This is a genomic window from Cypionkella sp. TWP1-2-1b2 (genome assembly GCF_049896245.1).
Lineage (GTDB): Bacteria > Pseudomonadota > Alphaproteobacteria > Rhodobacterales > Rhodobacteraceae > Cypionkella.
The window spans coordinates 1-53959 of sequence record NZ_JAFCTX010000031.1 but is presented as its reverse complement, the minus strand read 5'-3'; the positions used below and the strand labels follow the sequence as shown (position 1 = coordinate 53959).

Here is a 53959-nt window from a genome sequence, read left to right as displayed (position 1 = left end):
GGCGTTGTAAGAGCGCCAGTTCGTCGTGCGGTAGGTCGGAGGTGCAGGTTTGCTCATACCCTGCGACTAACACCTTGCAGTCACGCAGGGAATCCCTCACGATTTGTGCAACAGAGCCGGGATTATCCACACTTTTGCCGCTAGGTCGATTTCCGACCATAGCGCATCGCGGGCCTCACCAGAGCGGGAAGCAGTCAGCACTAGAAATTCAAGAGCGAGTTTCGTGGACAGCCCAGCGCCCGACGCCTGCACGGTTTGAATGCACCCGGCAACCTCGGCATAGCCTAGCGATTTGCGGTGTTCGACGGCCTTGTCAACTTTTGGCAGGGCAAGGCTTACCGCATCGGCGGGGTTATCCTTGCGCCATCCCTTTGCCATTGCCCATTTCAGCACCACGCCTATCCGCTGGCGAACCCGGCGCGCGGTTTCCTGCTTTGCCGTCCAGATCGGGGCGAGTGCATGCATCAGATCGGCGCTCGTCACCTCGGACACGCGCAGCTTGCCAAATTTGGGGAAGGCGTAGGTTTCAAGCGTGCTGATAAATTGCGCCGCGTGCTTTTCATTGCGCCAAGTTGGCTTGTGCAAGTCGTGAACGGTGCGGGCTGCTTCCTCAAAGGTCGGCACCGCGCGGGCTTCATTCTTGAGTTGGATGGGGTCTTGCCCTTCATAGGCTAGTTGCCGATTGCGGCGGGCATTTTCCCGCGCCGTGGCGAGGCTCACCAGATCGGGCGAACCCAAGCCGATTTCCCGGCGCTTGCCGCGAATGACAATGCGCTGCACCCACAGGCGCAAACCGCTCTTGTCCACCCGCAGATAAAGCCCGTTTCCGTCGAAGTATTTGCCCGGTTCTTTGGCGGCATCGACAGCGCGGGCGGTTAAAGCCTTTGCCGGGGCGCGCGGTGAACGCTCGGTCTTTTGGTCATCCCCCATTTCATCCCCCATAAGTTGCCGGAACACGAGGAATCTTGGCGCAATTCGGCGGAATAAGAAAGTGAAAAGCGCCTATGATACAAAGGAATATGGCGGCACCCGGCGCAACATAGCGAAGCCACGTTAGGTAGCCTGTCTCTCCGCCACACATAAGTTATTGATTTAAATTGATATTATATGCCGTCTTTTCACCAGACCTTTCGGGGCCTTACGGCATTCTGGCAGGTAGAGAGACCAGAATCTCCTTTTCTGAATCCGCGCGTTTAAAGCATCTGTCTCTGCCCCGCCCATGTGGCGGTACGGTTTCCCGGGCGCGCGCATGGCCCCCGCGTTGACTTTCTATTGAAAGAAAGCTGACGTAATAAGCGGGCGGCGCATATTTCGGAAGTATGTCGGCGCGCACGCGCGAAATCCAACATTGTGCGGTGGTTCGCGTGATCACGACCGAAGCATGCATGATGCCAACGATCTTGCACCCCCGAGAAACCTGAAGTCCGCTCACCTCACTGTTTAGAGCGCGGCGAGGATTTCACGCTGTTTCTGCCAGTCCTGCGGCAATTGATGCCGCTTGAACCAATCGGAGGTGAAGCCGACTGGTTGGGTTCCGGCGGCGATTTGCCTGACAATTTCCGGAGCAAGGAAGGCAAGGCCGATCATATGCTGGATGCGGCTTGTCGTGACCTTTTCCAGTTTTGCCACGTCACCGACGGTAGCACCTTTACGGATGGCGTCATACCAACGATGGGCGGCAAAAACATTACGGATCAACACGGCATCGGGACTGGATGTAGCGGCGGCGTGGCCGAGAATAATCTTCGTTTCGACACCCCGGCGCTGGGTGCGAAAGGGTGCTACGATGCGCCGACTTTGCGAACTGATGCGGTCCGGCGCGATACCAAGACGATCAGCCAGAGTTTTGCGATCCATGCGGATTGCGATGCTGCCCTGACGGAGATCCGCCCGTCGCAAAAGACTGGCCCGGAGGGTGACTTCGCTGTCGGCGCTGCAATCGCTGGCGAGTTGCTGCAGACGAGCCTGCACGTCTGAAATTTCAGATGCGTTCAGGTCTGTGACCAGATCCAACATGGCTGCCGGTCTCATTAAGCGATCCCGCAGAATACAGCCTATTGCGGCTTCGATGTGGTGCCCCGGCAGGCGCCATGCATCAGGATGATCCGTCCGCCTACCTGTCACAAGACGTCGTGAGACGTAATACCGCAACCGCCTGCCGTTCTTTTGGGAATGGCTCGGTGTCAGGCGATCCCCGGTCTCGTCGAACAGCTTGCCGATGAGAGGAGAGATGGAACCAACAGTTTTCTTGCCCCGATCCCGCGCAGCATCGGTAGTAAGATGCGCCTGAACCTGCTGCCAGAGATCGGGTACGATGATCGCAGGATGCTGGCCATCATAAACTTTTTCACGATGACGGATGCGGCCGGCGTAGGTGTTTGATCCCGGTATTTCATGGATTGGATTTAGGGTGAACCTTTCGGGTTGGATTGTCCGTTGTTTGCAGATGAACTCGTGGGGCGTGAGGCCTTTGAGTGTCTTCAATCTTCGCCCGAAGTTATAGGCGCTGATGAAGTTGGCGAGGTGCTGGCGCAGCTGATCGTGGTTGTCGTAATGGAAGCGTTTGACGGTCGCTTCCTTGATCGTTCTGTTCCGTTGCCCGGCAACGGTTTGCCTGCAAACCGTGAGAGGGATTGGCTCGACCTGGCCATTCGTCCAGGGGTGCTTGATCTTGGTGAGCCGGTGGCCGATCTCATGTTCCCGGCAGACTCGATCAAAGATGTGCTCAAAGGCATAAATGTGCCGATCATGATTGGTGAATTGGATGCCATTGTCCGTTGCCCGGCAGGCGTTTGTCTTCAAACGCCGAGAGGGGGTGAGAACGATGTGGAGCCTGTAGGGCACGGCGGCGATCAGGTTGCGCAGGAAGGCTGCGGCGGCCATTTTCCCGGCCTTCTGGTGCAGTTCCACGAAAGCGAACTTGGAGGTGCGGTCGATCGCGACGAAGAGATACAACCACCGGTTTCGTCGAAGAGCTTTGCTATCAGCGGGGCCGAGGGTTCGACGGAGTTTTGTGGCGTGATCAATGGTGAATCTGCATCTGTCGTAACGGTCGGTGCGATGGCGCGTTGACGCTTGCGGGCTGCGGTGTCTTGCAGCTTGCTCTGAACGGCTGACCACAGCGCCTCGCCGACGATCGGCTCATGCTGACCGGGGTGAACCAAGATCTTGTGGCGGATCAAGCCGCGATAGGCCGGGTTGGTCAGCAGATAGTGCAACTGGCCGTTTGAGAACTGGGCGATGGTTGTTGCAGGTGCTAAGCCTGCCGCATGACCTGACACATGGTCGGATTTGCGCGGGCTGAAGCCCTGCTCGGCCGCGGCGATCTGCGTTGCGCCCAGACTGCCCGCCGTCAGGTAGAGGGCAAACCGGTGACGCATGGTGACGGCCTCGGCTGGATTGATCTCCAGCACACAGGCCCCGAGCGGATCTTTGGGTGGATCATATCTCGGCGGCAGGGTGCCACCCATCCACAACCCTTTGCGCTTGGACGCGGCGATCTTATCGCGAATCCTCTCTGTGGTGACCTCGCGCTCGAATTGGGCAAAAGACAGCAGCACGTTGCGGGTTATCTTGGCCGCTGGCGACAGATTTGGACAACGACAGCTTGGAGTTGCTGCTGTTTCCCAGCCCCACGATGGCCTCGCGGCTGGACCGGCCTATGCCGGTTTGGGCGGTGATGGATTGTGGGTTGGGCCGACCTTGCGTAACGCGGTCGCTGTTGTGGGAACAGTATCGCGCCCAATCCCCGGACGGGTTTCGCTATGTGTGGTTCTGCGAGCATTTCTACGCCTGGAAAGGCCGGGTGCGGCCGACGATGCGCCAGACGCATGTGGGTTGAGAGAAGGTCTTTGTCGACTTTGCCGGTGACACGATTGATGTGATTAACCCCACGACCGGCGAAGTGCTGGCCATCAAGCTGTTCGTGGCAGCGATGGGGGCATCGAATTGCACCTATGCCGAAGTGGTGGCATTGGAGTGATTGGAAGACTGGATCCTGACCCATGCCCGGATGTTTGCCTTTTTAGGCGGCGTGCCGAAGGCCGACCGGTTTGATCCGGGGCTGAATTGCACCTATGCCGAGATGGCGGCGCATTATTGCACCGCCATTCTGCCAGCCCGGCCGCGCAAACCCTGGGATAAGGCAAAAGTCGAGGTTGCGATCCAGGTGGCGCAACGCTGGATTCTGGCGCGGCTGCGCAACCATCGGTTCTTCTCTTTGGCGGAGTTGAACGTGGCGATCCGGCGACTGTTGGACGCGCTGAACATGCGCCTGATGCGTGGGTATGGCGCCAGCCGTGCCGATCTGTTTGCCACCTTGAACCGGCCCAATTTGCAGCCCCTGCCGCCGGAACTCTATGTCTTTGCCCGCTGGAAGCGCGTCCGCGTGGCACCCGACTATCACGTCGAAGTCGACAGTTCCTGGTATTCTGTCCCCTTCGCTGTGATCAAACAAGAGGGCTATGTTCGCGTATCAGGCCAGACGGTCGAGATATTCCATCGCGGTCAACGGGTTGCGAGCCATGTGCGCTGCCTCGGTCGGCGCAACCATATGACTGTGCCTGACCATATGCCCTCAGCTCATCGCAGGTTGGGCGAATGGGCTCCGGCCAGAATGCTGGCTCAGGCGACAAAGACCGGCCCGACCGTGGCCGCCTTTTGCGACATTGTGATGGCCGACCGCCCGCACCCTGCGCAGGGCTTGCGCACCTGTCTGGGCGTGCTGGCCATGGTCAAAACCTATGGCCCGGAGCGCGTTAATGCGGCCTGCCAGCGAGGTGCCACCAGTTGGGCCCGACTGGCCTCGGCAATTCCTGCTTCTAGGCCATCGGCTACCGTGCAGATGGCACCGCGCGAGAGGGCCGTGCCCGTTGCGCTACAGCCCGCGGGGCCGTACCTCTCTGACACCGCAGTGGCACGGGGTAATCCCCCGCGAAAGTAAGGGGCTGCATAGGTAGAATTTTCTCGGCAAGATGAACGAGGAGAGTCTAAATGAAGATAAGCAGATACACAGAGGCGCAGATCATCGCGATCTTGCGGCAGGCCGAAGGCGGTGTGCCGGTTGCCGAGCTGTGCCGCGAGCATGGCATGCTGCCATTGCCCGGCAATGGTTTGGCTGCAAACCATGAGAGGGAATGTGTCGTTCGAGAAGTGGCGAGCGAAGTATGGCGGCATGGATGCGTCGTTGATCACGGCATTCTGGAATTGGACAACAACACCGCCGAGAGAGCGATGCGGGCTATCGCCTTGGGCCGCAAGAACTACATCTTCGTCGGACCGCAAACCGGCGGCAAAGCCGCCGCCATCGCCGAGACACTGATCGAGACCGCCAAACTCAACGGCGTCGATCCCCAAGCCTGGCCCCAAGCCTGGCCCCAAGCTTGGCTCACCGGCACCCTGGCCCGCATCCCGGACCACAAAATCAACCGGATCGACGAGTTGCTCCCTCGGAACACGCGATAACCGCGGTCAGGCCGGACGCCTCCACTCCGGCCTTATTGATCACAACCACACCGTATTCGTCCCGATCCATAGAAATGGCCGATTCTGAAAGGATGCCTTTGCGGTTGCCTTAGCGCGCCACAAAACCCTGCATGGCTCCCGGCACTAGGGTAGGGCATTCTGGACGCTTAGGTCGGGATACGACGCCTGCACGCCCTTGAATGCGAAAATGGGTTGCCTCTGTGCCTTCGGAAAACGCATTGCAATCAGAGGCCTGATCCGCCGAATGTCCAAGTTCGCATCGCCATAATCTACTGCTTTTAGACACTTTTTACGCTAAAAACATCCGCGTGACCTCAATCCATGGGGAAACGGGAAGTCACATCTCAGGCGTTCGTTTTGCGACATCACCGATCATTGCGCAAAAAATCATCTCTAGCCGTTCCAGCCGCGCCATCCCATGAAATGCATGCTTATCCATACCAGCCCCATTGCAAGCGCAATCCAAGGGCCAAACGCCAGATGGGCTTGCGGCTTTTGCCTTTGCCACAGCAATGCTTGGATCAAGCCACCAAAGCTTGCCAGCAGCAGCACGAGAGGTAGATTTTGCCAGCCAAGCCACGCGCCTGCAGCTGCAAAAAGTTTCGCATCGCCAAGGCCCAGACCGTCAACGCCCCGCAATCGAAAGAAGAATTCGCCCAACCCCGCGAACAGCAAAAACGCAGCGGCCGCGCCGATTGCGTGATCCAGCGCCGCAGTTCTTGAAGTGATGACTGCCAGCGCGAGACCCATGGCGATCAGCGGCAGGCTAAGTTTGTCCGGGATGCGGAGGCTTTTGATATCAATAAAAGAAATTGTCAAAAGCATCACAAACAGCACAATCGTTGCCGCAACAACCATACCAGTTGGCAAGCCATCGGCGAAAGGAGTGATCACTTTTGCACCTTCATTGATCACGAGCTGTAATGAAAAGTTCAATGGGGCTGAAACTTTTCCAGATCTTGTACGTTACTACTTTGACGCGTGATATTTGCCGAACCTTAAGACACCAAAACGCCGCGTCTTCCTTAGCGTGATTCAAGTCTGAAATACCAGTGCGTGCGCCTCACAAAGATAATCTTAGCGGCTGTTACACGCCATCCCCCAGGAGGAATTATGAAAATCAAAACCCGATATATGCTTGGAACGATGATGGTGGCGGTGCTTGCCAGCACTGCTCCGGTTGGCTGGGCTTCAAGCCACAGAGAAGCGCCCGGCATCGCTGGGATGCCTCGCGTAGATGCTACCGATTTTTACATGTTCCGCAGCTACGAGCCCGGTCGTGAGGGCTATGTCACGCTGATCGCAAACTATGTGCCGCTGCAGTCTCCCTATGGTGGCCCAAACTATTTTGAACTCGACAACAATGCCGTCTATGAAATTCACATCGACAATGACGGCGATGCCAAGGAAAATCTGACCTTCCAATTCAACTTTGACAGCACTTTGGTTGAAGCTGGAAAAGGCAAAACCTACGAGATTGGCGGCGTGACAGTTGCAGGGCCGCTGCGTCAGGCAGGTCAGATTGGCACCGATCCTGCAGATGCAAATATCAACGAGACCGAATCCTACACGGTCAAGATGATTACAGATGACCGTCGTAAAGGCACCATATCGAACGTGACGAAGGTTGGCGGTTCGGCCACAGTCTTCGCCAAGCCGATCGACAATATCGGCAACAAGACCATTCCAAATTACGATGCCTACGCCAACAATCACATCTTCGATATTACGGTTCCGGGCTGCGCTCAGCCCGGCCGGGTGTTTGTCGGCCAGCGCGCAGAAGCTTTCGCCGTTAACTTGGGCGAAGTGTTTGACCTTGTAAACCTTGTGCCAATTCAGGGGGCGTCTAACACGGCATACCCGCAATACGACACCACCACGCCGTTTGCCGGTGGCATTATGCAAAGCCGCGACAATGACGATCTTGTCGGCAAATCCAACGTAACATCGCTGGCTCTGGAGCTGCCGATTGCTTGCGTGACAGGCGCAGGCAATGGCGTGATCGGGGCTTGGACCACTGCAAGCCTGCCGCAAGCGCAGTTGCGTGATCCATCGCCGACCTACAATGGCACAACCGTTCAGGGCGGCGCGCTGGTGCAAGTATCGCGGCTTTCGGCACCTTTGGTGAATGAAATTGTGATTGGCCTGAAAGACAAGGATCTGTTCAACGCGGCAGAGCCGACCCAAGACGGTGCTTTGGCAAGCTATGTGACCAACCCGGTGTTCCCGGCCCTGTTGGATGCTTTGTTCCGCGACGCAGTGCAAGCGACCTCTAACATCGCCCCCAGCAACTTTCCACGCAATGACCTTGTCACTGCGTTCCTGACCGGCTTTCCGGGGGTGAACCAGCTTTCGACGGTGACGGGTTCGGAAATGATGCGCCTGAACACCACTTTCCCGGCAACTCCGCGGGCAAATCAGAACACCTTTGGTCTGGTTGCCGAGGATTTGGCCGGCTTCCCGAACGGGCGTCGTCCGGGTGATGATGTGGTTGATATCGAGTTGCGTGTGGCGATGGGGGCCTTGTGCCATGATCTGCCATTGGGTGCTGAACTGGCCGTGCCCGGTGCGGTTGAAGATACTCCGACCGATCTGGTGAACCTGAATCTGTGTGGTGCAGACCGCGAATCCAGCATGGCCGCTGCGCCAGTTGGTACTGCAGCCTTCACCGATGGCGCGCCGCTGAGCGCCACCGAATTGCTGAACGCCTTCCCTTACCTGAACGCGCCGATCCCCGGATCGCCGAACAACGAGGGCTGATAGCATGACACGCAACAAAAAACTGCTCACTGCATTTGCAGGGTCGCTGGCGTTTTTGGCCGCCTGCGATGGAAGCGACGGGGTGATGGGCAATCCACAAGCCCAGTTCGGCAACCAGTTTGCGGCGGCCTTCAATGGTAAGACCACCGCCGACCCAAAGGATGATCCCAACTTGGTCATCGTCTACAAGGGCGTGACTGGGGTGGATTACACGGCAGACCCGCTGGATATCTAAGCTATCCCCCGCTTTTGCGAAGGGTGGCCACAACACAGATGGCGGCGGGTGTGATCCCGCCGCCATTTTTACAGCGGCTTGCGTTTGATCTGATACAGGGTCGTTCATCGTCGAAAAGTCTTCCCAGCTGGGAAGCACTTGTGTTTTTCTTGCTTACAGACGGTTTTATCACAACATGTTGTGGTATTGGACGGTGCTGTGAGGTGAGGAATTGTTAAGGACTGAGGCAACAGGTCTGCCGCACCTGATCAAAGCCCAAGCCGTTTGCATTATCTTGACTCAAAATGCGCGCGCATACTTGGCGCATTCTTATGCGCCCGTGTCAGATAAAATGCGAACCGGTCTATGTTATGATTGCAAGGTGCTACTTTAAAAATGTGGGCCGGAGATTAGGGAGAGGTCGCCGCCTGAGGCGGTTTGGCTGCAACTTGCGGGCTTTGACGAAATATTGCCACCACTTCCGGCTGCCCGCCACGACCCGTACGGCGCTGCAAAATGCTTTGCATGCTTTGCGCCGTATCCGCGATGGTCACATCAACCGTCACCTCGAAATAGCGCGATACAAAACCCACCCCCGAAGCGAGGATGACATTTGCCGCGGCAAGATCTTTGGGCGTGAGAAAACCTTGCCGTTTTCGTATGCCTTGCAGGCTGCGCGCCTGAACCGGGTTATCGGTGATGACCGCAAGCAATACATCGGGCGCGGTGTTGATGTTGATATCTGTGCGGCTGGGCAGTACCGTGGCAAGCTGCGCAAGCCGGGTGACTTCATCGGGGGTAAGCCCCGCCTCGGCCACCAGATCAGCCATGCGCACCAAGGGCTGCGGTTGCGTCAGCCTTGCGGCAATGCGGGGTCCAACATCGGCTGGCAGATCAAGCAGTGCCACGATGCGCTGCAACGTCTGCGCGCCCAATGCTCCGCTTTGCGGCAGATTGTTCAGGTTGAATTTTGCCTGCGCATCCGCAATCTGCAACGCAAAGCTGCCGCCTTCTATCGGCACCTCTTGCTGTCCGACCAAGGCCCAAGGCTCGCGCAGATTGTCGGTTTGCGGCGCTTCGGTCATATCGCGGCGCAGGGCCACAATCGCGCTGGCCTCACCCCCCGATATCAAGGCGAGCGCTTGACCTGCGGCGCTGAAGCGTTGACTGCGCAGGATCGCAAGATCAGACAGGCTGATCATCGCGTAGACCACGGATGCGGTCAGCGCCAGAATGACCAGCACGTTGATCAGGACCACACCTTTTTCTGGCTCGCGCGGCATGATCAGCGGGCCTCGGCGGGCAAAAGCACGACGCGGCGCAGATGATTGCCATTTTCGGCAAGCGTCACCGTAAGCGCTATGGCCAACGGATTGGGCGTGGGCTGTCCGGGCAGGATCACCCGATCCGCCGGCGGCCAAACAGCAGCCCAGCCAGAGCTTGCAGCATAAAACTGCCAGTCAACCGCAGCTACGCCGTGCAAAAGCGGCTGACGCGCCGCCTCTGCGCCGGGCTTTGCGGCGATGTCGCGGAACAAAGTTTCATCTGCAACTTCGTAGCGCAGGGTGACACTGCCGCCAGAGGTTTCTGCCGCGTTGCGTTGCAGGCTGACAGCCGGAGCCTGTGACGCCGTATCCAGCGCCACAGAGCTGCCGCGTGCCTGACTGAAATCCAATGTCAAAAGATACATCGCGCGTTGCAGTTCCGCCAGCCGCTCCAGGCGGCCTTCTGTCAGCCGCTGGGTGCGCAAAACCTGATCCAGCATTGAAAACCCCGCCACACCGATCAGCGCAAAGATGGCCAAGGCCACCAACACCTCGACCAGCGAAAAGCCCGCCGTTGGATCGCGCTTTTTGAGGGCACGCTTTGTCACGTTCCAGCGACTTCGCCCAGCACGACAATGCTGCCATCCTCAATCCCAAGCACGGTCAGATCGCGCTGGCAGCGGCCATCGGCCAGAAAGCGGAACGCGCCGAGCACGCCGGTAAAGCCAGCGGCCCTTGTGACACCTTTGCGTGACAGCGCGCCTGCGTCGCCCAAGCCGACCGCCAGCAAAGCCGCATCATAGCCCAATGCCGCGACCGTGCCGGGTTGTTCGCCAAAGGCTGCCTCAAACCGATCTGCAAACGGCAAGAATAAATCGGGGGGTGGCGCTGCAAACCATGCCCCGGCAAGATTGGCGTCACTTTCGACATCGCCAACACCCCATTGCACCGATCCCAACAGCTGCACGCCGCTGCCTTTCAATGCTGCCGCGAAAGCCTCCAAGCTGGCCCCACCGTCGGGCAGAAAAACCGCTTCGGGCAGACGCCCACCACCCGCAGCTTTCAGGGCTGCCACCAATCCACCCGCAGCGGGATCACGCAGCAGCGTGGCAGTCAGCGTGATGCCGCCCGCTGGTGCGATGCGGTTTGCGGCTTGGGCTGTGGCCGATCCCAACGGCCCGTCGCGGCCGACAATCGCTACGCGCGAGATGCCTTGCGCGCGGGCATAGCTGAACATGGTCGAGACGGATTGCCCCGGCGTGATGCCCATCACGAACGCACCCTGCGCGCCCAATGTGTCATCATTGGAGAACGTGATCACCGGCACCTTGCCAGCCACGGCAAGCACCCCCGGTGTCTGATCGGATTTCAGCGGCCCAAGCAGCAGTTTTGCGCCGCCCGCTATGGCCATTTGTGCGGCAGCGGCAGCGCCTTCCACAGTATCGGTGGTGTCATAAACCTTTGGCGCGGTTCCCGCCGCCGAGGCTTGGGTGACAAGGCTTGCAGCCCGCGCCATATTCTGGCCCAAGGTTGCGGCAGAACCTGTTAGAGGTAGCAACAGCGCTGCATCGCGGCCACCGACACCAGTGCTTGCCTTGAACGGACCTGCGGCCATACCCGCGCACCCACTTAAAGAGCCAACAAACAACGGGAGACTAACGCTTGCAACAACTGAACGTCCAAACCAACGACGGGTCACAGGGGTGGCGGCGCAAAGTGCTTTGGTCATTGGTCGTGCTCCTGGGTATTGCGGCTTTCTTGGTGTCGGTTGTCACGCATATGCCTGCGCGGTTCGCGGCGAAACAGATCGGTCTGCCGTCAGATGCAGTGCAGGTGTCTGGCACGATTTGGACAGGGTATGCGCGACTGGGCGATGCCCATATCCTCAGTTGGCAAACATCGGGTTGGGAAAGTTTGCGCCGGATGGCGGTTGTGGTCAACTGGCACCTTGAGGGCCCGCAGACAGATTTGACGGGCCGCATCGCCGTGCCATTGCCGCCCCGCGCAGACCGCGCCGAACTGGATGCTGTGCGCGGCACCTTGGGCTGGGCGCTGGTAGACGCAGCATTGCCCGATCTGCCGATCCGGTGCGAGGCGATGGCGGTTTTTGATGGGCTGCGGGTTGGTCTTGCACCCGGTGTTCGGATCGCTGAGGGGATGATTTTGGCACCCAAAGGCCAATGTGAGCGGCGCGATTCCGATATGCCGCCAGTGCCAACGCCTGCGCTCACTGCGGCTCTCAGCTCTGACAGCGAAGGTCTGGTGGCGGTGCTGGTGCAGACCGATCTGCCGCAAACCCCGCTTGCCACGGCGCGGCTGACCAATACGGATCGGATCATCGTGACCATCCATCCCGCTGGGGCTGCACTGGTGCCGGGGATGCCGTCCAGTGCCGACAGTGAGATCGAATTGCCCTTGGCGACGCTGTTTCCCTAAGCTCGGTCATTTGGTGACCAGCCCATTCATCGACACTATGGGCAACAAGATTGCCAACACCATCACCATCACCATACCGCCCATCAACAGCAGGATTGCGGGCTCGGCCAGTGCCACAAGCGCGCGCACCCAAGCATCCAGATTGCGCTGCTGATCTGTGGCTGCGTGATCCAGTGCAGCACCCAGATTGCCAGAGGCTTCACCACTGGCAACCATGGCCACCAGCATCGGCGGAAACACCGCGGCTTCGTCCATCGCGCGCTTCAGGCTGGTGCCTTGGCGGACTTTCTCGGTCACTTCTGCGACGCGGGCACGGACGTGCAGGTTTGGCGTGACATCGGCTGCGGCCACCAAAGCCTCAATCAGCGGCACGCGGCTTTGCACCAAAGTCGCAAGCGTTCCGGCAAATTGGCTTGCGTTCATCCGTTGCACAAGTTTTGCAGTCAGCCGACCTTCTGCCAGCACGCGGTGCCAGCGCAGCCGATTTTGCAGCACGCGCAGCCAACGCGTCCACGCAAAAATCGCCGCGATCAGGCCAAGTGCTGCATAAAGCCCATAGCCGCGCACCAAGGCAGAGACGGCGATCAAGGCGCGGGTCAGAAATGGCAGATCAGTCCCGCGTGAGGTGAAAACCCGCACAATGTCAGGCACCACAAAGGCCATCAGCAAGGTGATGATCGACAGGCTGACCACAGCAAGAAGTGCGGGGTAAAGCAGTGCCAGCTGTACGGTTTGACGATTGCGGGCGCGGTTTTCGACAAAGCCCGCAAGATGGGTCATCACCTGATCCAACTTGCCCGCCTGCTCGCCTGCGCGCACCGAGGCGCGGTAAAAATCAGAAAATATCAGCGGGTAGCTGGCCAGCGCATCGCCAAAGCTGCGCCCCTCCAGCACAGATGCGCGCACGTTCAGCAAGGTGCCTGCGACTTTGGGCGTCATGCCTTGCGCAATCGTCGAAAGCGCATCTTCGATCCGCAGGCCAGAGCCCAGCAATGTCGCCATTTGCCGGGTGAACAGCGTCAGCGAGGCCAAAGGCATCCGGGGCCCAGATTGCTTGGCCCTAGGCTGCGTTCCATTTGGCGCGGATTTGGTGCGATCGGGTTTGCTGCCGTCAGACTTGGCACTGGCGACCACTTCCAGCGGCAACAGGTTGCGGGCGCGTAATTGCTGGCGTGCCGCCGTCAACGAGATCGCTTCCAGCATGCCATTTTGCGGCTTGCCTGCATCGTCCATCGCTTTGAACCGAAAGGCTGCCATACCCTATGCCTCTTGTGCCACACGCGCCACGTCTTCAACCGTTGTCAGACCCGCCCGGATTTGGCGCAGACCATCGGCGATCAGGCCCGGACCATCGCGGCGCGCCTGCGTCGTCAGATCAGCCTCGGATGCCCCGGCATAGATCAGCGCCTCAATCTCACGCGTCATCGCCACAACCTCGTAAATGCCTGATCGGCCGCGATAGCCTTGACCGTGGCAGGTGGGGCAGCCGCAGGCGCGAAACAGGGCGTCGCCAACGGCAAGTCCATCAATCAGCGCAGCATCGGTTTCCGTCGCGGTATCAGCGCGCCGACATTCGGCGCATAAGCGGCGTACCAGCCGCTGCGCCACCACACCCACCAGCATCGGCGCCAGCAAGAACCGTTCTACCCCCATGTCAACCAACCGCGACACCGCGCCAACGGCGGTGTTGGTGTGCAAGGTTGATAGCACGAAATGCCCGGTCATCGCGGATTCAACGGCGACTTGCGCGGTTTCGCGGTCGCGGATTTCGCCGACCATGATCACATCAGGATCCTGCCGCAAAATCGCGCGCAGCCCGCGTGCAAAAGTCAGCTCTGTGCGCGGGTTTACCTGCATCTGCCCAATGCCATCGACAGAGTATTCGATCGGGTCTTCCACCGTCATGATATTGCGGCTGCGGTCGTTCAGATGATCGAGTGCCGCATAAAGTGTGGTGGTTTTACCCGATCCGGTGGGGCCTGTGACCAGCAGCATGCCATCCGGGCGGCCCAACAGGCGCTCGAACACCTCGGCATCGCGCGGCGACATACCCAGCCTGTCCAGCCCAAAACGCGTGGCATCGCGGTCGAGCAGGCGCATCACCACCCGCTCGCCATATTGCGACGGAATGGTTGAGACGCGCACATCGACCTCGTGGCCCCCCACGCGCAGCGACACCCGGCCATCTTGCGGCAGGCGCTTTTCGGCAATGTCGAGCCGCGCCATCACCTTGATGCGGCTGACCAGCAAGGGTGCCAGCGCACGCTTTGGCTCAACCATCGCGCGCAACACGCCGTCGATGCGAAACCGCACCACCAGCTTGCGTTCCTGGGTTTCGATATGGATGTCAGAAGCGTTTTCCTTGATCGCCTCCAGCAACAGCGCGTTGATCAGGCGGACAACCGGGGCATCGTCGGATTGATCCAGCAGATCATCGACTTCGGCGGTGCGGTCGGCAAGGCTTGCCAGATCGTCATCAGCGCCCGCAGCGTCAGAGGCATCGCTGGCGTTGTCGCGGTATGCAGCAGCAAGACGGGCATCAAACAACGGGTCGGACAGCGGCTCAAGACGCAGGCCTTTGCCCGCGATGCGCTGCACCTCGACAATGGCTGAGACAGAAGCTGCCGGGCGCAGCACACAAACCGGGCCTTCCGGCCCCGTTTCCAGAATAACGCCGTGCTGGCGCGCGAAGGCATAGGGCAGTCCAAGACGGCGGGGCAAAGGGGATATGGATTGCACGTCAGGCATAATTCATCTCTCCAACGCAAAGGTTGTGCTGACAACGCCGGGGGCGGGTTTGCGGGTCATTTCCAACGCGCTGACGTTCAAACCGTGTTCGCGCTTCAGCGTTTCCAGCCACAGGATAACTTGCTCAAAACTTGCATCTTCCAGCACAACACGCGCCCCTGCGCCCTCGGATTCCAATCTGCGGATAGCCAGTTGAGATATGGCGGCTGATTCAGTCAGGATCACCGGAACCGGACGGTTATCAATGATCGCCGCAGCCCCGGTGCGGGCATTAAATGCGGGGTTTTGCAGCGCCGTCAGCCCCGCATCATAAAGCGCTATCCTGTTTTCCAACGCGGCACGGTGCTGGCGCAGCGGCTGCCAGATCACCGCAACCGCAATCCAAACCAGCGCACAAATGGCTAGCAGGCCCAAAAGCAGGCGTTCGCGGGGGCTGCGCTGCATGAACCAGTCTTGTGCGATGGCGCGATACTGATCCATCATGGCAGGCTTTTGCGCAAAGTCATCTGCACTTCCGCGGCACCGTCACCCGAGGTGGCAGCACCCGCAACCACCGCAAGCCCGGCCGCGCCAAAAGCCGTTTCGGCGGTTTGCAGGTCAGCAAGATCGGGGGCCTCCATCGTCAGGGCAAGGCTGTTATCTGGCTGCGAAAACCGCATATCCTTGATCTGAATTTGCCCGGCCTGCGGCTGCAAAGCGCCAAAAGTCTGCGCCAACAGCGGCAAAAAGCCCGCCGAAGTGCTTGGCTGCTGTGCTGCCAGCGCCGCAGTCAGCGCGGTGGCAACATCGCCCTCAACCTGTTGCCCGGTGGCTGCAAGTGCGGCGCGCACAGCGGCTTCTTGTTTTGTTGCGATACGGCTGAGGCCCGCGACATCCAGCGCCAGCAACATCAGATGGCCAAGTGCTGCGACCGCCAGAACAATGGCCAAAGCGCGCGCGCCTTTCGGAACCCCTGCGCCACGACGCGCAAAACGGCCCGAGCGCAGATCAAATCCCTTCAGGCTGGGGTCAATACTGCTGACAAGCTGCCCCAAGACAGCGACCGGAAAATCGGCGGGCAACTGACCGCCCAATAGCACAACGCGCGGCGATCCTGCGGCGTGCCACAGCGTTGGCAACATCGCGGGTGACGCGGCAAAGCCCGTGCCATCCGGCATCCGCACCAGCACGCGATCTTGCTGTGCCAGCACCGTCCAATCCCCTGCATCCGGCACCTGCAAAGCCATCACGTCCGGTATCATCGGCGCCGTGCTCGCAGAATGCGCCGCAACCAGATCCGCCATCACAGCATTGCTTACAACCGCCACCAGCCACGAGCCACCTTCAGTCACATCATTTTCGTGCTCTTTCGCAGCAAGATTTAATTGCGGGCCTAGAACGACATGCACTTGCTCCAACGGCTGCGCAATCGATTCTTCGATGGCAAAACCCACCACGGCACGCCGTTGGCTTCCCGCCATTTTTGGTAAAGTGACCTTCAACAAAAGCACATCTTCGCAGGCGATCCAGGTGATGCTGTCACGTAAAGCATGCGTGGCAATTTCTGGACTTTTGGCGATCGCGGCCTGAGACAACTGCAAAACTTTATGTTTTGCGAAAAGCCGCGCGCGCAGACGTGCTGGCAGCAAAAAGCGCGAAGCCGGGTACAGCGCGACAGAAACGCCTTTGTGATCAATCATGTTGTCACATCCGCTCCCGGTTGCACCCACGCGCTGAGTATAGTTATGATACGCGATGAAACCTAGTAAGTTTCATCGCGTATATCAGGTATAAGTTTCCTCAAGATCGGATGTAAAGATGATCGCGTTCGTTCAGATGTTGGCAGCCCGCAAAATGAAATTTCAACAAATTCGGTTGCGAGGCGCGCACGCCAAATCATGGTCAAACAAATCCGAACGCGCCCCTGACGCTGGTGTCACGCTGATTGAGATGATGGTTGTGCTGGTGATCATTGGCATTGTGGCCGCCTTGGTTGTGCCGAACGTCATCGGTCGCCCGGATGAGGCGCGCGTGGCGGTGGCAGGTGCTGATCTGCGCAGCGTGTCGGCCAGTCTTGAGATGTATCGACTTGATAATCGCAGCTATCCCACCACCGAGCAAGGCTTGGCTGCGTTGACGCAGCGCCCATCGGCGGCCCCTGTGCCAGTCAACTGGGCGGCGGGTGGTTATCTGCCGTCGGCACCGGTTGATCCTTGGGGCAATCCCTACATCTACAAATCGCCGGCCGAAACCGGCCCGTATGAGTTGATTTCGAACGGCGCGGATGGTGTGCCGGGGGGGGAGGGCGCAGATGCAGACATTCGCCATGGCGCTACGAACTGATGGCAATCGGCACAAGCCCCATGCAGGTTTTGCGAACGCGGCGGTCTTGCCAAGACAGCGGCATCACGCTGATTGAAATGCTGGTGGTGTTGGCGGTGATTGGGGTGGCGACCGGGGCCACCATGCTGGGGGTCAATGCCTCGGACCGCAGCAGTCGCGCGCAATCGGAGGCTCTGCGTCTGGCAAACAATCTGTCACTGGCGGTTGATGAGGCGATGGTGACAGGCACGCCGCTGGCGCTGACTTGGGATCAAGAGGGCTACAGCTTTGTAACATGGTCAGCGGTCGAGCAAGATTGGCGCGCGGCGGCACCGGGCATTCTGGCCGCGCGCCACACATTGCGCAGTCCCTTGCAGCTTGCCATTGACGGAAACGATAATCATGATCCCATCTTGCTCGCGCCAAGTGGCTTGGGTTCGCCAATCAGCTTTGTGTTTTCATCGGCAGCAGTTTCAGACAGCGCTACGTCTAACGGTGCAGGATGGATTGTGAATTTCGACGGCTTTTCTGCATCCGCAAAAGCCAAGGAGGGGATGTGATCAATACCCGCAGCCCAGAGTCAGGGTTTACCCTGATTGAGACGCTGGTGGCGCTGGTCATTCTGGCGATGTCCGCGATTTCGCTGTTGGGGGCGACAGAGGCCCATATCAACCGCATTGGAGCTTTGGAAAACCGGGCGGCGGCGCAATGGGTGCTGGAGAATTATTTAGCCGAAATGACGCTGGGTTTGTCGCCCACGCCGACACCCGCCGCGATGAACGGCGCAGCTTTTGCCGTGGCGGTCAACCTTGTGCCAACGCAGGATACTGACCTTGCGCAGGTTGATCTTACAGCCCGCGGTGCCACAGACGGGCGCGATTACAGTCGGCTTACGGGCTTTGTGGACACCACGAGCAAAGGTCTGCCCGCGCCATGATTGCGCGCATCCCGACCTTGCCGATCTGGGGGCTGGCGGTGGCAACTGCCGTGTCACTGGGCCTATCGGCGGGGCAAGTGTTTTGGCGGCTAAGCGGTGACGATGTTGGCGCACGGGTGGCGTCACGACAGGTGCCCTCCGTTGAAGCCCCGCGCTTTGACCTTACACCGATTCTGAGCTTTGCGCCCTTTGGCAGCTCGGTTGTGCAGGCTCCGGTGCAGACGGTCGCAGGTGAAACCTCGCTTGGTTTGGTCTTGCTTGGGGTGACGATTGCGAAACCGGCTTCAGGCTCGCGGGCGATCATCGCGGGGGGCACCGGGCCTGCACGGGCGTTTTACATTGGCGAGAACATCACCGACATCGCCAGTCTCTCGGCCATAGAATCTGACCACGTCGTGCTGGATGTGGATGGCCGGCTGGAAACTTTGTCTTTCGTCAAGCCCGGCGATGCCCCGGTTGCGGTCAAAAGCAATGGCCCCGATCTGCGCAATCTTATCCCGTCGGCCACAGCTGGCGCTGCGCCCGCCGCGACATCGAATGACCCGGACGCTGTTATCGCCCGCTACCGCGCCGCCATTGCAATGGATGCGCAGGGCGTAATCGACAGGCTTGGATTGCAAATCACAGATCAGGGCTACCGCGTGACCGAAAACGCATCGAGCGGAGTCAAACAGGCAGGGTTCAAGCCGGGCGATGTGGTCACAACCGTGAATGGCCAGAAAGTAGGCGACATGGCCAAAGATCAAAGCTATTTTGATGAGGTGGCGGCATCAGGACGCGCACGGGTGGAATTGGTTCGGGATGGACAGACGATCATCATGTCATTTCCTTTGCGGTAATCAGAGGCAATGTTGAAGATAAACCAAATAGTCTCTGCGGCCTTGATCGCGTTGATGTTACAAATACCTGCCTCGGCAGGCGCGCAGACAACGCCAAAACCGGCGACGTTTGTGATCAACCTGCGCGACGCTGATATCCGCACGCTTTCAGAGCAAGTTTCAGAAATCACCGGACGCACTTTGGTGCTTGACCCAAATGTATCGGGCACGGTGACTGTGATCTCGACCGAGCCGTTGAATGTCGATGGGGTTTGGGAATTGTTTCAGTCGGTGCTGGCGGTGCAGGGCTTTGCCGCACTGCCGTCCGGCAAACTTTGGCGGATCGTGCCGCAAGCCAGCATCCGCGAGGGCGGCGGTGTGATTGAAAGCAACGGCGATGTCGGTCGTCTTGATGTGATCACCCGACTGGTTCAGCTGAAAAATTTTCCTGCGACGACGGCTGTAGGCGCATTGCGCCCCTTGGTGGCCAGCTTTGGTTATATCGAGGCCGTGGTGGACACCAACACGCTTGTCATCACCGATACCGCTGAAAATGTGCGCCGGATTGAGGGCATCGCACTGGCTTTGGATGCGGATACCGGACAAGAGGTGTTCACGATCCAAATTCGCAATGCCGATGCCGTTGACGTTGGGGCGGCAGTTGAAAGCGTGCTGAAATCGTCGGCAACAGATGGTGGTGTCGCCCGTGTGACGGTTGATCCAAGGTCCAACGTGCTGTTGCTGAAATCGAACCGTGAAACCTATGAGATGGTTCAGCGGGTGGTGGCAGAGTTGGATGTGCCGGGCAAAGCCATTCCCTCGACGGTGCCTGTCACGCGCGTCTACAAGCTGCGCTATGCGGATGCGACCTCGATGGCCGAAGTGTTGCGCGGCCTGATCGGTTCGGGCAGTGCTGTCAGCAACCCGGTGGCCGAAGCGCTGCCAGCCGATACCGCGGTGGGGGTCGAGGGCGAAGCCAATACGGATGCCGCCCCCGCTCCACCGCCAGTGATCTCGCTTGCGGCAGAGGACATCACCATTCAGCCTGCAACAGAAACCAATGCTGTTGTTGTGCGTGCGCGGCGGGAGGTTCAATCTGATCTGGCAGCTTTGATAGCTGAATTGGATCAACGCCGCCCGCAAGTGCTGATCGAAGCTGCCATCGTCGAAGTTTCGGGCGATATATCCGAACAACTGGGCGTGCAACTTGGCTTTGGCAGCGCAGCGCCGCCCGGTGGTTTTGCCGCCACCTCATTTTCGCCGACCGGTCCAACATTGGATAACATCCTGACCTTGCTCGGCTCGCCTGCGGCCGTTGGAGTTGCCCCGACCGGGCTTTCCATCGGGCTGTCGCGGCAAGACAAATTCGGGCTGTTGCTTCAGGCGCTGGGGCAATCGACCAAAGCAAACCTGCTTTCGACCCCCAGCATCACAACGCTTGATAATCAGGCGGCAGAAATTGTCGTGGGCCAGAACGTGCCATTCCGCACCGGCACCTTTACCGGAAACGGCAACACCCAAAGCACCATTGAACGCCGCGATGTCGGCATCACGATGCGGGTGCTGCCAAGGGTCAATCAGGGCGACGTGATTCAGTTGGACATCACACAAGAAGTCTCGTCCTTGGCCGCCGCTGCGGTGGCGGGTGCCGCCGATATTGTCACCAACAGGCGCAGCATCAAGACAACGGTTCTGGCGGATAATGGCGGCACGATTGTGCTGGGCGGTCTGATCACCAATGATCGTCAATCCAGCCGATCCGAGGTTCCGGGGCTTGGCAAGTTGCCAATCGTCGGGGGGCTGTTCCGCTCTAAATCGGACTCTTCGCGCAGGCAGACTTTGTTCGTGTTTCTGCGACCAACCATTCTGCGCACCCGCAGTGACATCGCATCCGTCGCCGACAACCGCTTTCAGCGGCTTAAAGCCATCGAGTCTAACCCCGGCGATCCGAAAAGCCTGCTGGCAGAACCGAAACCCGTGCGCAGGCTTCCCGTTGAGATTGACGGTCTTTATTGAAGTGCCACCCTGCAGCGAGCCATATATTGGGTTAATAAGATTAGTGAAACGAAGTTGAGTTCTGATTTTTGTCACTGAAAAAAGCAAAACTAAGCGAGTTGGTGAAACCTTTTGAAATTTTTAACGTAACTATAATTGATCACTTTGGCGTGTGTTTAAGGCTGGCCTTGGTTTTGCTGGAAGGGAATGGATGCCAATCATATCGCGCAGGCAGCTAAGTGGCATTGCAATGGCTGTCGCAGTGGCTGGCATCATCGTGGTTGGCACTGTTGTAACAACCAAGGCGCCCACAAAAATCGCTGCGGCGCAGTTAAGCGACACCACCATCGTGGCAAAACTACAAACCAGTTCAAAGATATACCCCGCAGAGCTGCAAGCCATGCTGCGCGCCACCCGGGCAGCGCCTGACGATCTGGTTGCAGCCAAGGCTGCGGCGGCTGGTTTGATCGCCGAGGGCCGGGCCGCTGGCGACTCGCGTCTGGTCGGTGCGGCAAGCGGTGTTCTAAGCCCGTTCATGGCTGACGCCGATGTAGAGACATTAAATCTGCTGGCGACCGTCCGGCAGTATCAGCACGATTTTACCGGGGCGCTGTTGATGCTGGATCGCGCCCTCAAACACGATCCAAGCAACCCCAGCGCATTGCTGAACCGTGCAACCATCCAGATCGTGCTGGGGCGATTTGATCTGGCGGGTTCCGATTGCAAACGTCTCTCAGCCGTGTCGCGCCCGGAACTGGGTTTTCTGTGCCAATCGACAGCGCTGCTGCTGACCGACCGCGCGCCATTGGTTTATCAACGACTTCAAGGCATTGTCGATAGCCCCGGATTGCTTGATGGCTCTTTGCGGGGTTGGGCCATTGGATTGATGGGCGAGATTGCCAAGTTGCAAGGCGATAGCAAGACGGCGCAAAAGCATTTTGCCGATGTACTGGCGGCAGACCCTCTTGCGCTGCGCGAGCGACTTTTGCTCTCCGACCTGCTGTTGCAGGACACGGCCGCGACCGAGGTTTTGGCGCTGCTTGAACCCGCGCCAGATGTGGATGGTGTGTTGATCCGCCGCGTGCTGGCGGCCGAAATACTTGGTGATCAGAAAATGGCTGATGCGGCAAAGACCGAACTTGATCGCCGGTTTCGGTTGAACCTCGACTTGGGCCTAACCGCCCATGCGCGGGAAGAAGCACGGTACTTTCTGGAAATAGCGGGCGACCCACAGCTTGCGTTGCAGCGGGCGGTGGTCAACTGGCATCTTCAGCATGAATTTGAGGATGCACAGCTTCTGATTGACAGCGCCGTCGCCGCCAAAAATCCTGAGGCAGCGGCCCCTGTGTTGGCCTGGATGACCGAACAATCGGTGGTCGTCCCCGCTTTGAATATCCCGGATTCAGTCAGAAAAGCCGCCAAATGATCCCAGTTTTGCAAATTTGTGCGCGTTTCATGCTCGTGGTCATGATGTTTTGTGCGGCAACCGTTGCGCAAGCGCATGAGACAACAAGGTCTTATGTGACGATCACGCAGGATGATGGCGCAATGACAGCGCAGGTCCGCATTGCGTTTCGCGATATTGAAGTCGCGGTCTGGATGGACGAAAATCTGGATGGCAACATCACTTGGGGCGAAACCAAGCAACGTCTGGCTGCAGTTCACGCCTATTTTACATCGGTTTTTCAGCTGGATGCCGGAGGTGCATGTACCTTGACGCCAACCGGTGCCGATGTGTCCTCTGACGCTGGCATCGACTATCTTGATCTCGAATTTGCCGTGATCTGCCCGGTGGCGGATGCGCCTTTGACAGCAACGTCACGTTTGTTCGCCGAAATTGATCCCGATCACCGCATGTTCCTGACGGCCAATCTTGCCGGAGCCATCACAACGACCCTGCTCAGCGCATCTAACCCAACTGTGGTGATCAACACCGAGACCGCAGGCCTGCTGAACTCGTTTCTCACCTATTTCAAATCGGGGATCGAACATCTCACTGGTGGCGCCGACCATCTTGTATTTTTGTTGGTGATCATGTTGCCCGCCGTGGCGTCCGGCATGGGCAAGCGCGCTGCAATACTGAACGTCATCGCAGTGCTGACAGGTTTCACGGCCGCACATGCCCTGTCGCTGACTGCAGCCGCAACTGATTTCCTGCGCCCGCCTTCAACGATCATCGAGATTTTGATCGCGCTTTCGATTGTGGTCACCGCCATAGACAATGTGCGGCCGTTCATCCCGGCACCTCGCGCAGCGGTCGCGGCGTTCTTCGGCATCATCCACGGCTTTGGCTTTGCATCGGCGTTAGGCGTGTTGCATCTTTCGGGCAGCGGACTTGCTGTGGCATTGATAGGCTTCAATCTGGGGATCGAAGTGGCGCAAATCGTACTGGTAGTAATTGCTCTTCCCATTCTGTTCTTGATTGGGAAAAGCAGAGTACTGCTGTGGGCAGGCAGCATTCTTGCAGGCGGCATTGGGATGTTTTGGGTTTGGGTTCGAGTCGGCCTTTAACGTTGGAAGTGGTCTGACCGGAACGTTTCCACGTAGCCAGAAGACCTTGCAGGTCAACTTTCCCAAACGCTGCGTCTGGCGCAATATCCACATAGGAATTGATGAGAAAACACTGAAAATCCGGGCCGCCGAGTTTACCGCCAGCGCTGTTGGCGCTGCGCTGATGTTGCCCGAGCTTGAGGATCAAGTCTCGCCCGAACAGGCGATCGCCAGTGACGTTGCCGACGGCGCCTTCGGCTCGTGCAGGTGCCACGATAGGGCACGCTCTTTTTCCTTTGTGTCATTAGTTTCGATCGACGCCCTCGTGAAGGGGGCGACTTACCTTAAGGTAAGGCATTCGGGTGGTTGAGAAAAGTGGCGTTTGCGCGCGCACATTCCGGTTGAGGGCCTTAGCACAAGTCTCGATGCGCGAGCATTTTACAGAAGGTATAATTTTATCAGTTAGTTAAGGCGGGTGCAAACCCAAGCGTGTTCTCGGACACGATAGCCGTTCGCGCTGAAGGCTGTGGCTACCTCAGACGATCAGAGTGCCGCCAAGATTGGTCGATGGTTTGGCACCGACATGTTCGATTTTACGATTCCAGTTCGCGCCCAGATAGTAGTAACGCAAACTGTCAAACTCCGGGCGGATAATCGCTTCCAGTCGGGCTTTGAGCTTGGTCCATTGTGCGGGATCAACCTCGATCTCGAATACTGAATACTGCACACGCTGGCCGAAATCCTGGCAGGCGCGAGCGACGTGGCGCAGGCGCTTTTTGCCACCTTCCTCCAGCATCCTTACATCGTATGTCACCAACATCAGCATGTTATTTCCAGAACCACTGCGGGTATGCCTCCAGATCGCCACGCAGGTGGGGGGCGAGCATCTGGGCCTGAACAAAAGGCACCAAGCCGAAGGGGATCTTTTCGGCGAGGAAGGGGTGCAGGCGCTCTTCTTTCTTGCGCTTTTGCCACGCGGTGAGCACGGTTTTGCGCGCCTCGTCCGTCATCATCACGGCACCGCCTTCGCGGATTTCAAAATCTTGCGCCCGCAACTGGCGGCGATTAACCAGCGACAAAGCGAGGCGATCCACCAGCACAGGGCGGAATTCCTCCATCAGATCCAATGCAAGGCTGGGGCGGCCCGGGCGGTCGCGATGCAGAAAGCCGACAGCAATATCTAGGCCTACGGCCTCGGCGGCACTGCGGCAATCATGGGTAAGCAGGGTGTATAGGAAGGACAATAGGACGTTCATCGGGTCCAGCGGCGGGCGGCGCGAGCGGCCCGTCCATCGAAAGGCGGCCTTGGGCGCGCGGATCAGATGACCGAACACCGAGAAATACAGCGCGGAAGCCTCGCCCTCCATCCCGCGCAGGCGATCAGCATGGGCAGGGGCGAGTTCGATATTCCGCAGGATTTGTTCCATGCGTTCACAATCCTGGGTCAGCGCCAGACGGGCTTCAGGCGGGTATTCGCTGCCATAATCGCGCAACGACCGCATCAGGACCGAACGCTGGTTGGCAACCTTGCCCAAAAGCAGCGCCCGGATGATGTCTTCAGGCGTGTCGCTGGCGCGGTATTGGGCACTGCGCAGCAGCACATTGCCTGTCACCGGGCCTTCGATGTGGGCTGCAAAGCGCCCGTTCCGTTCCAGCAACGCGATGGTGATGCCCGCACCGGCGCAAGCCCCGATCAGGGCGGGTGACAGCAGGATTGGGCCGAACACGACCACCGAGGCCAGCATATGCAGTGGCACGCGGGCTTTGATTTCGCCCTCTACCTCGGCCACCAGATTTTCGCCGTCCTTACGCAGGGCGGCACCTTCGGTGGTGACATAGACTGTGTTCAGCAGCTTTTTCATGAATTTTCTTCAGGCATGGGGCTTGCCTGCAACGGCTCGCGCAACATCTTGCTGCGCCATGCTAGCACCGGGCGGGCGTAAAGCTGAGGTCGGCAAGGTTCCAGCAGCGAACAGGCCCGGCAGCGGCTTTTGTGTGGGGTGGGTGACGGTGTGGTGCCAGAGGCCAGCACGCCGCGCAGATCGGTCACGACCGTCTCGGTCAGGGCGCGAATATCAGTATCAAACGGAACGGCAACGCGGCGATGGGTTTCGGCGTAATACAGCGCACCTTCCAGCACCTTTTGCCCGGTCATTTCCTCTAGACACAGGGCTTGCGCGCAAAGCTGCACCTCGTCGGCGCGATGCAATTTGGGTTTGCCGCGCTTGTATTCCACCGGGAAGGGCACATCCGCGACAAACTCCACCATGTCACAAACCCCGGCAATCCCCGGCCGGGTTGAGAAAACTGCCAGCGCCATCACCCGCCTCACCCCCCTTGCCTGCCGCTTGCCGCCCTTGTCAGCCACGGCATGCAGCACATCTCCCTCTGCGGTGAAGCGATTGTCGGCCCAAAGCCGCTCCAGATGGATCAACGCGGCCTGACGCATGCAAGAGGTCGCGTGTTGCAGAGCCGACAGCGGGATCGGCTCTGCGTCGGCCATCACAAAACCTCGATAATCTCCACACCCGCAGGCAGCGAAGCGCGGTCGATGTGGATGGCGTAATCGCTGAACTTGCGCGCCGGACGCAGGTTGCCAAGCCGGGCATCATCAATGGTGCGGAATTCGCCATCCACCGCCCGACCGACTTTCACGATGTCAAAGAGCTGATACGTCGGGGCATTGCCAAGCGCGATGTCATGGCGGAAGAGAAGCAGCTTGCGGGTCGACATTTGGCCCCGCGCGGCGGAGTGGTCGTGTTCGAACATTGACGACAACGCCTCTGTCAGCAAGCCAAGATTGGCCTCGGAAAACCCGGTGCGTTCCGCGAATTTGGCGGAAATGAAGCCGTAAGCGATATAGACGCCGTAGGGCACGATATGCTTGCGGCCCATCGTGCGGTTTTACTTGCGGTCCGCGCTGTCATCATCCTCGGCCTTTTGCTTTTTCTCAGCCTCATTGGTGGCAGCCATCCGGGTGATGGATATTTCGGCGGGCATGATCGGCTCAAACGAGGTCGCAAAGGTGATCTGCACCGGGCCTTTGACCTGACCGCAATTCACGCCGGTGGACATCACCGCTCCAAAGGTCCGCAGGTCATAGAAATTGGCACACATCCAGTCGCGGAGTTCATTGGCTTCCTTGTCGCTGTTGGGGTTTAGCTTGGCATCCTTGGCCGCCTTCGTATACCCCGGTCGCAGTGCCACATAAGCCTTGCGGTGCTGGTCATTCAGGATTGAGCTTTCCTGCACATAGATATGATGCCCATCCTGCCCGGTGCGCGCGGGGTCAACATAGTTGCGGATTTTGCGCTTTAGGCTGACGTCGGATACCAGACCATGCCCGGTTTTCGTGCCCATTCGCGGCATGTTGCCGGAGTCAGGGTCGCCATTCGGGTCGCCGTTTGTCACGTCAAAAATCAGCATAAAATCATGGCGTTGGCTCAGGACGGTCATTCGGACATCTCCACAAGATCGGTTTGGGTGTCACGCTTGCGGAAGGCTTCGCTGCGCTGGTGATGATAGCCGATGCCAAACAACGCCTGTTCGGCAGTGGTCAGACGGCTGGAAATGGGTAGCCTTGCGGAGTCATCAGGTCCGTCACCGACAGAACAAGTTTCTCAAGGTTCACCACCCAGCCCGGACTTAGCTTTTTCAGCTTGAAGAAACAGTTTGCAGCGCCGCTTCCCAACTCCGTAAACACCTTTTGCGGCGTAGTGGAGGCTGCACCGTAAAACTTGTCCTTAATCGTGGCGTTGACGTTTCCACCCAAGGCCGCGCGTTGAACCTCCTCATAAACCGCGAAAAGCCGTAAGCGTCCGGTCTGACTGCTCTGCCGCGTGCTGATGGTGCGGGATAGTGTTTACCAAGGATAGTGGACACTAAGGTGCGGGCATGGCGCGGCGGACGAGGCGGCTTTGGACGGATGAGGAGAAGCGGTCTATCTGCTTGCAGACGACGGCGCCGAGCGTTTCCGTGGCTCAGGTTGCGCTTCGCTATACGGTAAACGCGAACCTGATCTTCAAATAGCTGCGCGACCCCAAATATCGACCTAGAGCTGGATCTGAGGAATCGGGTTTGCACTTTCTGCCGGTGGAGATCGTCAAGGAAGCCTCGCTGGCCCGACCGATGCCTGCCGCCGACAATCAAATCGAGATCGAACTGGCGAGCGGTCACCGGATGCGGATCAGCGGCGGGTATGATCCCGAGGCGCTGGCGCGGTTGATCCGGGGGCTGACGGCGTGATCCCGGTCCCGGCCAACACGCGGGTCTGGCTCGCGGCGGGGATCACCGACATGCGAAAGGGCTTTGCGGCCTTGGCCGCGCAGGCCGAAGCCGTGCTGAAGCAGGACCCGTTTGGCGGGCATCTGTTCGTCTTCCGTGGCCGCCGGGGTGAGCTGGTAAAGATCATCTGGTGGGACGGTCAGCGGGCTTGCATGTTCATGAAGCGCCTCGAGAAAGGCCGGTTCGTCTGGCCCTCGGCGAAGGAGGGCAAGGTGGCGCTGACGCCTGCGCAACTGGCGATGCTGCTGGAAGGTATCGACTGGCGGGCGCCACAGCGGACGTGGCGCCCCTTGGCAGCGGGATAATCTGCCTGTCTTGCAATCAATGATTCCCACAACGAATACAGTGGATAAACTTCTCACATGCTGGATCAAACCCTGACCTTGCCGGAAGACCCCGAGGAGCTGCGCAGCTTCACCGCGCGGCTTCTGGCCGAGGTGAAGGCGCAGGCGATCCTGATCGAGAAGCTGCGGCATCAATTGGCCGAGCACCGGGCGCACCGGTTTGGCGCGTCATCCGAGACGGCCGGGCAACTGCAACTGGCCTTGGAGACCAGTGAGATTGCGGCCACCGCGATGACCGCACGAATGAAGCTGCCGGACATCGAGGCGAAGGACAAACCGAAGCGCCGTCCGATCCCGGACCATATTCCCCGGATGGAGGTGGAACTGACGCCCGGTGCCGATGCCTGTGCCGATTGCGGCGGCCGCCTGCGCCGGATTGGCGAGGATGTGACGGAAGAACTGGAATACGTCCCCGGACGCTTCATCGTGAACCGCATTGTCCGGCCCCGGCTGACCTGCGCCTGCTGCGAACGCTTGGTTCAGTCTCCGCTGCCGTCGCGCCCCATTGAGCGGGATCGCCCCGGGCCGGGCCTGCTGGCGCATGTTCTGGTCAGCAAATATGCCGATCACTTGCCGCTTTACCGCCAGAGCCAGATCTTCGACCGCGAAGGGCTCGATCTTGATCGCTCGACCCTGGCCGACTGGGTCGGCAAGACCACCGCCCTGCTGGAACCGCTCGCCGATGCCATCGGGCGACATGTCCTGTCGGCCGAGGCGATCTTTGTCGATGACACGCCCATCAGCATGCTTGCTCCCGGCACCGGCAAGACCCAGACAGCTCGCCTCAGGACCTATGCCCGCGATGAACGCCCTTGGGGCGGCACTGCGCCCCCTGCCGCCTGGTATCGCTTCTCCGGCGACCGAAAGGGCCAGCACCCCAAGGATCATCTCGCCCGCTTTCGCGGCTGGATGCATGCCGACGGCTATGCCGGATTCGAGGACCTCTATCGAACTGGGGCAATCCGTGAGGTCGCCTGCATGGCCCATGTCCGGCGCAAGTTCGTCGACATCCACCGGTCGCAAGGCTCGCCCATCGCCGAAGAGGCCATCGGCCGGATCGCTCAGATCTATGCCGTCGAGAACGAGGCCAGAGGCTCCCCGCCAGACCGCCGCGCAGAACGACGACGCGCCCATGCCGCACCGGTCTTCGATAGTCTCGAAGCCTGGCTCGCCATGCAACTCACTACGATCTCGGGTAAATCCCCGCTGGCCGGAGCAATCCGATACGCCATCACCCGCATGGAACGCATGCGCCCTTACCTCGATCACGGCATACTTGAGCTCGACAACAACGCTGCCGAGCGCGGCATGCGCGCCGTTGCCTTGGGAAGGAAGAACTATCTCTTCGTCGGTTCCGAGGCAGGCGGCAAGGCGGCAGCCATCGCCTACACCCTGATCGAAACGGCCAAACTGAACGCCGTCGACCCAAGCGGCCTGGCTCGCCGACACCCTCGCCCGCATCCCAGACTACAAGATCACCAAGGTCGACGACCTCCTTCCGTGGCGCTGGAACGGATAGCAGCCAGACCGGACGCTTACAGAGAATTCGCGGCGGCGATCGTTGATGGAGGAAGGGCAGCTATCGGGCGGAAGCCGACTGTTGGAGTGCCGCCTATGCGCAAGCGGTCGTTATAGACGAGCAGCGGGTGCCTCGGGAGGGCTGTGGGCAGTTGGTGGCGAGCGGGGCCACTAGGTCGCAGCGTAGCCAAGTGAGGGTCTGTAGGTGCCTCTCTGGCCCTAGAACTGATAGCCCCAAGACCCATTTCAATGGTTGAAAACTGCTCTTAAACGTGCCTTTTCTGCTGTTCGCATAACATACTGATAAATAAAGACAATCCTCCTGCATGTTCTAGGGTTTGTTGAGATCCAGGATTCCCCTTTGGCATGATTTCTGATTCAAACTTCCCAAAGGGAAGGTTTGGATGCCGATTGATCGTCACATCATCACGGATCGCCAGTGGTTGAAGATCGAGCCGCACTGTCTGGGCAAGAAGTCCGATCCTGGACGGACGGGGGGTGATGCGCGACTGTTTCTGGAGGGGGTGTTCTGGATCGCGCGAACCGTGGCGCAGTGGCGTGACCTTCCGGCTGAGTTCGGCAAGTGGAACTCGGTCTACCGCCGGTTCCGGGACTGGGGCCTTGCTGGGGTGTTTGAGCGCATTTTCAATGCCTTGTCCGAGGAACCCGATATGGAAATGGCGATGATCGACGGCACCATCGTCAAGGTTCACCGCCATGGACAGGGCTCAAAAGGGGACTCAAAGTCAGGCGATAGGCAAGTCAAAGGGCGGCTGGACCACCAAGATACTCGCGCTGACCGATGCCTTGGGAAACTTGGTGCGCTTCGTCCTGCTGCCGGGACACCGCTTCGATACAGTCGGCGTGGCCCCCCTGATCGACGGGATCAGCTTCGATGCGATCTTGGCTGACAAGGCTTTCGACAGCAACTGGATCATCGCAGACAGGAATGCCCGCGGAGCGCTGATCTGCATCTCACAGCACCCAAGGCGCAGCAACCCGCTGCAAATCGACCTGAACATCTATAAATGCCGCCATCTGATCGAGAACTTCTTCTGCAAACTCAACGAGTTCAAGCGCATCGCCATGCGGTCGGAAAAGACCGATGCATCCTTCAAGACAATGATCTATGCGGGCGCAGCACTCATCAATTCCCGATGAATCTCAACAGACCCCAGCACAGATTTCAAAATCCCCGCAAGCCAGGCATTCACATCACCATCGCCGTGAAGGCCCATCAGGGTGGTAAACAGCAATGTCAGCGGATAAGGCTGCCCGGCCAGAATGGCCCGCATCCAGTCGCCCGCAAGGTTGGGCGGAACATTCTCGTGTTTGCACAGCACGTCGAGTTCCTGCAAATATTGCCACAGCGGCGGAAAACCGTCACGAGGGGGGGGCGAGCATCAGATTGTTTAGGTGGTTCTGATAGTTCGCCATCAGCTTGCAAGAATCATCTTCATAGTGAAACCGTACTGACAACCGCGCCGCATTGGGGGCGAGGCCGAGGATGTGAATCCGAACCCCGTCTGCGAGCTTCGGCGCGACTTGCCCCAAAGCGTTGCCCTGCTGGATCATTTCCAGCCAGAGCGTAATTTGCGTGGTGGCGATTTTGTCTTCGGCTGTCGGATCCTCGCCCGCCGCATCGCCCCCGCTCATCATGGCAAAGAACAACCGCTCAGACACCTTCGCCTCGACTGCCGAGCCATCGGCCCAAAACACCGTTGAGGTATCGCCGATCTGGATACAGTGGCCGCTGTCGCGGGCGAGAAAGTGGTTCAGGACAGCAGTGTGGGCGAACGCAACAGAAATTGCCGTCGGTGCATTTTCTGCGAGCAAATGTCCATAGGAGGAGAACGCATCACTATCCTTGTCGAAAGACACGAGAGCATGTCCGCATCTGATGGAATCGGAATGTGGATTCCCATGTGGGGTCTTTCATGATTCACTGCTTCCCCCAGATGATGGAGGGAAGCATGGTGTTGCCACTGTCCATGGATATCAGGATGCGGGTTGCAGAGGCTCTGGAGGATGGGGAGACGGTCCGGGCCGCGGCGAAGCGGTTCGGGGTTTCGGTCGCCTCGGCGGTGCGGATCGGGCAGCGACAGCGCGCAGGGCGGGGGCAGGCTCCGGAAAGGATCGCGGGTGTCCGTCGGGCGGCGCTTGCGCGTGAACCCGGGGACTGGCTGCTGGCCCGTCTGGCCGAGAAGCCGGACCTTACAATGCGGGCGCTGATGGCAGAACTGGCGGCACGGGACGTGCGTGTTGCGCATGACACGGTCTGGCGGTTTGTGAGGCGCGCAGGCCAGACGGTCAAAAAAAGACCCTGATGGCCAGCGAGCAGCTGCGCCCGAAGCTGGCGCGGTTCCGGGCGCGCTGGCGGGCGCACCAGCACCGGCTTGACCCTAGGTGTCTGATCTTCATTGATGAGACCTGGATCAAGACCAACATGACGCAGACCTGCAGCTGGGCCACAAAGCGCAAGCGACTGCCCGCCAAAGTCCCTCATGGTCACTGGAAAACCCTGACCTTCCTGGCCGGGCTGCGCCATGACGGCATCGTTGCCCCCTTCGTGCTGGACGGGCCGATCAACGGGGATGCTTTCACCGCCTGGCTCGGCCAGTGTCTCGTCCCGACGCTCACTCCCGGCGACGTGGTCATCGCCGACAACCTCGGAAGCCACAAAGACCTGCCCGCCCGGCAGTTGATCCGCACCGCAGGCGTGCACCTTTTGTTCCTGCCACCCTACAGCCCGAACCTTAACCCGATCGAATTGGCCTTCGCCAAACTCAAAACCCTGTTCCGAAAGGCCGATGAACGCACCATCGAAGCCTCATGGCGAAGGGTGGGAACGTGTGGCACCGGAAGGCGACGATCATTGCCGCTTCCGCTTTTGTCAGCACCGTCGACCGCGGCTCCGTAGGCCCGGTCTTCATATCCTCGACCGTCACCCGCTTCCGCCATTTCGCCACCGTCTTGGGGTTGATGCCCAACTCCCGGCTCAACCGCGACAGCGAAGCTTGCGATCGCTGTATTGCTGCTCTGACGGCGTGCGTGGTCGTGGCGCTCCCGTGACGAACTTGTCCCATAATGCTTCCTTCCATTCCCTAGAAAGGATCGCACCATCAAACCGTGGGATCAAACACCTAGGTAATCGACACCGCTCATGGAAGATTTACCGGTGCCCCGCGTGGCACCGTGTTTGTGCCACCAATGGCAATGGTTACTGTCGCTCTCGATGCGGGTGAAGCGGCCAGCTGGATGCTGCATTGCCACCACATGCCCATCTTGCGTCGGGAATTATGACCGAATTCATCATTTCGGCTTGATCGGCGTTACTTCTAGGGAGCCCCACCTACCCCTGAAAAGTACACAGTGGGCAATATCGAGGTGGAAAGTTCCATAAAGTGATTGATCGGTGAACGACGGGTTGTATACCATCTTGTTGGCTTGCTGATGGTTTAGACCAAGCATTGCGCGCTGCGACCAGAACACATCCAGCGAAAATACGGCGTATGACCACAGGTTTGCATTGTGATAGTTCGCGTCGCCTGCATCGGTCAGATAGTGAGCTCCGATGATCACCTATGACATGCTTCATAGGATTGTTGGATCTGCCCACCCTCTGCCGAGGCCTCGTTTTGCCAAATCACCGTCAGCCTGTATGCGCCACTATACGCGCTCTGATGCGCGGGCTGGCGAAATCCAGAAAAGCCCGTAGTTTCAGCGGCAAAGCGCCTTGGCCATCAAAAACCAGACTGATGGGCACAGACGGCGGCTCGTAAGCTTCCAACACCGTCGTCAAGTGTCCGGCACCGCAGGCGGCTGCAATCTGATAGGACAGCACGCGGGTCAGCCCCACACCCGACACGGCCGCGTCAATAGCCGCTTCTGCGGAGTTGACGGCCAGACGCGAGCGGATCGGTATGGTGGTTTCGACGCCATTCGTCTGAAAGTTCCAGCGATCTGTGTGATCAAGGCCGATGAAGGTGATGCAGTGGTGACGGGATATCTCTGCTGGTGCAAGCGGCAGACCATTCGCTGCAAAATACTGTGGGCTGGCGCAAACCACCCGCCGCACCTCACCCAGCCGCGCCGCCCTTAAACGGCTGTCGGGCAGCGCGCCAATACGCACCGCAACATCGACGTGATCATCCTGCAGATGCAATAGGCGGTCTGCCAGCGTCAGCCTGATGTCAATCTCAGGGTAGGCCTGCAAGAACGCGGTGACGACGGGCAGAACGTGCAGTCGGCCAAACACCACGGGTGCTGTCAGGGTCAATTCGCCGCGAGCGGTGGTGAATGCGCCGGATGCCGCAAGCTCTGCCTCGGCCACGTCGCGCAAAATGCGTTTGCAGGCGGCGAGGTATGACAGCCCCGCCTCGGTCAGCGTCACATGGCGGTTTGAGCGTTGCAGCAGGCGTGCGCCAAGATGGGTTTCCAGATCCGAGATTTTGCGGCTGATCGTGGTCAGCGGCACACCCAATTTACGGCCTGCCGCCGAAAGGTTGCCCTGTTCGACCACCTGCAACAGCACATTCATCGCGTCTAAACGATCCATGGCCTTGATGTTTCCTTCCGTTAAATGGAAGCATATAAGCTATTCTTGCCGGATATTCCGCGAGAGTGAAAGGCACTAGTTTGATCACAGCGGGTCACAACGACCCGATCAACCCGGAGAGTAAAATGACCCGTATCGCCACAGCCGCCAACATCGCCGAGGCTCCGATTGCAGCACAGCCCTTGTTGGAGGCGGTGAAAAAGCAGCTTGGTATCGTGCCAAACCTGTTCCGTGTTGTCTCAAACAGCCCCGCAGCCCTAGAAGGCTACCTTGGTTTGTCGGGGGCTTTGGGCAAAGGCACCCTGCCCGCAGCCACCCGCGAACGCATCGCGCTGGCGGTGGCCGAAATCAATGGCTGCAGCTATTGCCTGTCGGCGCACAGCTATCTTGGCAAGATCCTCGCCAAGGTGGATGAGTCAGAAATCCTTGCTAACCGGATGGGCCATTCCAACGATCCCAAAGCCGATGCGGCGGTGCATTTCGCAGCACTTGTGACCAAAGCACGCGGCCATGTCAGCGATGACGATCTGCGCGCGGTGAAGCTGGCAAGGTATGACGACGCGCAAGTGGTTGAAATCGTGCTTCATGTCGCGCTGAACACTTGGACGAATTACATCAGCGAGGTCGCACAGACCGTGATCGACTTCTCCCAAGCCAAAGCTCTCGCCGCCTGATCCTTGCAATATGGTGCTGCCCAAATGTGGGCGGCACATCACCCGGAGCAAACCGATGTCACGCCCGCCCCTTCCGCCCTTCACCTTGGAAACCGCCGCGCAAAAGGCCCGCATGGCGGAGGATGCCTGGAATTCGCGCGACCCCGCCCGGGTTGCTTTGGCCTATACCGAGGACAGCCACTGGCGCAATCGTGCCGAGTTTCTGACAGGCCGCGCCGAGATTGTGGCGTTTCTGACCGCCAAATGGGAGCGCGAGCTGGATTACCGCCTGATCAAAGAGATTTGGGGCACTTTGGGCAACAGGATCGCGGTGCGCTTTGCCTATGAATGGCACGATGCGGCGGGGCAGTGGTTTCGCAGTTATGGCAATGAAAACTGGCAGTTCGATGCGGATGGTTTGATGCAGCAACGTCACGCCAGCATCAATGATCTGGCGATCCGTGAGGCCGCGCGCAAATTTCACTGGCCGCTGGGGCGCAGGCCGGATGATCATCCCGGCCTCAGCGCGCTTGGGCTTTGAAAGGTCAGCAGATGGGTTATTCGAGCGATGTTGCATTCTCGGGCGCAGTTAAGGCAGCGCAGACCCGCAAAGGCTCTCGGCGGGCCTATGCGGAGCAGGAAGCTGCGGGCGGTTGGCAGACCGAAATCAGCGATGCGTTGCGCGGCTTAATCGCCGCGCAGACCAGCGTGTTTCTGGCCACTGCCAGCGGTGACGGCCAGCCCTATATGCAGCATCGCGGTGGCCCACCGGGGTTTCTGCGGGTAATCGACAGTCAGACCTTGGGCTTTGTCGATTTCAGCGGCAACCGTCAGTATATCACAACGGGCAATCTGGCGGAAAATCCCAAGGCCCAGCTGTTCCTGATCGACTACGCCCAGCGTCGCCGCATCAAGATTTGGGGCACCGCGCAGGTTATTGAGGGCGACGGCGATCTGGTCGCAAGTCTGATGCCCGCAGGCTACAAAGCCCGGCCCGAACAGGTTATCTTGTTCACGGTCACGGCGTGGGATGTCAACTGCCCACAGCATATCCCGCAGCGCTTTGAGGCCGTGGATGTGGCGCGCCTACTTGCCGACCGCGATGCCAAGATTGCGGCGCTGGAGGCAGAGCTTGCCGATCTTAGGGGTCAGATTGCCGGACTACCAACGCAGCATCCGACGCCCTAGCAACGCGCTGATCAGAGTGACAATCAGAATGGCGGTGCCATACCACGTCACGAAAAACAGCGGATTGTCGCGGGTGCAGAACAGCGAATACCCGATGGTGACACCACTCGCGGCGGTTAGTCCGACAAGGGCACCTGACAGGGTTGGCGCGCTGGCGGCACCTTGTTGCACCAGTCGCAGCATCACCACCACCGGAACGATCGACAACAGCAAGATCGAGCCTAAGCATTCTTCCAGCGAAAACGTTCCCACCTCGGCAAAGCGGGCGGAGGGCTCGCGAAGGGCGAAGGCCCCGATCCACAGCGCAAGCGCCGCCAGCAGGGGCACAGCATAGAACCACACTGTAGCCCCGGTCCGCGCCTCGGGTCTGATCAGGCGCAGCACCAGCAGTAGAGACAAGCCGCAAGTGATCAGCGGCAGCAGGGTTTTGAACGGCACAACGGGGTTAGACCATGCAAGCAGCAAGCCATGACGGGCGCCAAGCACCAACAGAAACAGCGCAACGGGAATAAGGATCGACAAGGCCATCATAATGCCAAGCCGGGCGGGGCGAAGGACTGTCTGCACGGCTTCGGTGGATAGGCGGGCGATCAGATCATCGGTCTGCATCATGGCTGATCCCTGCGGCCCAATGCGGCCATCCGCTTCATCGCGCGGTGAAAAGTGACGCGCAGATTGGCCGGGCTGATCTGCAAGCGCGCGCTGACATCGGCTTGTGTCTCATCGCGCAGCGCCAAAGCCCGCACCACCTCTGCCGAGCGCGGGTCAAGCTGGCCGAGCAGGTGATCGACTTCCGCCCGATCATCGCGCGCGGTCAGCGGGCTGGCTATATCCTCGGCAGGCAGCACGTCGCTGTAATCTTCGATGGGCAAATGCACTGCCGCGCCGCGCTTGCGGTAAGCGTCAATGATTTTGTAGCGGGTGATCGCATACAGCCATGGCCGCAGCGGATGGGCTGCATCCCAAGTGTGGCGCTTCAGATGGATGCCAAGCAAAACGTCCTGCACAATATCCTCGTGTTGGTCGGGGGGAAGCGTGCGGCTGCGCGCCCGCACAATTCCCCGGACAATCGGTGTGACGGCGTGCAGAAACCGGGCGTAGGCTTGTCTGTCATCTGCATTCGCCGCCTTCAGCAGCGTGGCCAAAGGGTCTTCGGTCAGCTGCATTCCCTTGTCCTTTCGCGGCACAGAGGCGGTTCGTTACAAGCGATAGGCGATTATTCTGCATTACGCTATCAGCGCACAATGTTTGAACACCCCCGATTTTCTTTGAACACCAAAGCGTGAGCCGCGTAACAGCGCCGAATTTTGCGCGAATGGACTGCCGAGAGCCAATGAATGATCCAGCAAGCGCGCCGTTGCGCAATCGCCCTTAACTTTCAGGAGAATACCAATGCACCCCTCGCGCCGTTCCGTTCTGACCAGCCTTATCCTCGGCACCGCTGCCGCCCGTTTTGGGATGTTTGGGCGGGCCGCGCAGGCAGGCGAAAGTTTTGCTGTGACCCATACCGACGCCGAATGGCGCGCCATGCTGACGCCCGCGCAATATCAGGTGCTGCGCGAGCAGGGCACCGAACGCGCCTTTAGCAGCCCGCTGCTGGAAGAACACCGCAAGGGCAGCTTTGCCTGTGCTGGTTGCGATTTGCCGCTGTATTCCTCGGACACCAAGTTTGACAGCGGCACCGGCTGGCCCAGCTTTTGGCAACCGCTGAAAGGTGCTGTTGGCACGTCCGAGGACACCTCGGGGTTTGGCACCCGTACCGAAGTGCATTGCAGCCGCTGCGGCGGCCATCTGGGCCATGTGTTCAATGATGGCCCGCAACCAACCGGCCTGCGCTACTGCATGGATGGCGTCGCCCTGACGTTCCACGCCACTTGAACCCCGCAACGAGAAGGAACGCATCATGCTTCTGCTTCTTCTTGCCTTTGTCGGCGGTATGCTGACCATCGCCAGCCCCTGCATCCTGCCCGTGTTGCCGTTCGTGTTCGCCCGCGCGGGACAGCCGTTTGTCAAAAGCACCCTGCCGATGCTGACAGGCATGGCCGCAACCTTCGCCGCCGTCGCGTCATTGGCGGCAGTGGGCGGCGATTGGGCGGTAACTGCGAACCAATATGGCCGCAGCATCGCTTTGGCGGTGATGGCGGGCTTCGGGATGATCCTGCTGTTTCCGGCGGTGGCCGACAAGCTGACCCGGCCCGTGGTCGCGCTTGGCGCGCGGCTGTCCGACAATGCCGACCGCAACCGCCGCGCGGGCGGATCGGTCGTTGTGGCCTCGCTGTTGCTGGGCGTGGCGACGGGCCTGCTTTGGGCCCCCTGCGCCGGACCGATGCTGGGTTTGATCCTGACTGGGGCGGCAATCAACGGCGCGAACCTTGCCACCAGCCTGTTGCTGCTGGCCTATGCTTTGGGCGCGGCAACATCGCTCGCCTTGGCGCTGCTGGTTGGTGGTCGGGTGTTTCAGACGATGAAACGCTCGCTTCCCGTTACAGTATGGCTGCGTCGCGGCTTTGGCGTCGCAGTCATCCTGGCTGCGGTGGCGATTGGGCTGGGCGTTGACACCAAATTTCTGGCGCAGGCGTCTTATGCCAGCACAGCCAATCTGGAACAGCGCTTGCTGAATAGCATGACCGATCCGCAGGCCTTGCCAGCCCCCGACAACGCGCTGTTGCAAAGCGCCCCCGCTGCTGCGACCGATGGCATGATGGAAACCGATATCATCCAGATCAAGGCCCAGAAGATCAAGCTGACCCTGCCTGTCGAGCCTACCACGCCAAACCTGAAAGGCGCTGTGCAATGGCTGAACTCGGAACCGCTCAGCATGGCGCAACTGAAAGGCAAGGTCGTGCTGGTCAATTTCTGGACCTTCGGTTGTATCAACTGCCTGCACACCTTGCCCTATGTGAAAGATTGGGCGGCAAAATACGCAGATCAGGGCTTTGTGGTGATCGGCGTGCATTCACCTGAATTTGCCTACGAGAAAGATCGTGACAATGTTAAAAACGCCGTCGCCGATCTGGGCATCACTTTCCCTGTTGCTCTGGACAATGATTTCACGATCTGGCGGCAGTTCAACAACCGCTACTGGCCCGCGCAATATCTTATAGATGCCGACGGCCAAGTGCGCTTCCACCACTTTGGCGAAGGCAGCTACGATCAGTCTGAACAAGCGATCCGGCAGTTGATTGCCGAGCGTGACAAGGCCTCTCCGTAACCGCCACCCTATAATCCGCCATTTTCCATACGATCACTGAAAGGAAACACCATGACCAAGACCCTGAACAACATCCCAAAACCAACCCGCCGCCCGGCTTTGCGCGCGGTGCTGGCGCTGACCGCTCTGATGGGTGGCACGATGCTGCTGCCGATCACCGCCAGCTTTGCGGGCGAAGGCATTGCAATTCCGGCCCCCAACCTTGACGAGGCCGCGACCGCAGGCACCGAAACCGCGATCTTTGCGGGCGGCTGCTTTTGGGGCGTCCAAGGCGTGTTTCAGCATGTCGATGGCGTGATCAGCGCCACCTCTGGCTATACCGGCGGTCAAGATGCAAGCCCCAGCTATGATATGGTCAGCACCGGCACCACCGGCCATGCCGAGGCGGTTAAAATCGTTTATGATCCGGCGAAAGTCACCTACGGCCAACTTCTGCACATCTTCTTCTCGGTGGTAACAGACCCAACCACGCTGAACTACCAAGGCCCCGATCACGGCACGCAATACCGCTCGGCGATTTTCCCGACCAATGCGGCTCAATCCAAAATCGCCAAGGCCTACATCACCCAGCTTGGCGCAGCCAAAGTGTTCAACGGTGCTATTGTCACCACGATTGAACCGCAGGCCAAATTTTTCGCAGCCGAGGATTATCATCAGGATTTCCTGACGCTGAACCCGACCTATCCCTATATCGTGGCGAATGATCTGCCGAAAGTCGCCGATTTGAAGCAGTTGTTCCCAGATGATTATAAGACCAAGCCGGTTTTGGTGATGAACTAAGTTTTAACCAGTTAACCGTTAAAACATCAGACCCACGGCACAAGGCATAAAAGATGCCGTGGGTTATTTGACACTGAAACAGCTCAACGCACTCAGGTAGTCCGTAAATCCAATGGAAATGCACCAGATCAAATACTTTCTGGCGGTGACGCGGACGCTGAATTTCACCCGTGCGGCGGATCAATGCAACGTGACCCAACCATTGCTGACCCGCGCGATTCAGAAGCTGGAGGACGAATTCGGTGGGGCGTTGTTCAACAGCGAACGTGCGCTGACCCATCTGACCGAACTGGGCCGCATGGTGCTGCCGCATCTTGAGCAAACCTATGAGGCAGCAGAGGCAGCAACTTCGCTTGCCAGCAGCATTGGGCGGGCAGAGGTTGCTCCGCTGGTCATCGGGGTGGCGCATGGGCTAAATTTGCCGGTGCTGGACCAGATATTGGCCACTTTGGTCACCACATTGCCTGCGTTGGCGATAGATCTGCGCAGCGGCACGTCTGATCAGTTGCTCGATACCGCATTGAAAGGCGGTATTGATTTGCTGATCATAGCCCAGCCAGAGCAAGCGCGTGAACGGCTAGAGACTTGGCCGCTATTTGTGCAACGCTACGAAATGGCGATCTGTGTAGGTCATCGGCTTGCCAATGGCCCGCCGCTTTGCATGGCAGAAGTGGCGGCGGATGCTTGGATCGACGGTGGCGACGAAGGCGCGGCTTTGTGGCGTGCTGCTACCACGGCGATTGGCCTGACACCCAGCTTTCGGCATCGGGTTGAAAGCCAAAGTCAAACTCTGCGACTGGTGGCTTTGGGGCTTGGGCATGCGATCGTGCCTGCGGGCATATCCGCTTCGGGCACCGCGGCTGTCAGCTTAAGCGATTGCGAGTTATGCCAAAACATCCTTCTGGCTGCCGTGGCAGGTCGCCGCCGCGGACGTGCAGCCGATGCGTTCATGCGTGCGGCGCGGGCGCGCGATTGGCAGGAAAGTGCGTCGGAGACAGCCGATCAGGCGGGTCTGGTCAGGCTGGACAATGCGCACAGCACGGCAGCAGGTTCTGCCCGGTGATGAAAGTCGGGATCGACAAAAGCGAAATGCACCTGCCGGGCGCGATCTAGCAGAAACGTGGCGGGCGAGGGCAACAAACCATTGGCGGTGCTGTAAGCCTCGGCCAGATCAAAGCCATCCGCGCGGAACTCTTGCAACACCACAGGCCCCACCGGAAACGCCAAGCCATATCGCAACGCGACACCCAGATCAGGGTCGCACAAAACCACCACCCTATCGCCCGCAATCTGCGCCAAACCCGCCAATCGCCCACCAGTTTCCGGCGTCACGATAATCAACCGCCCGCCTGCTGCGACCAGTGCATCGCGATTCTCGGCCCAAGCGCCGATTTCTTCCTCACAATACGGGCACCAACTGCCGCGATTGAAACTTAACACCACGGGTCCGTCGGCCAGAAGATCACTCAACCTGCGCAAGCGGCCACTGGCATCCGGCAGCGCAAAGTCAGGCGCAACCGTCCCCACATGCGGCGCACCCGCCATGGCATCCGACGCCCGCAGCCGCGCAATCAGCGCATCGTAGCTTTCCAGCCAAGCGCCGGGAAGCGTGCGGCACGCAGCAAGGCGCAAAGCAAGGGGGGCAGGGTTTTTCATCGCTCTATCATTGTGCAAATCCCGCGCCACATAAAGAGCTTTACTCGCATGGGTTTCATGCACGCAAAGCATGGACGGCGCTGCTTGACAGCCTATGGGCATTGAAAGCATAGGTAAGTGGCATTTTCTATTTTACGCGCACTGGGGCACCCTAATTTCAATCGGTCGCTGACGGATCGGTTCTAACCTGTCGGGCCTGCTGCCAATACTGGCGATGTCCGCATCAAATTGGAGACTTCCGATGAACCGTTTTCTGATTGCACTGGCACTCTCAACCGCATTCACCGCTCCGGCATTTGCCGAAACTATGGCCAAGGATATGGCGTGCAGCGCCTTCTCGGCGATGGATTCTGATGGCATGATGGCGACGATGAAAGACGCAAAAATGGCAGGCGACGCGATGGCATCCGGTGATGCGATGGCATCCGGTGATGCAATGGCATCGGGTGATGCGATGGCTTCGGGTGACGCCATGGCGATGAGCCCTGAAGATGAGATGGCCGCTGTGGTCAAGACCTGCAAAGAGCATCCCGACATGATGCTGATGGATGCAATGCATCCCAAGATGTGATCTGCTCTGGGCACCGGGGATACCTCGGTGCCCACCATTTTTTCTCATTAACGCACCCTCTTACTTGATCAGGATAGCAGATGAGCGTCACCGAACCCATGGCTATGCCTGCCCAAACCGCAGTTCAGGGCGGCGATATGGTTGATCGGCATCGCCTGTCGACGCGGCTTTGGCACTGGACCAATGCCATAACCATCGTGATCATGCTTATGAGTGGGCTGATGATCTTCAATGCACATCCCCGGCTGTATTGGGGCGCTTATGGTGCCAACCCCGATTATGCTTGGCTGCAAATCGGCGCGACCGAGGCCAGCACCGGCTTTGTGCGCGTGGGCACTGTCACAGTCGACACCACCGGCGTTCTGGGCCGTTGGACCGACAGCGACGGCATGGTGCGCAACCGCGCCTTCCCCTCTTGGGCGACGCTGCCGCAAAGTTATAATCTGGCACTGGCGCGGCGCTGGCATCTGACATTTGCTTGGGTGTTCGCCGTGGGCCTTGCCGCCTATCTGCTCCGCAGCGTGGTCAACCGTCATTTGCAACGCGACCTGTTGCCGACCGCCGAAGAAGTCCGCCCTGCGCATATCTGGTCCGACATCAAGCACCATGCCAAATTGCAATTCCCAACCGGAGTGGCGGCGCTACGCTACAATATCTTGCAGAAATTCGCGTATCTGTCGGTGCTGATCGTCCTGATACCCGGCATGATTTTGACAGGTTTTACCATGTCGCCCGGCTTGAACGCATCTATGCCATGGCTGCTTGATCTTTTCGGGGGCCGGCAATCTGCCCGATCTTTGCACTTCATCTTCGCGATGGGGATTGTGGGGTTCATCGTGGTGCATCTGCTGATGGTGGTGCTGGCGGGGCCAATCAACGAGGTCCGCTCGATGATTACAGGCCGCTACCGCTTGCCAAAGGAGAAAAACTGATGGCCCTTCTGACCCGCAGATCCGTGCTGACCGGACTTGGCTTTTCCACAATCATCGGCACCACCGCAGGCCTTGTGTTGAGCCCAAGCTTTCGCGATCTTGTGCTGGGTAGCGGCGAGAAACTGGCATACCAGACCCACCGCCTGATCGGGCGCAACGCTTTAGCGCCAGAGTTTACCGAAGCCGATATGTCGCCTGATTTCCGCACCAACGGCAACACCATGCCCAAGTCATCAGACTACCAACGCCATATGGAAACCAATTTCGCCAACTGGCAGTTGCAGGTCGATGGCCTTGTCAGCGCCCCGAAAAGCTTCACGCTGGTAGCGCTGAAAGCCATGCCCGCCCGCACCCAGATCACCCGCCACGACTGTGTTGAGGGTTGGAGCGCGATTGGCAAATGGACCGGCGTGCCGCTCAGCGCGCTGCTGTCGCACGTCTCGCTGCTGCCCGCCGCGCGTTATCTGGTGCTGCATTGTGCGGATGATTTCGGCGGCGATGCCTATTACGAAAGCATTGATCTTGTTGATGCTTTCCATCCCCAAACCATCCTCGCCCATACCATGAACGACCAACCGCTGTCGGTCGGCCATGGCGCGCCGCTGCGCCTGCGGGTCGAGCGGCAACTGGGCTACAAGCAGGCGAAATACATCATGCGGATTGAAGCCACAGCCACCCTCGCTGCGACGGGTCTTGGCAAAGGCGGTTTCTGGGAAGACCAGATCGGCTATGATTGGTATGCAGGTATATAGGCCATGAAACGGGTGCATAAGGCATATTATTGGGATCAGCAAATATTGGATATAGGTCCGATCCAATGGAGCGACTACCGGCGCCAATGACCGCGTCGATGCATCTGTTCTGCAAATGGCTGCTTTCTATCCAAAACGTTCCTTATCTCAATCAAAATTCCGGCTCGGAAATAACAACTTAGTCCGCTCTCGGGTGACGGTTCGATCTGACACTGCCGCCAAGAGGCCGCTTTGCCTCATCTGCACGACCATCATTTGCGTCAATCATGACCGGGCGACCAAGAGTCGACAGAAGCGGCGACATATCTTCAATGCACTCGGCGATCAGGTGCAAGATCACCATCGGCCCCGAACAGTGGCAATGGCGTTGGTGCTGCAAGGGCTTTGGCATCCCAAAGAGCGCTACGGCGGTTCAGGCCCAAAGAAGCGAAGGCATCCGCCTCGGCCAGCCGCCATAGGCTTTCTGCGTCGGAATACCCATTGCCGCGCGAAGATGAGATCTACACTGCATCTCCTTGATCTGGCGAAAGCCGAGCCGTAACGCCAGCGCGACGCCATGTCTCGGTTCAATGGTTCGATCCCAGAATGAATTGTTCACCGAGACTGGGCGCACGTCGACGCCATGATCGCGCGCATCGCGGACAAGTTGAGCGGGGGCGTAGAATCCCATCGGCTGGCTGTTCAGCAGCGCGCAGATGAAAATCGCTTGATGATGGCATTTCAACCAATACGAGACATAGACCAGCCGCGCGAAACGCGCGGCTTGGCTTTCCAGAAAACCAAAGTTGCCGGACCCCTCAATCTGCGCAAAACACCGGGTGGCAAAGTCGGCATCATATTCATTTCGCTTGGCGAGAGGTGCGCGTCAGTGTCGACACTCAGGGCAAGCAACTCACAGACGCAAACTATCAGCCAATTTCGACGGCAGCCGCAGCCTCGGCGGCGACGCCCGACCCGCTCCCCTCAACATAAGGTGACAAAGCGCTGCGAATGTCTGCCGTCATCCGGGGCAATCGCAAGCGCATGAGTTCAATGCGTTCTAGATGTATAGTCCCGCTGAGAGGTGTTACGATTGAAGTCTCAGAGATGGAGGCACTATGGGACAGGTTCTTCACGGCAGCGCCACCACGACAGCGGCGGTCCGTCGAGCGATACAGCGGAGTGAAGAGAGCGTAAGGGCGCTTGCTCGGCACTTTGCGATCAGCCCGACGACGGTTCAGAAATGGCGCAAACGGACCACGGTTTCCGATCAGCCGCTGGGCCCTGCGGCACCCCACTCCACGGTTCTCAGCATTGAGCACGAGGCGATGATCGTCGCCTTCCGTCGGCACAGCCTGTTGCCGCTCGACGACTGCCTTTATGCCCTGCAGCCGACGATTCCGGGTCTGACGCGATCCTCCCTGCACCGTTGCCTGCACCGTTGCCTGCAGCGTCACGGCATATCCCGTCTGGCCGACATGGACGGCGAGGCACCCGCAAGGAAGAAGTTCAAAGCCTACCCTATCGGCTTCTTTCACATCCGCCGCCCGGCAGTGGTTTGCCCGCAAACCACGAGAGGGGGTATTGCCGAGGTCAGGTCTGGCGAAGGCAAGCTCTACATGTTCGTAGCCATTGATCCGTTGCCCGGCAGGTGATTGCGCAGCAATCGCCGAGAGGGGCACATCAAAACTTGCCATCGTCCGGCTCTATGAACAGGCCGACAGACCCACGGCCGTGATCTTTCTTGAGGCCGTCCTGGAGGCGGTTCCCTACAAGATCAACATCATCCTGACCCCCTCTCGGCGTTTGAAGGCAACCGCCTGCCGGGCAACGGATAATGGCATCCAATTCGCTGAACAGCCGAGAAACCGAAACACCGTGATCTCGCGCCTCAGCCGCTTCGACATGATCTGCACTGCCAACGAAATCGAGCACCGCCTGACCAAACCCAACCATCCGTGGAGCCATGAGGATCAGAAAACAGTCCGGCGGACTGTTTTCCCGAATGGCGGCCAGGTCGAGCGCATGAACCGGACAATCAAGGAAGCCACCGTCAAACGCTACCATTATGACGACCACGAATAACTGCGCCGACACCTTGATTTGTTCATAGATACCTACAACCACGCCCGACGACTCAAGACCCTCAAGGGACTCACACCAGCACAGTTCATCTGGAAGGAATGGCAGGCAAGGCCGGAACTCTTCTATGAAGAGCCGTGCTACTTGACATCGGGACTATACACCTAGACAGACAATGCATTGCAGAGATTATAATGCGTATCATTCAGAAATCAGCGCCAATGCGGTTTGTTCATCAGTAATCAGTGTCGTGGGAACTATGGTCTTAATGGTTGCACGCAATGCGACTAATTTGTCTTTTCCACCCGAGATCAGTACGCGCTCTGGTGTGCGCCGTAGGCGTGCGAGATTGACCGAGATCACGCGGCTGTTCACTTCATGGTTCACCAGATCACCGTTTGCATCGATGAAGTTATACAAGACGTCGCCAATTGCCCCCGCCTCGACGAGAGAGCGGCGGTCTGCTTCAGAGAGGTAGCCCGTCCGGTAACTGGTGGTCAGCGAGCTGATGCCGCCACAAGAGAGGAGCGCCATGTCTAGTTTGTCAGCCATCTCGAATATCGCCGAAAGCCCGCACCGCTCCAGAAGTGCGTGCTTGGTCTCCGCGCTGTCGACGACGGCGGGCGCGGGGATCAAAAAGCCCTCGCCCTGAAACAGTTCGGCAAACTGCCAGGCGAATTCAGCGGGGTTGAAGCGGCGTGCAGCAGCGATACCGCCCAAAAGCGATACAACGCGAAAGTCGTCCAGTGTGGCACCTGTGATGAAGGGCAGAGTGTTGAACAAGGTTCGGCCCCAGCCCACACCGACTGTCATGCCAGCCTTCATCTCGCACGATATGAAGTAGCCTGCGGCGGCGGCGATGACTTTGACGGGATCAGCCTCGGCGTCTGAAAAAGGCGCTACGATGACCCGGTTTATGCCAAACCGCGTTTCGACATCCCGCTCAATCAGCAAAGTCTCGGTCAGCGGAGCTGCAATCGTGATACGAACTTCGTTTCTGCGGCGCGCATCGGCCAGAAGGCGGACGACCATTACGCGGCTGATGCCAAGCTGGGTTGCGATATCGTTCTGCGTCGAACCCTCGACGTGATACAGCCAGATGGCACGTGCCCGAAGCCTGTCAGCCTCGCTTTGAATGCCGAAGCTATGAGTTGCAGGTTGCATGACAGGTTCCAGCCTTGTGATCAGCCAAGAACCTCGGCAGCGTTGATCAGCCGCTGGGCGATCCGCGCAACCCGGTCCGGGCATTCGATTTGGGGAATATGCCCTGCGCCTGTCAGAAGATGAAGCGCGAATTCACCATCTGCCAAGATGCCATGCGCGGATGGCACAATATGGTCGCTGCGGCCCCACAGAATCTGTGTGGGCAGGTCAATGCGCGAAAGAGCTGCGCGCAGGTCAAAGGCTTGTACGCCGTCCGGAAACAGGGCTGAGGCCATGTCCGCCTGGCACGCGCGCAAAGACGCATCCTCACGCGAGCGCATCGCGGCACGCGCATAATCATCGCTGATGCCCTCCGGAGTCGCCGTCAGCTTTCGCAACCAAGGAGCCAAACTTTCGACGCGACTGGCGCGGACAATGCCGTTCAGGGCTGCTGCGTCAATTTCCGGGCCAAGACCGGCAGGGGCGATCAGCGTCAGACTGGCGATGCGCCGCCCCCGGATGTCGGCCAGCGCCAGCGCCAAGGCCGCGCCAAGCGAATGGCCGACGATGTGAACATCTTCCAAATCCCGTGTGGCTTCGTCGAAAGTCTCGACTATCATACGCGACAGGTCCTGAAAGCTGCGGACATGCCGTTTGGGGGACTTGCCGTGACCAGGAAGGTCAATTCGCACCAAGGGGCGCGTAGGGCCGAGGGCCTTCTCGAACGGGGCCCAGGACTGGCTGTCGGCGGTGAAGCCATGCAACAGGATCACGGATTTGCCGTCACCCTTGCGGCGCGAAATGTTCAGGGAGCCCGACTCGCGTATCCAGCCAGGTGCGGATGCTGATTCAGCGGCAACATGTGCTGTGCGTTGCACCAAAAGATCCGTCACGTCGTCGTGTTGAACCCGACCAAGCGGGCCAGTACCGGTGACCTCTGACAGGGTCAGCCCAGCGTCTCTTGCCGCCTTGCGTGCGGCAGGTGTTGCACGTTTTGCCAAGGTTGAGATGGGTTGCGCCACGTCGGCAGACTGAACCGGAAGAACCGCTTCGACAGGAACAGGTTTTGCTGCGGCCTCAACGGGCGTGGGAGGCAGGCTGACAGCCATGCCTTCGGGATAAATCCATGCCACGATGGCACCTACAGCGACTTTGTCGCCGGGTTTGGCCGTTATGTGATGCAGCAGACCTGTCGCAGGCGCTTCCACTTCCATGGCGGCCTTGTCCGTCTCGATGTCGAATAGCGGGGCGCCCTGTTTGACAAGTTCGCCCTCTGCTACATGCCAGACCGCAAGCGTGCCATGGGTCATGTCCATGTCAACCTTGGGCAAAATCACTTCAATCGGTTGCGGTGCAACCGCTGAGGCCGGACTCTGTGACGCAGGCGCTTCGGGCCCAGTCGCCATTTGCAGATCAAATGCCTCACCCTCTGCGTACAGCCAAGCGATCGTTGTGCCCACAGCCACCTTGTCGCCCGGCTGTGCCGCGATTCGGCGCAAATAGCCCGTCTCGGAGGCTTCGACCTCCATCGCGGCTTTATCGGTTTCAATATCGAACAAGGGTGCCCCCTTTTGGACCAGCTCACCCTCTGACACGTGCCAGGTGGACAGCGTGCCGTGGGACATGTCCATATCCACCTTAGGCAGAATAACTTCGAGCGGCATGGATCTAAACCTCGCGGCGCACAAGGCGCCGGGCGGCAGCCTCGATCGTGTTAACCTGTGGCACCGAGGCGCGTTCCAGATCCGGGTTGTACGGCACTGGAGCATCTGCTGCCCCAAGGCGCAGGATCGGCGCGTCAAGATAATCGAAGGCATCGCTTTCCGCGACCATCGCGCTGATTTCGGCCCCGACGCCATAGGCTTTGACGCCTTCGTAGACTACCAGAAGTTTACCTGTCTTGCGCACCGACGTCAGGATGGTCTCGCGGTCGATAGGACGGATCGAACGCAGGTCGATCACCTCGACATTCATGCCTTCGGCGGCAAGTTTATCGGCGGCCTCCAGTGCGCGGTGCAGCATGATGGAGCCTGCAACGATGGTCAGATCCGTCCCGGTGCGGCGCACTAGGGCTTTGCCGATCGGTGTCAGATAACTTCCTTCGGGCACATGACCCTTCATCTTGTACAGCAACTTGTGTTCGAAAATCATCACTGGATCCGGGTCGGCCAAGGCGGCCAGCAGCATCCCCTTGGCGTCTTCCGGTGTGGAGGGCTGCAGCACCTTTAGCCCGGGGACATGGCCAAACCACGCCTCGATGCTTTGACTGTGTTGAGCAGCGGCACCCGTGCCAGAGCCTGACGGCATCCGAAACACCACGGGAACCGAGGCCTCACCGCCCAGCATATAGCGCAATTTCGCGGCTTGGTTGACGATCTGCTCCATCGCAAGCATAGCGAAATCGGAAAACTGAAACTCAAAAATCGGCTTCAGGCCGGTCAGCGCAGCACCCACTGCGACGCCTGCGCCGCCCAGTTCGGAAATTGGCGTGTCCATTACGCGGTCTGGGCCAAAACGGTCGATTAAATCCAATGTTACCTGAAAGGCACCGCCATAGACGCCGATATCTTCACCCATCAGAATCACGGTTGGGTCGGCTTGCATGGCGATGGCCATGGCTTCGCGGATTGCCTCGGCATAGGACAGTATACGTTGATCGGTTCCGCCCGCTGTCACAGGATTGGTTACAACATTCATGTTCAAGCCTCTGCGTAGACGTAGCGGGTGACTTCGGACAGTTGCGGCGAAGGGCCGGATTTTGCGAATTCGATGCCCTTTTGCACGTCGGCCACGGCTTCTGCGGCAACGGCATCAGCGGCAGCGTCATCCAGAACGCCATGCGCAATCAACTCGGCCCGGAAGCGGGCAATCGGGTCTTTTGCCATCCATTCTTCAATTTCGCTCTTCGTTCGGTAGCGATTACGGTCGGATTTGGAATGGCCGCGCCAGCGGTAGGTCAGGTTTTCGACTAGACTTGGCCCTTCGCCCGCCCGGGCACGGACAATGGCGTGGTGCAACGCTTCTGAGACGGCGGAGAAATCGTTGCCGTCTACCGTGACGCCGGGCATGGAGTAAGCGGCCGCACGCTCTGATATGAACTTGACGGCAGTGGATCGGGCAGTGGAAGTGGACATGCCGTAGCCATTGTTTTCACATACAAAAATCACAGGAAGCTTCCAGACGCTGGCGATGTTCAGCGCCTCGTGGAACGCGCCTTCGTTGTTGGCACCGTCCCCGAAGAAACAAACCGTCACGTCGGACTTGCCCAACCGCTTTGCCGACAAGGCAGCCCCAACAGCGATGGGCAGCCCGCCGCCGACAATGCCGTTGGCCCCAAGGTTACCGGTCTTTATGTCAGCGATATGCATAGAGCCGCCTCGCCCGTGACAGTAGCCGGTTTCCTTGCCGAAGAATTCCGCGAACATCCGGCCCACATCGGCACCTTTGGCGATGCAATGGCCGTGGCCACGGTGCGTCGAGGTGATCTTGTCAGCGTCGGTCAGTTCCATGCAGGTTGCCATGGCACTGCCCTCTTGGCCGATGGACAGGTGCATGGTGCCGTGGATCAGACCACGGGTGTAGCTGTCCTCAGCGCCTTCTTCAAAGCGGCGGATCAGGTACATCCGCTTTAGAGCCTCACGCAGTTGGGCGGGCGAGTACTGGCGAATGGCGAATGGGCGATTATCCGGGGAGAGTGCTGGTTCAGCCATCTTTACAACCCCAGCATCGCGTCTTGCCGCGCCCGCAGGACGGCGATCTTGCTGTTGGCCGGCACGGCAGCGTTGGAGCGCGTAATCAGATCGCCCTTCTTGATCGGTGCGGTCACTTTGGCTCCGGTCAAAAGCCCGCAAGGAATGGCCCCAGCCGTTCGGGCTTCGGCGGCGGTCATGATCCAGGCGCGGTAGCAATATTCCCCGATCTGATCGAGCGTTTCGCCCACTGCCATGTCTTTCTTGGCCAGAGCACAAACCTCGGCAACAGGACGGGCCATCGGCACCATGTCGGCCTTGCCATACAGAACCACGCGAGCGCAGGTAAGTGGCACTTCGAGAGAGGTCAAATGATAGGGGCGGAAGAACGTGAAGTACGGACCTTCCCCCATTTTGAGGTCTTCCATGCGTTCCCGGATACGCGGATGGTCCATCTCGGCCACTACAAAAACGCCAGGGGCGACGCCCTTGCCGATGGAGTAATCCACGCGTCCTTCGCTGGATGACAGGACACCACCTGCCGAGGTCGGGATCAGCACTTTGTTCAGCTCATCACGCGAACAGGCCGGTCCATGCATGCCGGGGCGGTCAGGGATCAGGCCGGTTGCATTGGCTATCGCAGCCATTTCCACCATGGTTTTGGAGCCGTCCACAAATTCGACCAACATGCGCGGGTTCATGTGACGGCGGACGGCTTCCTCGGTGTATGTGTCTGGGGTGGCGTCAAAGTTAAGCGGATTGTTCTTGCCTTTGCCCGCACTGATGATGCGGTGGCCCATGGCGCTGACAAACTCGATCAGCTCCATGCAGGATGATGGCTCGTCTCCCGCGCCGAGCGAATAGATTACGCCAAGACGCTCTGCCTCTGATCGAAGATAGGCACCAATCGTCACATCGGCTTCGACATTCATCATCACCAAATGCTTGCCGCGTTCCATGGCCGCAAGGCCGATCTCTGCACCGACCGAGGGAATGCCCGTGGCGTCAATCACCACATCAATCAGGCCAGATTCCAGCAGCGTTTCGACTTTTTGAGTTGTGGCGATGCGGCCCTGCTCGATGGCTGCGTTCAGCGCGTCCGTTGTCTCGGTCGCAACGGCGCGGTCAGGGTCGCCGTAGGCAATTGTCACCGAGCGCCCGGCCGCCTGCGGGTTCAGTTCACTGATGGCACCTATTTCAATGCCGCGCATGTGGGCGACGCGGCTGACAATGTCAGTGCCCATCTCGCCGGCCCCAACAAGACCGATCCGCACGGGCTTGCCTGTTTCAGCGCGCGCTGCCAAGTCTTTGGCCAAGCCCGTCAGGGCTACATTCGTGGGCATTGCGGTTCTCCTATTTGCAGCTGCCACAAGATAAGTGTACATTTGCAATTTTGTCAATCATAAGTTCAACTAGAGCACGTCCAAGTTCGTCAGAAAAACTGGATTGACAGGTCGTGTTTTCTGCACACACTACATGAATGTGGAGTGAAAGTTCACAACGTGGCATTTTAGACCCTGAAGCATGGCAGGAACGTGTGCGACTGGGGAGCTGTCACGCAATTAAGGCTTAGTGCAGATCACAATTTGGGAGGAGTATGGAATGAACACATCTACAAGAGGGCTTTCCCGCCGGTCGTTTTTGCGCAACGGCGCGGCGTTCGGCTTGGCTACCGTGCCTGCTGGCTTTGCGCTGCCTGCACTGGCCAGTTCTGACTTGCCCGACATCCAGTCGATTCTCGACAAGATCTCCGTCGCGGGCTATGTCCGTGAGGACTATCGCAAGCTGTATAATATGACCGATGATCCGTTGTGGGACCCCAAGAAGGACTGGATTCGCACGGTCGACTGGGAAAAGGTTCGTAGCGAACAGGCCGGAAAGACCGTCCGTTTTGCCATTGGTGCAGCCGATGCCGATTCCGCCGCCGCAGGTCTTAAGCCATTTGAGGAACTGTCGGGCATCAAGGTCGAGTTGGTCCCGATCCCGGATGACAGCTTCTACGACAAGGCGATTGCCGAGTTCATCTCTGGCAATGCCTCGTTCGACGCGCTTCAGTTCTTCTCGGCTTGGTTGGGCGATTTTGCTGGTCCGGGCTTTCTTGCCCCCTTGGACGACTATGCCGCCAAATGGAACCTGCCGCTGGACGATTTCTATGACACCTATCGCCTGAACTACGGTTACTTCGGTGGCAAACTGGTCGGTATCCCGTTCGACTGCGACATCCAGATGGTTCACGTCCGCAACTCGGTTATGGAAAAGGTTCTGGGCGGCCCGGTGGATCGAGCCTTGTCGATCCCAACCTATGACGAACTGATCCGCATTTCCGGTGAGGCGAACAAGCTGGGTGGCGGCGTGGCAGGCATCGGGATGCTGGGTGCACGCGGCTTTTGGGCGACCTACACATGGGAGCATATTGCGGCCCAAGCCGGGATGCAGCTGTTCGACGACAACTTCCAGCCGCTGTTGACCTCTGATGCCTCGATGAAGGGCATGGATATCCTGCTGCAACTGTCCAAAAACGCTATTGAAGGTGTTTCGGGCGCAAGCTGGGGTGAAAACCGAGCAGCATGGCTGGGCGGTCAGGTTGCCACCAACATCTCCTGGCAGGATTCCGGCACACAAGCCATGCGTCCCGACCAGTCCAAGATTGTTGGTGATTTCACCACCATTTATGAACCACGTATTGCGGGTGGCGTCTGGGCTCCGCCGAATATCGCGGGTTCAACGTCTTGCGTCACAGCGACCGCGCAAAACCCAGAGGGCGCCTTCCTGATGCTGGCCTTCCTGACGACCAGTTCCATCATGGCGATGAACGAAGCCAATGCAAATGGCGTGGCGCCGGGCTATCGTTCGGTTCTGGCCAACGAAAAACTGCGTGAAGTGTCGCAGCCGATGAAGGTCTGGTCCGAAAGCCTGGATCACGCTTGGTGCAGCCCGCGTATCCCCGGCATGTTCGAGATGGAACAGGCATTGGGCAACGAGATCAACCGCGCGATCACCGGCCAAATCACCGGCAAGGAAGCGCTGGAGAACGGCCAGAAGGCTTGGGCTGCCATCCTGACCAAGAACGGCTTTGGCACAGATAAGGCACCGGTTCAGTATGCGGATGTGAAAGCTGGCACCTATGTGGGTGCAGGCAAGCCGCTGCCATTCTGATCCGATGGCCGACAG

At 59.0% G+C, this 53959-nt stretch carries 52 protein-coding genes and 11 pseudogenes; 33 read left to right on the top strand and 30 right to left on the bottom strand.

Annotated features, from left to right (window positions below; translation table 11 throughout):
* Window positions 1–96: 96 nt before the first annotated feature.
* The 3 genes and pseudogenes from ACP7AP_RS17985 to ACP7AP_RS17975 all read right to left on the bottom strand — a co-directional run bounded on the left by ACP7AP_RS17985 (window position 97) and on the right by ACP7AP_RS17975 (window position 3470).
* Window positions 97–930 carry a tyrosine-type recombinase/integrase gene (locus tag ACP7AP_RS17985; RefSeq protein WP_426036286.1) on the bottom strand — a complete coding sequence of 278 codons (834 nt, stop codon included), beginning with the start codon at window positions 928–930 and terminating at the stop codon, window positions 97–99.
* Between the two features lie 1443 nt (window positions 931–2373).
* A pseudogene (locus ACP7AP_RS17980) lies at window positions 2374–2955 on the bottom strand (IS3 family transposase); the annotation flags it as partial.
* On the bottom strand, window positions 2853–3470 hold the full coding sequence (locus tag ACP7AP_RS17975) for a recombinase family protein (RefSeq protein WP_426036288.1): 618 nt from the start codon (window positions 3468–3470) through the stop codon (window positions 2853–2855). The gene ACP7AP_RS17975 and the pseudogene ACP7AP_RS17980, both read right to left, overlap by 103 nt.
* Before the next feature lie 83 nt (window positions 3471–3553).
* Between ACP7AP_RS17975 and istA the strand changes: the two are divergent.
* The 3 pseudogenes from istA to ACP7AP_RS17960 form a co-directional block, all read left to right on the top strand.
* Window positions 3554–4813: pseudogene (gene istA, locus ACP7AP_RS17970) on the top strand (IS21 family transposase); the annotation flags it as partial.
* Window positions 4814–4992: 179 nt separating this feature from the next.
* Window positions 4993–5194 (top strand): annotated as a pseudogene (locus tag ACP7AP_RS17965) (transposase); the annotation flags it as partial.
* Window positions 5185–5463 (top strand): annotated as a pseudogene (locus ACP7AP_RS17960) (transposase domain-containing protein); the annotation flags it as partial. The pseudogenes ACP7AP_RS17965 and ACP7AP_RS17960, both read left to right, overlap by 10 nt.
* A 414-nt stretch (window positions 5464–5877) precedes the next feature.
* On the opposite strand, the gene ACP7AP_RS17955 reads toward ACP7AP_RS17960, so the two are convergent.
* Complete coding sequence (locus ACP7AP_RS17955) at window positions 5878–6420, bottom strand: prepilin peptidase (protein ID WP_426036284.1); 543 nt, start codon at window positions 6418–6420, stop codon at window positions 5878–5880.
* A 177-nt stretch (window positions 6421–6597) separates the two neighbouring features.
* On the opposite strand from ACP7AP_RS17955, the gene ACP7AP_RS17950 reads away from it, so the two are divergent.
* Window positions 6598–8244 carry a DUF4331 domain-containing protein gene (locus tag ACP7AP_RS17950; RefSeq protein WP_426036282.1) on the top strand — a complete coding sequence of 549 codons (1647 nt, stop codon included), beginning with the start codon at window positions 6598–6600 and terminating at the stop codon, window positions 8242–8244.
* A gap of 4 nt (window positions 8245–8248) precedes the next feature.
* A complete protein-coding gene (locus tag ACP7AP_RS17945) occupies window positions 8249–8479 on the top strand; it encodes a hypothetical protein (protein ID WP_426036280.1) in 231 nt (76 codons plus the stop codon).
* 389 nt (window positions 8480–8868) lie between these two features.
* Here the strand turns inward: ACP7AP_RS17945 and ACP7AP_RS17940 are convergent, their stop codons facing one another.
* The 3 genes from ACP7AP_RS17940 to ACP7AP_RS17930 are packed head-to-tail and all read right to left on the bottom strand — an operon-like array spanning window position 8869 to window position 11338.
* Window positions 8869–9741 carry a general secretion pathway protein GspK gene (locus ACP7AP_RS17940; RefSeq protein WP_426036278.1) on the bottom strand — a complete coding sequence of 291 codons (873 nt, stop codon included), beginning with the start codon at window positions 9739–9741 and terminating at the stop codon, window positions 8869–8871.
* Between the two features lie 2 nt (window positions 9742–9743).
* Window positions 9744–10331, bottom strand: a complete 588-nt coding sequence (locus tag ACP7AP_RS17935) for a type II secretion system protein GspJ (protein ID WP_426036276.1) — start codon at window positions 10329–10331, stop codon at window positions 9744–9746.
* Window positions 10328–11338, bottom strand: coding sequence for a penicillin-binding protein activator (locus ACP7AP_RS17930; RefSeq protein ID WP_426036274.1), 1011 nt, complete (start codon window positions 11336–11338; stop codon window positions 10328–10330). The genes ACP7AP_RS17935 and ACP7AP_RS17930 overlap by 4 nt, the downstream gene beginning before the upstream one ends.
* A gap of 119 nt (window positions 11339–11457) precedes the next feature.
* Between ACP7AP_RS17930 and ACP7AP_RS17925 the strand changes: the two genes are divergently transcribed.
* Window positions 11458–12159 (top strand): hypothetical protein, encoded by a 702-nt coding sequence (locus ACP7AP_RS17925; RefSeq protein ID WP_426036272.1) that lies wholly within the window; start codon window positions 11458–11460, stop codon window positions 12157–12159.
* A gap of 6 nt (window positions 12160–12165) precedes the next feature.
* Here ACP7AP_RS17925 and ACP7AP_RS17920 read toward each other — a convergent pair whose 3' ends face one another.
* The 4 genes from ACP7AP_RS17920 to gspL are packed head-to-tail and all read right to left on the bottom strand — an operon-like array spanning window position 12166 to window position 16586.
* The gene (locus ACP7AP_RS17920; protein ID WP_426036270.1) at window positions 12166–13416 is read right to left on the bottom strand and encodes a type II secretion system F family protein; all 1251 of its coding nucleotides are present in this window, start codon (window positions 13414–13416) and stop codon (window positions 12166–12168) included.
* 3 nt (window positions 13417–13419) lie between these two features.
* Complete coding sequence (gspE, locus tag ACP7AP_RS17915) at window positions 13420–14907, bottom strand: type II secretion system ATPase GspE (RefSeq protein WP_426036268.1); 1488 nt, start codon at window positions 14905–14907, stop codon at window positions 13420–13422.
* A 3-nt stretch (window positions 14908–14910) separates the two neighbouring features.
* Window positions 14911–15390, bottom strand: coding sequence for a type II secretion system protein GspM (gene gspM, locus ACP7AP_RS17910; protein WP_426036266.1), 480 nt, complete (start codon window positions 15388–15390; stop codon window positions 14911–14913).
* The gene (gene gspL, locus ACP7AP_RS17905) at window positions 15387–16586 is read right to left on the bottom strand and encodes a type II secretion system protein GspL (protein ID WP_426036264.1); all 1200 of its coding nucleotides are present in this window, start codon (window positions 16584–16586) and stop codon (window positions 15387–15389) included. The genes gspM and gspL overlap by 4 nt, the downstream gene beginning before the upstream one ends.
* A gap of 118 nt (window positions 16587–16704) precedes the next feature.
* On the opposite strand from gspL, the gene gspG reads away from it, so the two are divergent.
* The 8 genes and pseudogenes from gspG to ACP7AP_RS17865 all read left to right on the top strand — a co-directional run.
* Entirely contained in the window at window positions 16705–17229 is a 525-nt protein-coding gene (gspG, locus tag ACP7AP_RS17900; RefSeq protein WP_426036262.1) for a type II secretion system major pseudopilin GspG, read from the top strand.
* Window positions 17230–17249: 20 nt separating this feature from the next.
* Complete coding sequence (locus ACP7AP_RS17895) at window positions 17250–17768, top strand: GspH/FimT family pseudopilin (RefSeq protein WP_426036260.1); 519 nt, start codon at window positions 17250–17252, stop codon at window positions 17766–17768.
* Entirely contained in the window at window positions 17765–18145 is a 381-nt protein-coding gene (gene gspI / locus ACP7AP_RS17890) for a type II secretion system minor pseudopilin GspI (RefSeq protein ID WP_426036258.1), read from the top strand. The genes ACP7AP_RS17895 and gspI overlap by 4 nt, the downstream gene beginning before the upstream one ends.
* Window positions 18142–18984, top strand: coding sequence for a type II secretion system protein N (locus tag ACP7AP_RS17885; protein WP_426036256.1), 843 nt, complete (start codon window positions 18142–18144; stop codon window positions 18982–18984). The genes gspI and ACP7AP_RS17885 overlap by 4 nt, the downstream gene beginning before the upstream one ends.
* A 54-nt stretch (window positions 18985–19038) precedes the next feature.
* Window positions 19039–20979 (top strand): type II secretion system secretin GspD, encoded by a 1941-nt coding sequence (gene gspD / locus ACP7AP_RS17880; protein ID WP_426036254.1) that lies wholly within the window; start codon window positions 19039–19041, stop codon window positions 20977–20979.
* Between the two features lie 229 nt (window positions 20980–21208).
* Window positions 21209–22384 (top strand): hypothetical protein, encoded by a 1176-nt coding sequence (locus ACP7AP_RS17875; protein WP_426036252.1) that lies wholly within the window; start codon window positions 21209–21211, stop codon window positions 22382–22384.
* 29 nt (window positions 22385–22413) lie between these two features.
* On the top strand, window positions 22414–23469 hold the full coding sequence (locus ACP7AP_RS17870) for a HupE/UreJ family protein (protein ID WP_426036250.1): 1056 nt from the start codon (window positions 22414–22416) through the stop codon (window positions 23467–23469).
* 22 nt (window positions 23470–23491) lie between these two features.
* Window positions 23492–23725: pseudogene (locus ACP7AP_RS17865) on the top strand (IS5/IS1182 family transposase); the annotation flags it as partial.
* 258 nt (window positions 23726–23983) lie between these two features.
* On the opposite strand, the gene cas2 reads toward ACP7AP_RS17865, so the two are convergent.
* From cas2 to ACP7AP_RS17840, 5 genes and pseudogenes are all read right to left on the bottom strand, one after another.
* Window positions 23984–24274, bottom strand: a complete 291-nt coding sequence (gene cas2, locus ACP7AP_RS17860; protein ID WP_426036248.1) for a CRISPR-associated endonuclease Cas2 — start codon at window positions 24272–24274, stop codon at window positions 23984–23986.
* 1 nt (window position 24275) lies between these two features.
* Window positions 24276–25310, bottom strand: a complete 1035-nt coding sequence (cas1c, locus tag ACP7AP_RS17855) for a type I-C CRISPR-associated endonuclease Cas1c (protein WP_426036246.1) — start codon at window positions 25308–25310, stop codon at window positions 24276–24278.
* On the bottom strand, window positions 25307–25951 hold the full coding sequence (gene cas4, locus ACP7AP_RS17850) for a CRISPR-associated protein Cas4 (protein WP_426036244.1): 645 nt from the start codon (window positions 25949–25951) through the stop codon (window positions 25307–25309). The genes cas1c and cas4 overlap by 4 nt, the downstream gene beginning before the upstream one ends.
* Window positions 25951–26904, bottom strand: a pseudogene (cas7c, locus tag ACP7AP_RS17845) (type I-C CRISPR-associated protein Cas7/Csd2). The gene cas4 and the pseudogene cas7c overlap by 1 nt, the downstream one beginning before the upstream one ends.
* Before the next feature lie 100 nt (window positions 26905–27004).
* Window positions 27005–27220, bottom strand: coding sequence for a type I-C CRISPR-associated protein Cas8c/Csd1 (locus tag ACP7AP_RS17840; RefSeq protein ID WP_426036242.1), 216 nt, complete (start codon window positions 27218–27220; stop codon window positions 27005–27007).
* A gap of 305 nt (window positions 27221–27525) precedes the next feature.
* Here ACP7AP_RS17840 and ACP7AP_RS17835 point away from each other — a divergent pair, with 305 nt between their 5' ends.
* The 4 genes and pseudogenes from ACP7AP_RS17835 (at window position 27526) to ACP7AP_RS17820 (ending at window position 30755) form a co-directional block, all read left to right on the top strand.
* Window positions 27526–27693, top strand: a complete 168-nt coding sequence (locus ACP7AP_RS17835) for a hypothetical protein (protein ID WP_426036240.1) — start codon at window positions 27526–27528, stop codon at window positions 27691–27693.
* Complete coding sequence (tnpB, locus tag ACP7AP_RS17830; protein WP_426036238.1) at window positions 27690–28037, top strand: IS66 family insertion sequence element accessory protein TnpB; 348 nt, start codon at window positions 27690–27692, stop codon at window positions 28035–28037. Before ACP7AP_RS17835 ends, tnpB begins: the two co-directional genes overlap by 4 nt.
* A gap of 57 nt (window positions 28038–28094) precedes the next feature.
* Window positions 28095–29595: pseudogene (tnpC, locus tag ACP7AP_RS17825) on the top strand (IS66 family transposase).
* A gap of 403 nt (window positions 29596–29998) precedes the next feature.
* Window positions 29999–30755 (top strand): IS5 family transposase gene (locus tag ACP7AP_RS17820; RefSeq protein WP_426036236.1). Its coding sequence is split into 2 segments (ribosomal slippage): window positions 29999–30330 and window positions 30329–30755, totalling 759 coding nucleotides; the frame shifts between segments, so codons are not numbered across the junction.
* On the opposite strand, the gene ACP7AP_RS17815 is transcribed toward ACP7AP_RS17820, so the two are convergent.
* Together ACP7AP_RS17815 and ACP7AP_RS17810 are read right to left on the bottom strand one after the other, a co-directional pair.
* Window positions 30722–30937: a type I-C CRISPR-associated protein Cas8c/Csd1 gene (locus tag ACP7AP_RS17815; RefSeq protein WP_426036234.1), complete on the bottom strand. Its 216-nt coding sequence runs from the start codon at window positions 30935–30937 to the stop codon at window positions 30722–30724. The genes ACP7AP_RS17820 and ACP7AP_RS17815 overlap by 34 nt on opposite strands.
* A 40-nt stretch (window positions 30938–30977) precedes the next feature.
* Window positions 30978–31475, bottom strand: a complete 498-nt coding sequence (locus ACP7AP_RS17810) for a type I-C CRISPR-associated protein Cas8c/Csd1 (protein WP_426036232.1) — start codon at window positions 31473–31475, stop codon at window positions 30978–30980.
* Between the two features lie 56 nt (window positions 31476–31531).
* Between ACP7AP_RS17810 and ACP7AP_RS17805 the strand changes: the two genes are divergently transcribed.
* Complete coding sequence (locus tag ACP7AP_RS17805; RefSeq protein ID WP_426036230.1) at window positions 31532–31921, top strand: hypothetical protein; 390 nt, start codon at window positions 31532–31534, stop codon at window positions 31919–31921.
* Window positions 31921–32514 carry an IS630 family transposase gene (locus ACP7AP_RS17800; RefSeq protein ID WP_426036228.1) on the top strand — a complete coding sequence of 198 codons (594 nt, stop codon included), beginning with the start codon at window positions 31921–31923 and terminating at the stop codon, window positions 32512–32514. Before ACP7AP_RS17805 ends, ACP7AP_RS17800 begins: the two co-directional genes overlap by 1 nt.
* On the opposite strand, the pseudogene ACP7AP_RS17795 reads toward ACP7AP_RS17800, so the two are convergent.
* A pseudogene (locus ACP7AP_RS17795) lies at window positions 32435–32680 on the bottom strand (transposase); the annotation flags it as partial. The gene ACP7AP_RS17800 and the pseudogene ACP7AP_RS17795 overlap by 80 nt on opposite strands.
* Window positions 32681–32762: 82 nt before the next feature.
* Here ACP7AP_RS17795 and ACP7AP_RS17790 point away from each other — a divergent pair.
* Window positions 32763–32920, top strand: a pseudogene (locus tag ACP7AP_RS17790) (multicopper oxidase domain-containing protein); the annotation flags it as partial.
* Here ACP7AP_RS17790 and ACP7AP_RS17785 read toward each other — a convergent pair.
* Together ACP7AP_RS17785 and ACP7AP_RS17780 are read right to left on the bottom strand one after the other, a co-directional pair.
* Complete coding sequence (locus ACP7AP_RS17785; protein ID WP_426036226.1) at window positions 32907–33176, bottom strand: hypothetical protein; 270 nt, start codon at window positions 33174–33176, stop codon at window positions 32907–32909. The pseudogene ACP7AP_RS17790 and the gene ACP7AP_RS17785 sit on opposite strands and share 14 nt — an antisense overlap.
* Before the next feature lie 70 nt (window positions 33177–33246).
* Entirely contained in the window at window positions 33247–34152 is a 906-nt protein-coding gene (locus tag ACP7AP_RS17780; RefSeq protein WP_426036224.1) for a LysR family transcriptional regulator, read from the bottom strand.
* Between the two features lie 125 nt (window positions 34153–34277).
* Here ACP7AP_RS17780 and ACP7AP_RS17775 point away from each other — a divergent pair, with 125 nt between their 5' ends.
* Genes ACP7AP_RS17775 through ACP7AP_RS17765 form a run of 3 tightly spaced genes read left to right on the top strand, consistent with a single transcriptional unit; the run spans window position 34278 to window position 35993 of the window.
* Window positions 34278–34826, top strand: a complete 549-nt coding sequence (locus ACP7AP_RS17775) for a carboxymuconolactone decarboxylase family protein (RefSeq protein ID WP_426036222.1) — start codon at window positions 34278–34280, stop codon at window positions 34824–34826.
* 55 nt (window positions 34827–34881) lie between these two features.
* Window positions 34882–35346: a DUF1348 family protein gene (locus ACP7AP_RS17770; protein ID WP_426036220.1), complete on the top strand. Its 465-nt coding sequence runs from the start codon at window positions 34882–34884 to the stop codon at window positions 35344–35346.
* An 11-nt stretch (window positions 35347–35357) separates the two neighbouring features.
* Window positions 35358–35993, top strand: coding sequence for a pyridoxamine 5'-phosphate oxidase family protein (locus ACP7AP_RS17765; protein ID WP_426036218.1), 636 nt, complete (start codon window positions 35358–35360; stop codon window positions 35991–35993).
* Here ACP7AP_RS17765 and ACP7AP_RS17760 read toward each other — a convergent pair.
* Window positions 35967–36605 (bottom strand): NrsF family protein, encoded by a 639-nt coding sequence (locus ACP7AP_RS17760; protein ID WP_426036216.1) that lies wholly within the window; start codon window positions 36603–36605, stop codon window positions 35967–35969. The two genes, ACP7AP_RS17765 and ACP7AP_RS17760, sit on opposite strands and share 27 nt — an antisense overlap.
* Window positions 36602–37159 carry a sigma-70 family RNA polymerase sigma factor gene (locus ACP7AP_RS17755; protein ID WP_426036214.1) on the bottom strand — a complete coding sequence of 186 codons (558 nt, stop codon included), beginning with the start codon at window positions 37157–37159 and terminating at the stop codon, window positions 36602–36604. Before ACP7AP_RS17755 ends, ACP7AP_RS17760 begins: the two co-directional genes overlap by 4 nt.
* A gap of 226 nt (window positions 37160–37385) precedes the next feature.
* Here ACP7AP_RS17755 and msrB point away from each other — a divergent pair, with 226 nt between their 5' ends.
* The 4 genes from msrB to ACP7AP_RS17735 all read left to right on the top strand — a co-directional run bounded on the left by msrB (window position 37386) and on the right by ACP7AP_RS17735 (window position 41047).
* Window positions 37386–37871: a peptide-methionine (R)-S-oxide reductase MsrB gene (gene msrB / locus ACP7AP_RS17750; RefSeq protein WP_426036212.1), complete on the top strand. Its 486-nt coding sequence runs from the start codon at window positions 37386–37388 to the stop codon at window positions 37869–37871.
* A gap of 25 nt (window positions 37872–37896) precedes the next feature.
* On the top strand, window positions 37897–39204 hold the full coding sequence (locus ACP7AP_RS17745) for a cytochrome c biogenesis protein DipZ (protein WP_426036210.1): 1308 nt from the start codon (window positions 37897–37899) through the stop codon (window positions 39202–39204).
* A 51-nt stretch (window positions 39205–39255) separates the two neighbouring features.
* Window positions 39256–39984, top strand: coding sequence for a peptide-methionine (S)-S-oxide reductase MsrA (gene msrA, locus ACP7AP_RS17740; protein WP_426036208.1), 729 nt, complete (start codon window positions 39256–39258; stop codon window positions 39982–39984).
* Between the two features lie 118 nt (window positions 39985–40102).
* Window positions 40103–41047: a LysR family transcriptional regulator gene (locus tag ACP7AP_RS17735; RefSeq protein ID WP_426036206.1), complete on the top strand. Its 945-nt coding sequence runs from the start codon at window positions 40103–40105 to the stop codon at window positions 41045–41047.
* On the opposite strand, the gene ACP7AP_RS17730 is transcribed toward ACP7AP_RS17735, so the two are convergent.
* Window positions 40987–41640 (bottom strand): peroxiredoxin-like family protein, encoded by a 654-nt coding sequence (locus tag ACP7AP_RS17730; RefSeq protein WP_426036204.1) that lies wholly within the window; start codon window positions 41638–41640, stop codon window positions 40987–40989. The two genes, ACP7AP_RS17735 and ACP7AP_RS17730, sit on opposite strands and share 61 nt — an antisense overlap.
* 241 nt (window positions 41641–41881) lie before the next feature.
* Here ACP7AP_RS17730 and ACP7AP_RS17725 point away from each other — a divergent pair, with 241 nt between their 5' ends.
* From ACP7AP_RS17725 to ACP7AP_RS17715, 3 genes are all read left to right on the top strand, one after another.
* The gene (locus ACP7AP_RS17725) at window positions 41882–42211 is read left to right on the top strand and encodes a hypothetical protein (RefSeq protein ID WP_426036202.1); all 330 of its coding nucleotides are present in this window, start codon (window positions 41882–41884) and stop codon (window positions 42209–42211) included.
* Between the two features lie 80 nt (window positions 42212–42291).
* A complete protein-coding gene (locus ACP7AP_RS17720) occupies window positions 42292–43143 on the top strand; it encodes a cytochrome b/b6 domain-containing protein (RefSeq protein WP_426036200.1) in 852 nt (283 codons plus the stop codon).
* Entirely contained in the window at window positions 43143–43895 is a 753-nt protein-coding gene (locus ACP7AP_RS17715) for a molybdopterin-binding protein (protein WP_426036198.1), read from the top strand. The genes ACP7AP_RS17720 and ACP7AP_RS17715 overlap by 1 nt, the downstream gene beginning before the upstream one ends.
* Before the next feature lie 335 nt (window positions 43896–44230).
* On the opposite strand, the pseudogene ACP7AP_RS17710 reads toward ACP7AP_RS17715, so the two are convergent.
* A pseudogene (locus ACP7AP_RS17710) lies at window positions 44231–44742 on the bottom strand (error-prone DNA polymerase); the annotation flags it as partial.
* Between the two features lie 250 nt (window positions 44743–44992).
* On the opposite strand from ACP7AP_RS17710, the pseudogene ACP7AP_RS17705 reads away from it, so the two are divergent.
* A pseudogene (locus tag ACP7AP_RS17705) lies at window positions 44993–46124 on the top strand (integrase core domain-containing protein).
* A gap of 33 nt (window positions 46125–46157) precedes the next feature.
* Here ACP7AP_RS17705 and ACP7AP_RS17700 read toward each other — a convergent pair.
* The 5 genes from ACP7AP_RS17700 to ACP7AP_RS17680 are packed head-to-tail and all read right to left on the bottom strand — an operon-like array spanning window position 46158 to window position 52131.
* Entirely contained in the window at window positions 46158–47120 is a 963-nt protein-coding gene (locus ACP7AP_RS17700) for a sugar-binding transcriptional regulator (RefSeq protein ID WP_426036196.1), read from the bottom strand.
* 20 nt (window positions 47121–47140) lie between these two features.
* Window positions 47141–48763, bottom strand: a complete 1623-nt coding sequence (locus tag ACP7AP_RS17695) for an acetoin dehydrogenase dihydrolipoyllysine-residue acetyltransferase subunit (protein WP_426036194.1) — start codon at window positions 48761–48763, stop codon at window positions 47141–47143.
* A gap of 4 nt (window positions 48764–48767) precedes the next feature.
* Window positions 48768–49796 (bottom strand): alpha-ketoacid dehydrogenase subunit beta, encoded by a 1029-nt coding sequence (locus ACP7AP_RS17690; RefSeq protein WP_426036192.1) that lies wholly within the window; start codon window positions 49794–49796, stop codon window positions 48768–48770.
* Between the two features lie 2 nt (window positions 49797–49798).
* Window positions 49799–50809 (bottom strand): thiamine pyrophosphate-dependent dehydrogenase E1 component subunit alpha, encoded by a 1011-nt coding sequence (locus ACP7AP_RS17685; RefSeq protein ID WP_426036190.1) that lies wholly within the window; start codon window positions 50807–50809, stop codon window positions 49799–49801.
* A 2-nt stretch (window positions 50810–50811) separates the two neighbouring features.
* On the bottom strand, window positions 50812–52131 hold the full coding sequence (locus tag ACP7AP_RS17680; protein ID WP_426036188.1) for an NAD(P)H-dependent oxidoreductase: 1320 nt from the start codon (window positions 52129–52131) through the stop codon (window positions 50812–50814).
* A gap of 259 nt (window positions 52132–52390) precedes the next feature.
* Here ACP7AP_RS17680 and ACP7AP_RS17675 point away from each other — a divergent pair, with 259 nt between their 5' ends.
* Window positions 52391–53944, top strand: coding sequence for an ABC transporter substrate-binding protein (locus tag ACP7AP_RS17675; RefSeq protein ID WP_426036186.1), 1554 nt, complete (start codon window positions 52391–52393; stop codon window positions 53942–53944).
* Window positions 53945–53959 lie beyond the last annotated feature (15 nt).

What these genes read in the sequence shown, in the direction of transcription:
- ACP7AP_RS17940 (WP_426036278.1), bottom strand. Translation starts at nt 9,741, where the DNA reads ATGCCGCGCGAGCCAGAAAAAGGTGTGGTCCTGATCAACGTGCTGGTC.
- ACP7AP_RS17700 (WP_426036196.1), bottom strand. Translation starts at nt 47,120, where the DNA reads ATGCAACCTGCAACTCATAGCTTCGGCATTCAAAGCGAGGCTGACAGG.
- ACP7AP_RS17975 (WP_426036288.1), bottom strand. Translation starts at nt 3,470, where the DNA reads ATGGGTGGCACCCTGCCGCCGAGATATGATCCACCCAAAGATCCGCTC.
- ACP7AP_RS17930 (WP_426036274.1), bottom strand. Translation starts at nt 11,338, where the DNA reads ATGGCCGCAGGTCCGTTCAAGGCAAGCACTGGTGTCGGTGGCCGCGAT.
- ACP7AP_RS17760 (WP_426036216.1), bottom strand. Translation starts at nt 36,605, where the DNA reads ATGATGCAGACCGATGATCTGATCGCCCGCCTATCCACCGAAGCCGTG.
- msrB (WP_426036212.1), top strand. Translation starts at nt 37,386, where the DNA reads ATGCACCCCTCGCGCCGTTCCGTTCTGACCAGCCTTATCCTCGGCACC.
- gspM (WP_426036266.1), bottom strand. Translation starts at nt 15,390, where the DNA reads ATGATGGATCAGTATCGCGCCATCGCACAAGACTGGTTCATGCAGCGC.
- ACP7AP_RS17685 (WP_426036190.1), bottom strand. Translation starts at nt 50,809, where the DNA reads ATGGCTGAACCAGCACTCTCCCCGGATAATCGCCCATTCGCCATTCGC.
- ACP7AP_RS17885 (WP_426036256.1), top strand. Translation starts at nt 18,142, where the DNA reads ATGATTGCGCGCATCCCGACCTTGCCGATCTGGGGGCTGGCGGTGGCA.
- ACP7AP_RS17950 (WP_426036282.1), top strand. Translation starts at nt 6,598, where the DNA reads ATGAAAATCAAAACCCGATATATGCTTGGAACGATGATGGTGGCGGTG.
- ACP7AP_RS17720 (WP_426036200.1), top strand. Translation starts at nt 42,292, where the DNA reads ATGAGCGTCACCGAACCCATGGCTATGCCTGCCCAAACCGCAGTTCAG.
- ACP7AP_RS17675 (WP_426036186.1), top strand. Translation starts at nt 52,391, where the DNA reads ATGAACACATCTACAAGAGGGCTTTCCCGCCGGTCGTTTTTGCGCAAC.
- ACP7AP_RS17695 (WP_426036194.1), bottom strand. Translation starts at nt 48,763, where the DNA reads ATGCCGCTCGAAGTTATTCTGCCTAAGGTGGATATGGACATGTCCCAC.
- ACP7AP_RS17895 (WP_426036260.1), top strand. Translation starts at nt 17,250, where the DNA reads ATGCAGGTTTTGCGAACGCGGCGGTCTTGCCAAGACAGCGGCATCACG.
- ACP7AP_RS17730 (WP_426036204.1), bottom strand. Translation starts at nt 41,640, where the DNA reads ATGAAAAACCCTGCCCCCCTTGCTTTGCGCCTTGCTGCGTGCCGCACG.
- gspD (WP_426036254.1), top strand. Translation starts at nt 19,039, where the DNA reads ATGTTACAAATACCTGCCTCGGCAGGCGCGCAGACAACGCCAAAACCG.
- ACP7AP_RS17775 (WP_426036222.1), top strand. Translation starts at nt 34,278, where the DNA reads ATGACCCGTATCGCCACAGCCGCCAACATCGCCGAGGCTCCGATTGCA.
- msrA (WP_426036208.1), top strand. Translation starts at nt 39,256, where the DNA reads ATGACCAAGACCCTGAACAACATCCCAAAACCAACCCGCCGCCCGGCT.
- ACP7AP_RS17735 (WP_426036206.1), top strand. Translation starts at nt 40,103, where the DNA reads ATGCACCAGATCAAATACTTTCTGGCGGTGACGCGGACGCTGAATTTC.
- gspE (WP_426036268.1), bottom strand. Translation starts at nt 14,907, where the DNA reads ATGCCTGACGTGCAATCCATATCCCCTTTGCCCCGCCGTCTTGGACTG.
- cas1c (WP_426036246.1), bottom strand. Translation starts at nt 25,310, where the DNA reads ATGAAAAAGCTGCTGAACACAGTCTATGTCACCACCGAAGGTGCCGCC.
- ACP7AP_RS17985 (WP_426036286.1), bottom strand. Translation starts at nt 930, where the DNA reads ATGGGGGATGACCAAAAGACCGAGCGTTCACCGCGCGCCCCGGCAAAG.
- ACP7AP_RS17780 (WP_426036224.1), bottom strand. Translation starts at nt 34,152, where the DNA reads ATGGATCGTTTAGACGCGATGAATGTGCTGTTGCAGGTGGTCGAACAG.
- ACP7AP_RS17755 (WP_426036214.1), bottom strand. Translation starts at nt 37,159, where the DNA reads ATGCAGCTGACCGAAGACCCTTTGGCCACGCTGCTGAAGGCGGCGAAT.
- ACP7AP_RS17680 (WP_426036188.1), bottom strand. Translation starts at nt 52,131, where the DNA reads ATGCCCACGAATGTAGCCCTGACGGGCTTGGCCAAAGACTTGGCAGCG.
- cas4 (WP_426036244.1), bottom strand. Translation starts at nt 25,951, where the DNA reads ATGGCCGACGCAGAGCCGATCCCGCTGTCGGCTCTGCAACACGCGACC.
- gspL (WP_426036264.1), bottom strand. Translation starts at nt 16,586, where the DNA reads ATGATTGATCACAAAGGCGTTTCTGTCGCGCTGTACCCGGCTTCGCGC.
- ACP7AP_RS17805 (WP_426036230.1), top strand. Translation starts at nt 31,532, where the DNA reads ATGATTCACTGCTTCCCCCAGATGATGGAGGGAAGCATGGTGTTGCCA.
- ACP7AP_RS17920 (WP_426036270.1), bottom strand. Translation starts at nt 13,416, where the DNA reads ATGGCAGCCTTTCGGTTCAAAGCGATGGACGATGCAGGCAAGCCGCAA.
- ACP7AP_RS17690 (WP_426036192.1), bottom strand. Translation starts at nt 49,796, where the DNA reads ATGAATGTTGTAACCAATCCTGTGACAGCGGGCGGAACCGATCAACGT.
- ACP7AP_RS17770 (WP_426036220.1), top strand. Translation starts at nt 34,882, where the DNA reads ATGTCACGCCCGCCCCTTCCGCCCTTCACCTTGGAAACCGCCGCGCAA.
- ACP7AP_RS17745 (WP_426036210.1), top strand. Translation starts at nt 37,897, where the DNA reads ATGCTTCTGCTTCTTCTTGCCTTTGTCGGCGGTATGCTGACCATCGCC.
- ACP7AP_RS17800 (WP_426036228.1), top strand. Translation starts at nt 31,921, where the DNA reads ATGGCCAGCGAGCAGCTGCGCCCGAAGCTGGCGCGGTTCCGGGCGCGC.
- gspG (WP_426036262.1), top strand. Translation starts at nt 16,705, where the DNA reads ATGATCGCGTTCGTTCAGATGTTGGCAGCCCGCAAAATGAAATTTCAA.
- ACP7AP_RS17715 (WP_426036198.1), top strand. Translation starts at nt 43,143, where the DNA reads ATGGCCCTTCTGACCCGCAGATCCGTGCTGACCGGACTTGGCTTTTCC.
- ACP7AP_RS17870 (WP_426036250.1), top strand. Translation starts at nt 22,414, where the DNA reads ATGCTCGTGGTCATGATGTTTTGTGCGGCAACCGTTGCGCAAGCGCAT.
- ACP7AP_RS17765 (WP_426036218.1), top strand. Translation starts at nt 35,358, where the DNA reads ATGGGTTATTCGAGCGATGTTGCATTCTCGGGCGCAGTTAAGGCAGCG.
- ACP7AP_RS17945 (WP_426036280.1), top strand. Translation starts at nt 8,249, where the DNA reads ATGACACGCAACAAAAAACTGCTCACTGCATTTGCAGGGTCGCTGGCG.
- ACP7AP_RS17875 (WP_426036252.1), top strand. Translation starts at nt 21,209, where the DNA reads ATGGCTGTCGCAGTGGCTGGCATCATCGTGGTTGGCACTGTTGTAACA.
- ACP7AP_RS17725 (WP_426036202.1), top strand. Translation starts at nt 41,882, where the DNA reads ATGAACCGTTTTCTGATTGCACTGGCACTCTCAACCGCATTCACCGCT.
- cas2 (WP_426036248.1), bottom strand. Translation starts at nt 24,274, where the DNA reads ATGCTGATGTTGGTGACATACGATGTAAGGATGCTGGAGGAAGGTGGC.